Consider the following 57671-nt stretch of genomic DNA (forward strand, 5'->3'; position numbering starts at 1 on the left):
GTAGAAATTCCTAAATCTATACCTACTGAATTATCAGTTTCAGGTAAGATTTCCGGTTGTATTTCTACTACAAAACTCAGAAAATATCTATTGGCTGAATCTTTAATTACTGTTACTGATGATGGAGTAGCAGGTAGTTCCCTTGACCACACAATTTTCAGTTTTCCTATTTTGGCTAAATAAACTTTATGCTGACCAACTTTAAATCCACCTTTTGTAAACCTAGCTGTTTGCCTTGACTTTCTACTCTTAAATTTAGGAGGTTTAACAGGTTTACCCTTTCTCTTACCTTTGGTTGATTGAAAAAAGTTTTGATAAGCCTGGTTTAAATCGTTTAAAGATTGCTGTAGTGGTATGGCAGAAACCTCTGATAACCATTCTCTGTCTTTAGTCTTTTTCGATTGAGTGATAAACTGTTTTTGTAGTTCTGAATTAGTAGGTTGATTTTTTCCTAATTTATACTTTTCTTGGCAGCAAGCTAGACTATCATTCCAAACCACACGGACACAACCAAATAGCTTTGCTAATCGGTATTTTTGTCCCGGTGTTGGATAGATACGATACTTAAATCTAGCTTTCATAACCTGAGTTTTAAACTAACAACATAATAACATATTTATCAAAGAAAAACAAATTTAAAAGTATCCCTAAAAGGGGGAGGTTTTAAACCCAATTTTCTGGTCATCAGATTTTACCATTTAATGACAGTCAAAATATGACTTGGGAATTTTGACTTGAGAAAATGACAGTCAAAATATGACTTTTAACTTTTGACTTGAGAAAATGACAGTCAAAATATGACTTTTAACTTTTGACTTGAGAATTTTGACTTGGGAATTTTGACTTAAGAAAATGACAGTCAAAATATGACTTGGGAATTTTGACTTGAGAACATGACAATCAAAATATGACTTGGGAATTTTGACTTGGGAATTTGGAATTTTGACTTAAGATAAAATGACAGTCAAAATATGACTTTTAACTTGGGAATTTGGAATTTTGACTTAAGATAAAATGACAGTCAAAATATGACTTTTAACTTTTGACTTTTGACTTTTAACTTTTGACTTGATAATTAATGTTTACCAATTTTTTCATCAAAAAACCAGTATTTGCCTCGGTCTGTTCCCTGCTAATTATCCTAATCGGATTAGTAGGTTACACCCGTCTACCAGTGCAAGAATTTCCGACTATTGAACCTCCAGTAGTTAGCGTGCGAACCACCTACTCAGGAGCTAACCCAGAAGTAGTAGAAACAGAAGTAACAGAAATTCTCGAAGCAGAAATTAACGGTGTCGAAGGAGTCAAAACTCTGACCTCCAGCACCAGGGAAGGTTCAAGTTCCATAAATGTTCAATTTAAACTAGACCGTGACCTAGAAGCAGCAGCTCAAGACGTTCGTAGTCGAGTTTCCCGTGCTATGAGAAGACTTCCCGATGAAGTTGACGCACCAGTAGTTTCTAAACGCAGTAGCGATGATGAACGCATTATTTGGATTGCTTTAACTGGGGAAAAATACACCTCCTTAGAGTTAAGCAACTACGCTGATAAATTCATTAAAAATGTTTTAGAAACTGTCAACGGAGTAGGTAGTATTTTTATCGGTGGCGAACGTCGCTACGCTATGCGATTATGGTTAGACCCCCAAAAAATGGCTGCCCGAAATATTACGGCATTAGATGTAGAGCAAGCACTTAGACGACAAAACGTAGAAATTCCCAGTGGGAGAATAGAAGGGAAATCGACCGAATACCCGATTCGGACTTTTGGTCGTCTGCAAACAACAGAAGAATATCAAAACCTGATCCTTAGAAGAAATGATGATAATTCCCTCACCAGACTTAGAGACATTGGTAGAGCAGAAATTGGAGCAGAGAGCGATCGCACCATTGCTCGTTATAATGGTAAACCAGCAGTAGGTCTTGGTATCAGTAAATTATCCGGGGCAAATATCATAGAAGTTGCTAACGGCGTTAAAACCAGGATGAAGGAATTATCCAAAGACTTCCCCGAAGGAATGGAATATTACATCAGCGTTGACTACTCAACATTTGTGGAAGTTGCTATCAAAGAAGTTTGGAAAAGCTTATTTTTAGCAATTTGTTTAGTTGTCTTAGTTATCTATGCGTTTCTGCGAGATTGGCGAGCAACTCTCATTCCCACCATCACCATCCCCGTTTCTCTCATTGGTGCCTTTGGGGTAATGTATTTCATGGGATTTTCCATCAACACCCTGACCCTATTTGCCCTCACACTATCAACAGGTTTAGTAGTAGATGACACCATTGTTGTCTTAGAAAATATAGTTCGAGATATTCAAGAAGAAGGCAAAACTCCCATGCAAGCAGCCATATTAGGAGTAGGAGAAGTAGTATTTGCCGTCATTGCCACCACAGTTGTATTAATTGCCGTATTCTTACCAGTCGCATTTTCTGGAGGTTCTTCAGGGCAAGTATTTAATGAATTTGCTCTAACTATTGCAGTCTCAGTCGTATTATCCACCTTCGTTGCTTTGACTTTAGCACCAACCTTATCAGGGCGAATCTTAAAAAGACATCAACCAAAAGAACATCAAAACTTCCTTTCCCGCGTAGTTGCTACTCCCCTAGATTTATTTGATTATGCTCTAAGTCGCATCTCAGCCATGTATGATTGGTCATTGCGTCTGTTGATGAGAATGAAACCATTAGTAATTTTAGGATTTGTCCTATCTTTCTGGGTAATCTTTTGGCTATATCAACAACTGCCCCAAGGATTTTTGCCCACAGAAGACCGGGGGCGAGTATTTGTATCCGTTTCTGCACCAGAAGGTGTCAGTGTTCAATATACTGATAACGTCATGCGTCAAGTAGAAGATAAACTCTCTCAAATACCTGAAATGAGAGGTTATTTCAGTATTGTTGGATTTGGTCGATCTGCCCAAGCTAACCGAGCTTTTGCTTTCACCAACCTCAAACCATGGTCGGAACGCAAGAAACCAGAGGAAGCACAACAAGAAATTGTTAAACGGTTATTTGGAGCATTTGCTCCCATTACTGATGGACGAGTATTTCCCATTAACCCCGGTTCATTGCCTGGTAGAGGTCGCAGTCAACCAGTAGAATTTGTGTTGCAGGGAAATGATTTAGAAGAATTAGCGCGAGTCTCTGAAGAATTTACCAGTGAAGCGCAACAGTTACCCCAGTTAAATAATATTGATACAGATTTGAAGATTAATAAACCGGAGATATCGGTAGAAATTGACCGTGCTCAGGCATCTAATTTAGGTGTGTCGGTGGAGGATATTGCGCGAACATTGCAAATAATGATGGGAGGGGAAGATATTACTAACTTTACCCAAGGAAATCAACGTTATGATGTAATTGTGCGAGCTGAGGAACAGTTTCGTAATAGTTTACAAAATATTGATGATTTATATGTACGGACTGAGTCAGGAGTAATGATACCTTTGAGTAATGTGGTGAAAGTAAGTACGACAACCACTCCTCCTCAGATTAATCATTTTAATAGATTTCGTTCGGCAACTATTCAAGGAAGTCCTGCTCCAGGAGTAAGTCTGGGTGAGGCGTTAGAAGCATTGGACGATTTGGCAGACCGGGTTTTACCTGCTGATATGCGAACCGACCTCAAGGGTGAGTCGTCACAGTTTCGAGATGCTGGTGAAGCGACAGTGTTTATTTTTGGCTTGGCAATGATCTTTATTTTCTTGACCTTGGCAGCTCAGTTTGAGAGTTATATTGACCCGGTAGTGATTTTGTTGGCAGTACCGTTATCTTTGTTGGGTGCTTTTGGAGCATTGTGGTTGGCGCAGTTGGAAGTAAATGTTTATAGTCGAATTGGGTTGATTATGTTGATTGGTTTGGCAACGAAAAACTCTATTTTGATTGTGGAATTTGCTAACCAGTTGTTGGCAGATGGTATGTCTATTACTAAAGCGGCAGTTGAGGCATCCCGTTTACGGTTTCGTCCAATTTTAATGACGGCGTTTTCTACCATTTTCGGGGTAATGCCATTAGCTTTTGCTTCTGGTGCAGGTGCTGCTAGTCGGGTTTCAATTGGGATGTCGGTTATGGGTGGTATGTTGGTTTCTACAATTTTGAGTTTGTATGTGGTGCCGATATTTTATGTGATGGCGAAGGGTTTACAGTCGCGTTTATTTCATAAATCTGCTGAAGAGTTGGCAGGGGGTTATGAGATGGATGGTGTTTCTAATGGTAATGGTTTTTCTAATGGTAATGGTTTTTCTAATGGTAATGGCAATGGTAATGGTTATACTAACGAAAATGGAAATGGTAATGGTAAGGCAAGTTATGTTAAGGATGGTGTGAAAGAAGTGAAAAAATAATAGTTGAAATTGGAAGCGATCGCTCTTATATCATGTCTCATTAAATAACATTAATAAACAATCTTTCCCCAATCTCGTAGGGATGTTGCATACAACGTCCCTACATTGCGGTTAATTAATGTTACTTGATATTATAGATACCAAAAGGGTTCTATTTAAAAAGCGTTTCCGTTCTAGAATGCTCCGCAAACAGATACCATTATCTATGCACAAATCAATACTTTTGACTTTTGACTTTTGACTTCAGCTCCCTAACCTCTCCCAGGAGGGGAATGTGGGGAGATGGTGAATCTGGAGGCAAATTTCCACCTTATTTCCCCTATTCTTTTTTTCTAGTGCAGGATGGCGGAAACAACTAACCAGTTATAAAATCCGGCGTTGGTGAAGCGCGGGTATGATACTAATCTTAATTACTTAGGAGTCAGGAGTCAGGAGTCAGTCCTCAGGAGGGAAGAATGAAGTTGAAACCCCGATTATAAGGAGAAAGTTTTTTGGTCGGGTAAGCGCAACAGAGTTCTATCGCGCTCTTATCCGGACAGATATCATACCTCTTTTCACCAACGCCTAAAATCCTAAAACAATTACAAATCAATACTTTTGACTTTTGACTTTTGACTTTTGACTTCCGCGTAGCGGCACTAATTCCTGTCTCCTGTCTCCTGTCTCCTGTCTCCTGTCTCCTGTCTCCTGTCTCCTGTCTCCTGTCTCCTGTCTCCTGTCTCCTGTCTCCTGTCTCCTACCCCTACTACCGAGTGGCAAGTAATCTACTCGCGTGAGGTTCCCCAGGCAAATCTTCAATAATTGCACCTTGCTGTTGCAACTCTTTCTTCATCTCTGCAGATAGTCCAATACCAAGAGAAAATCGAGTCTCCTTCACCTCAACCCCATTTATCTTGGTATTCTTGAGGTCAGCACCACTTAAATTAGCATGACTCAAGTTTGTATCAATTAGAATTGCTTTCTGTAAATTAGCGCGACTCATATCAGCATAACTGAGATGAGCATAACTCAAAATTGCCCCACTCAAGTCAGCAGCACTCAAATCTGCCCCACTCAAATTCGCCCCACTCAAATCTGCACGAGTCAGGTTCGCCCCACTCAGATTCGCCCCACTCAGATTCGCACAATACAAATTAGCACCAATCAAAGTAGCATTGTACAGATTAACGCCAATTAAATTTGCTCTAAATAAATTAGCCCGGAATAAATTAGCACGAAACAAACTCGCACCAGCTAAATTCACATTACTAAGCTCGGATCGAAATAAATCAATATCCCGAAAATTTCTTTCTCCGGAGGCATAACGTGCCAACAATTCTTCAATTTCCATAATTTTCTCTTAAAATTTTCTTGATGTTTTCATCTAAAACTTTAGATGTGTTTCTCTTCTCTGTAAGTTTTAAACACATAAAGACAAGAAACCTATACTAATTATTTTGGACTGTTTTAAAAATGTTAGATGATTTTTATAACAATATTTTACAAAAATTATATTTGCTTGATATCTGCCAATAAAAGTTAAAGTTTTATCAAAAAAGTCGATGGATACAAATACAAAAATTTATATACATCATGGTAATGGTTCAAAAATCTAGGATTTTGGGCAAGACTTGAGTAGGAAATCAAGGGATAGTTTTTCTGACTACTTCTTCCACAACTCCCTATTCCTCTTGACTCTTAACTACTCCCTACTCCCTACTCCCTGCCTTAGCAAAAAGACTAGTGAAGCGCAAACCCTAATTATCCATTATCCATTAACAAAAAGCCTATCCATCAGAGAATGTTGAAAGAGGACTCCCGTTATAATTTTTAATTTAGCGGTGAGACGGGGCGTATAAACTGCGCGGGAAACCCACGCAGACAGCCCCAATGCGAATTTCAACCAGAAAAATAATTGAGTGATAACGAAACAATTTTTGTGTTAGGGTTATATAATGTTTAGAAATCAGCAAAAACCACAAACTTGATTACTTTAACTTACCAGTACAAGCTTAAACCAACTCGGCATCAAGAGGCAGAAATTAATCATATTCTTGATGTCTGTAAAAGCGTGTATAACTACGCTTTAAGAGAGCGTAAAGATTGGTTAAGTTCAAGGAAGTCACCAATCAATAGTTGTTCCATTATTTCTGAATATATTATCCCTGCTGATACTTCTTACCCTAATTATAATTATCAAGCTAAAAACTTAACAATAGCTAAGAAAACTAATCCTAGATTAAAGTCAGTTAATGCTCAAGTTTTACAACAAACTTTAAAAACTTTAGATAGAGCATTTTCGGAAATGAAATCTCTGGGTAAAGGTTTCCCTAGATTTAAGAAAAAGATGAGAAGCTTTGTTTTTCCTGCCATGCTGAAAAATTGTCTAGGTAATAATAGGATTAAACTACCTCAGCTAGGTTGGATTAAGATTAAACAAAGTAGGCCGTATCCAGATGGTTTTCAAGCTAAACAAGCTAGGATAGTTAGAAAAGCTAGTGGTTATTATCTGATGATTACCTTTTTTTCATCAGAGTCAGTGCCAGAAAATCCAATAGGTAAAAGGTCATTAGGTATAGATGCAGGAATAGAATCTTTTGTAGCTACTTCAACTGGAAAATTAATCAAGTCTCCTAAGTTTTTATTGAGTTCACTGCGCGAGCTTAAATTGCTGCAAAGAAGACTTAAGAAGAAAACAAGAGGTTCAAATAACTGGTTAAAACTCCAGAATAAAATAGCTAGACTACATGAAAAAATAGCTAATACTAGACGTGATTGGCATTTCAAACTAGCTCATCAACTTTGCGATTTTACAGATAATATTTTTGTTGAAGATATCAATTTTAAATCTTGGTCTAGAGGTATTGTCAGAAAACAATCTAATGACAGTGGTATAGGTCAGTTTATCAACGAAATATTGCCGTATGTTTGCTGGAAAAGAGGTAAGTATTATGCAAAAGTTGACAAGAATTATACCTCTCAAGAATGTCCGTTATGTGGGCATATTCAGAAGAAGAAACTGTCTGATAGAAAACATAATTGTAGCAGTTGTGGTTATCAACTGAATCGGGATGTAGCTGCTGCAAAAGTAATTAGAAAAAGAGGATTAATCGCCGTGGGGCACACGGTTAAAGAAAAGCGCACCGCCTGCCCTGAGGTTCCCGAGCGCGTAAAGACGGAGCAAGAAAGCTTGTGGAGATGGTCTGACGGGGGTACAACTCAGCTTGTTTGATTTGTTACCTAGTTAAGAATCTGTGATACAAGAATCTCCCGTTATAATCTCCGATTTAACGGTGAGAGTGTCAAAATGAAAAATATTCTATTTTGAGAAAAAATTAGTGACTACTACACCTCTAAATCCTACTTCAACTCAACAACCAGATTCCCTGGGCAGATATGGCCAGTTTGGCGGTAAATATGTCCCCGAAACATTAATGCCAGCCCTATTTGAACTAGAAGCGGCCTACAAAAAATACAGTCAAGAACCCGCTTTCCAAAAAGAACTCCAACAACTTCTGCAAGACTATGTAGGTCGCCCTAGTCCTCTTTATTTTGCCGAACGTCTCACAACTCATTATGCCAGACCTGATGGCACTGGTCCACAAATTTACCTCAAACGGGAAGACCTCAACCACACTGGCGCCCACAAAATCAACAATGCTTTAGCTCAAGCTCTATTAGCTCTGAAAATGGGTAAAAAACGTGTCATTGCCGAAACAGGTGCTGGTCAACATGGTGTCGCCACTGCCACAGTTTGCGCTCGGTTTGGATTGGAATGTATCATCTATATGGGCGTTCACGATATGGAGCGTCAATCTCTCAATGTATTCAGAATGCGACTAATGGGAGCAGAGGTACGACCAGTGGAAGCTGGCACCGGCACCCTGAAAGATGCAACATCAGAAGCTATTCGAGACTGGGTGACAAACGTGGAGACTACCCATTATATTCTCGGTTCCGTTGCAGGACCTCACCCATACCCGATGATGGTACGCGACTTTCATGCTGTTATTGGTCAAGAAACCCGCGCTCAATGTTTGGAAAAGTGGGGCGGTTTGCCTGATATTTTGATTGCTTGTGTTGGTGGTGGTTCTAATGCAATGGGTTTATTCCATGAGTTTATGAATGAGTCGTCAGTCCGAATGATCGGTGTAGAAGCTGGTGGTGAGGGAGTTGAGACGAATAAACACGCTGCTACTCTGACTCTTGGTCGTGTTGGTGTGTTGCATGGAGCTATGAGTTATTTGTTACAGGATCGGGAAGGTCAGATAATTGAACCGCATTCTATTAGTGCAGGTTTAGATTATCCTGGTGTCGGACCCGAGCATAGTTTTTTGAAGGATAGCGGTAGAGCTGAATATTATAGTGTGACTGATAATGAGGCAGTAGCTGCTTTTCAACGTTTGTCTCAGTTGGAGGGTATTATTCCAGCACTGGAAACTGCTCATGCGATCGCTTATTTGGAAACTCTCTGTCCACAGTTAAATGGTAGTCCGCGTATTGTGTTTAACTGTTCTGGACGTGGGGATAAGGATGTACAGACAGTGGCGAAGTTTTTGGAGGGATAATTACAGCGGATTTCAGTTTGTGAGGTTAAACCTACGCGAGCAAGATGCTCGCACTGATAGGATTTAATTATTAATATCTGTACTTCATATACTTGGAATTTGCTGTAATTTGGATGGTAGTGCATTGTAATGGTGGTGCATTGCCATTATTTTTGTAACAAGAACAGTGGGAGCATCTTGCTCCCGTACCAGGTATTTTTTTCCCGACTATGCAAAACTACCTTACAGCAGATTTCACTTTTGTGAGTAAGGTACACCCACGCGAGCAAGATGCTCGCACTGGTAAGATTTAATTATTAATATCTGTACTAGGACTTACGCATGAACGCTATTGGTAGTAGACTGACACAGCTAAAACTGTGCATTAGCTTTTAACTTGAAAATTCTTACTTTTGAATGCATGACTTTTGACTTTTGAATTGAATCTAATGCACCATTTAAGCTGTGTCAGTCCAGTAGGGTGTGTTAGCGCTAGCGTAACTGAGCAAGGATCTATATATAGTGCCTTTCGTAAGTCCTGTGTACTTCTTCTACTGGGTATTTGCTGTAATTTCAATAGTAGTGCATTATCATTATTTTTGTCACAAGAACAGTGGGAGCATCTTGCTCCCGTACCAGGTATTCCTTTCTACAAATACTAATTATGTTTCCTTTATTATTTTGCTTGATTAATAATTGCATCGCAAATATAGTCGCATATTCCTTTAATATTCCACGAGTATTTCCCATCATTACCTGGTAACTCTACCTCCAGTTTTTCTGACGGCATTTTAAATTCTTTTTCGAGTGCCATTTGCAATTCCATTAATACCAATTGAAATTTTATATTATCTAGCTTAGAGAAACTGAAAATTGTCTCTAGTTTCACTCTTTCTATATTTATTTTAAGCTCCTGACTAATTACTTTTTTAACCCTTTCTAAAATTTTACTTCCGACTAAAATTTTACTTCTAAGTTTATCGGCATTTTTCTCAGCATCTTTTCTAATTAACTTTAATGCTATTTTTGCAAACTTATCTTCTTCAATGCTTTCTATTCTCTGACTACTTATTGACTGTTTTTCCATTTGATTGTAGAACTGAATAAAGTAGGCTTTGATCATTTCTTTTCTGTACCCTACAGAAATACCACCAATATTTTCTCCATATTTTTTTTCAATCTCAATTTCTTCTGAAGAAATATAATATTTAGGAACTGAATTTTCCAGAAAAAACATTAAATATGGATATTCTTGATTATTTTTGGTTTTAACTTGACTAAATAAAACTATTTCTAGTTTATCTAGGTGAGTAAATGCAATTCTTATATTAGACGGCGAATTAAATTTTTTGCAGTAAACAAGATTAATTTTATTTAACTCTAATTTAAACTTTTAACTTAATAATTTGATGACCATTTTCTTGAGAATAATCAAGTAAAATAAATTTCCAACTGTGGTAGAAAGCATATTATCTTGCATCTCCAATGGAAATTCTTTTTTGAGTGCTTTGGCTAGAGGAGTATTAGAAATATTGGTATCGGTTGTTAATCCCAAATCATTAATAAGATGACTATCTAAAGTTACTTTTTCTAAGCTAATTTTTAAGTATTTACTAATCAGATTTTGAAGCTTCAGAAATTCTGGAAGCTGATTTTTATCTCTGCCAGACTTTTCTAAAACTATCTCTATATTTTTAATTCTTTCAGATTCAACTATGCGTTTTTTTTCTCAGTTTTTCTCCGTATTTCTGATTCAATACGGAATTTTTATTCCTCGACTTTCCTCCGCCTTTCTGCTTCAAGTACCTTGACTTTTCTTCTTACTTCCTCTTGAATATATTGATTAATAAACTCTTCCGAAATTTCAGCAAATTCTGATTCAGAAATATTTTCTCTTATCTGAGTATTTCTGGGCTTATCTCTAATTTCATCATAACCATAAATTATGGATTGTTTTGCTTTATTTTTTTCGGCATAAACCGTGTATTTAGGATTTCCTTTTTATAGCAATATCAGCAAATATTGATATTTTTGATTATTCTTAGTTTGGAGTTGATTTAACAAGATTATTTCTAGTTGGTCTGGGCGATTAAATATCTTGATATTTTGCTGAGATGGTAAATTAAATTTTTTATTTTTCCGATAAACCAGATTAGAGTTAGAAATATTTTCTCTGATTTGAGTAATTTTCCTGGGCATTTTTTCTAGGGGTTGAAAATGGTTAAAAACTTAGCCGTTCAAATTGTACCATTTTGGATTTATATAATAAATATTTTGTAGCGATCGCCAAATTTTACCTTTTTCATCATCATTAATCAGGGGGCGTACTAATTATCTGATATTTACTTCTCTGTACGGAGATTCCATACCTCTAAAGTAGGGATGTTCCATGAAATGTCCCTGCTCATAAAATGTAGAAAAGTTGTTGATAAATGGTATTATATTTATTGTTAATACAATATAATTTTTCATAAACGATATTATTATGCCAGCTACACCAGAAAGTATCCACAGTTTTCTTAACTATTGTTCGGTTATTTTTTAATAGATTTTTTCAAGCATTTGGATCTGAAGGATTAAAAGAAGCAGATGCTAAATGTGAAGAGGTAGTTCCTAATGGTAGTTGCAAGGGAAAAAACCGGATTTGCTTTATTTATTCTGGTCGCTTAAAATCCCACTTTAGAACAAGTTATTAATGTGGCAAATGCAGCCGTAGAATTAATAAAAGAAAGTGGAGTTTAAAGAAGTTGTACATAGCACAATGTAGATTAACGAATGAATTATAAATATTTAAAACAAATTTTCTGGAGTCTAGCAATATTGTTGGGTAGTTGTAATTATCAACAAGTCATTAAAAATTTGCCAGAAATGCCAGAAATTCAAAATTCTAGACAAACTCCTATCTCTAGACCAAGAGTAGCAATTTCACCTGATGTTAATGGATTAGAAAAATCTGTATTTGCTCAGATAAATCAATATCGAAAATCTAGAAACTTACCACCTCTCCAGTGGGATAATACTATTGCTCAACAATCAAGAATTCATGCTCAACAAATGGCTAGTGGACAAACAACTTTTAGCCATGATGGGTTTCAACAAAGAGTAAAAGTAATCAGTCAAAAAATTCCTTACAAAAGTGCGGCAGAAAATCTAGCTAATAACTTTGGTTATAATAATCCTGGAGAACAAGCTGTTCAAGGTTGGATAGGTAGTCCTGGTCATCATAAAAATATGGTAGGTGACTATAATTTAAGTGGTATTGGTATTGCTCTAAATTCTGAAGGAACATATTATTTTAATCAAATTTTTATTAAAACTAGATAGCAAATGTTTAATTCTTAAGTTGAAATAATTCAGATTATTTGATTAGTGATTTAGACTATTATGAGAAGAAATTTTATTGCTATTTCGAGCTGACAAAACTTGACAATCTTTTAAAAGGAACTGAAGCTTGGAAAGTTTATCGGCAGTTAATGGATGGGAGTCATCAAGATAGTAATAATTATAAATTTTTAGACAATCAATATTTCTCAAAAATTGATGAGAAACCCAAAACTATTAATGTCAAAATAGACGAGCCAGAAGAAGCAGCTATTCAACTTTTAAAACACTATCAAGGTAAGGATTTAGAAAAGCTAATTGATTTACTCAAGCAGAATTTGTAAACCTAAAAATTAGAGTCTCAACTATCTAAATAAGTGAAGATTTAAAGGCTCAGTATAAATAATGAATATTATATTCTTGATGAAATTATAGTTACAGGTTTAGATGAAATTTATTAATACGAAAAGGTGCGCTAATAACGCACCCCGATTAACATTAATCTAAGCATTTCCTGCGGAATCCTGCTCAAACAGCTATCAGCATTTGAAAGAAAGAACTAAGCAATAATTAAGGTGAGCTGAAAATACTATTTCATTTCTTGCGGAATGCTGCGCAAACATAATTTTTCATTCTCCTTGAATACTAATTCCTTCTCCCAAGATAATGAATTAATAACTCATAGCTGATAGCTGATAGCTGATAGCTGACTGCTTACATATTAACCTGCTTTTACTAACTGTTTTTTCTCAGAAGATACCAGAGGCGCACTTAAAGCTTCTTCCAATTCAGCACGACCTAATTTTTCTTCTAAAATATTCATTACTTCACGACCAAAATCATTAGAATTTCTTTGCCAAGCTTCTAAACAAACTTCTCCGAAAAAAGCACCTAAAGGTTCTGGGTTCCATAATAATTTTCTGGCAGTCCAAGGCATTAAACTCATGGGGTCATATCCTGGTTTGAGAACTTCATTTTTCAGGGCATAATCTTCTAAATGAGTGTGAGGTTGTAACCCAATAAAAAAGATAGCAGGTTCTACTTTTTCTGCTCCAAAAATTTTCTCTAATTCTCGGTGATAAGCAATAGTTTGTCGAATCGTTTCATAAGTTTCATCTATTACATTAAATGAGTAATTAACCGAAACTAAATCATTAAAACCAGCAGCTTTCAAATCTCGACAATTTTCCAATACTACCCGTAAGTTATAACCCATTCGCATTTTGCGGACAAGTTCCTGAGAACCACTGGTAATGCCAATTTCAAAATAATTCATCCCAGTCTTTGCCATGAGGTCGCACAACTCGGGAGTGAGGTTATCAGCACGAATATATGCCGCCCAGTGAATATCATCCATACCTGCATCAAGGATTTTTTGCAATAATTCAACCGCATCATCCATAAACCTACGAGCAGGAATAAACTGAGCATCAGTAAACCAGAAGTTACGAATACCGCGATCGTATAGTTGCTTCATTTCTGCAACAACTTCATCCGCAGGGTTGATCCGGACTTGTTTACCCTCAATAACTGTATAGACGCAGTAACAACAGTTATGGGGACAACCACGTTTAGTTTGTACCCCTATATAGAAATCTTGGTCTTGTAAGTAATATACAAATTCTGGCCAGATACTATTAATATAATCGTAGTTGCAGGCAGTTTTTTCAACAGGAGCAGGTTTTTCGTGAATTAAGCGATCGCGTGGCGATGTTTCTCCTACCACATAACATCGTTGATCGTTAAAATCTTCTGCTCGAAGTAGTCTTTCTAACAATACCTCTCCTTCTCCTACAGATACAATAGTACCAGTGGGTAGACTACGACCCAATTGTTCATAAAATACACTTACTGCTCCACCACCAACTACTGCACGAGTTTCAGGTCGATAATTTCTCGCCCTCTTGAGACCCTGTTTTATTAATCCTACATTGCGCCAGAGTTCTGTGTAATAGGAAACAGCTAACCGTAAACCTCCTATTGCACCTCTAAATTTAATCAGAGGGTTTTTCGCATAGTAAAACTCGAAAGCGTTTTGTAGAGGGTTGCCTCCACGACCTCCTACAGGTGCATATATCTGAATATCTCGCCAGGAAAAGACTAATAGATTTGGTTTGAACTCATCAATACAATCATTGAGAGCTGTTTTATAGTCCAGAGGAGGTACTGCCCCAAGGTCAAATATTCTTTGTTCTACTTCTGGTAAGCACTTGTGGACATGATCTGATAGATAAACAACTCCGATGGGAAAAATCGGATTACAAGGAAGACGAACATAAAGAACTTTATTTTCCATAATCAATGTTTCTTATCACATATATAACTTTTTGCTTTTTGTAAGTATTTTTGTGAAGAAAGATAATAAATATGATGGACTTATTTAATTTTAGTATTTATTTTCTTAAAATTTTGATACACAATCTTAATAATCGTAAAATATTAGGTGTTGCTGACTTTAAATATGAAATTTCTAAGAATGTAAGTTTTGATCCAAAAATTAAAGAGTGCAAATCATCACCTGTATTCCCTAATACCTATACCCGACTATACATAGCTAAATTCATTCCCAAGTCTAATAAGCATAAATCAAACAAATAGCTGAAAATTTTGAATAATCTTAAGATTTTCTTCTGATTTATATGGGCCATGTGATGCTAAAATTGTTAGTCAGTATTCAAGATTACAACTGATTGGGATCGGTTGATGTTAACTTGTAGATATAACTAAAACTTGTTTAAAGTAAAAACTTTTCAATAGACTATGGTACAAATTCTTGATCCCTTACCATCTAACAGTTCAAATAAAATTCTTTGCTGCTACGTTAATGCAACAAGTCAAATCCAAATTGCAAAAATTAGTAATGTATCAAATTGGTATTTTGAAAGGGTTGTATTTCCAGGCCAGCGTTTAGTTTTTGAAGCTGTTATAGGTGCTTCTATGGAAATTCATACAGGTATGATGGCAAGTTCCATATTATCTGATACAATACCATGTGATCGCCTACAAATAAATCAAGGCCCTTATTCCTCTATTTCTAAAACTGAACAGGGTATATCAAAATTAGTTAGTTTACCTCAAAGACGGAAAACCCCTGCAAAACCAGCAGCAGTTTTAAGTGCAGTGGATTAATTTAATTTAGAAGTGTCGAGGATATATCAACTGAGTCACAATTATTCCATCAGAAAAAAGTTGATGTCCTAGATAATTAATACTCCCAACTAATGCAGTTATTTTGTGTTTTTGTATTCAAAGGGATGTTAGAGAGGAAATGGGTTTATACCTGTTTCCTCTAAAGTTTTTAATGAACAAATAATAAGTCTCTTAAATTAAAAATATTTAGTTAAGAAAAAATGTCTCAAAATCAAGACTCAGAAATTTTTGTATTTAGAATTTCTCCTCTGATTAAAATAACCCTTTTAAGTTTGTATGTGGCATTGACTATACCTCTACCTTTTCTATCTCAAGTCACAAATGCGCCAGTACCTCCTATGATTTTAGGAGCGGGACTAGCACTAGGAGCAGTAGCATTATACGCAGCTTTAACAGAACGAGTAATTATTGATGACCAGGGAATTCAGGTATCCTATCCAGTCTGGGTGCCAGACCTGTTTCGCAAAGGTTGGTATTTGCCTTGGGCAGAAATAAAAGCTCTCAAACCTCGGACTACAGGTCAGGGAGGTTTAGTATATTACTTTGTAAGTAATTCTGAAAAAGGTTATTTGTTGCCCATGCGAATAGTGGGTTTTGCCAAGTTGGTGAGAATAGTTGAGGCCAAGACAGGTATAGATACAACTGATGTACGTCCTTTATCGCAGCCTTGGATGTATTTGATTTTATTCGGTTGTACGATATTGTTACTATTAGTAGATGCCTGGACTATTTCCAACGCGATCGCTATTTCCTCTTGAAGAAGTAAGAAGAAAGAGGGAAGAGGGAAGAAGGAAGAACCGAAGAACTGAAAAAGTCCATGGAGATAGTATTCTACATAGAAGAAGCAAGAGGGAAGAAGGAAGAAGGAAGAACCGAAGGACTAAAAAAGTCTATGGAGATAGCATTCTACATAGAAGAAGCAAGAGGGAAGAAGGAAGAAGGAAGAACCGAATTTTTGTTTCTAGGTATCTTTATCACCCCATCACCCCATCACCCCATCAGTGTGAGGTATTAAACTTATGAAGAAAAAGATAAAAAATGGGACAGCAGCAGCGTCAACTATATTTAGACCGAGTAAGTTTGACCGCTCCAGTTAGCTCTAAGTATTTACTGAAAGATATTTCTTTTGCTGTAGAAAAAGGTGCTAGGGTGGCGATGGTAGGTACTTCTGGAGCAGGGAAAACATCTCTATTGCGATTATTAAATCGACTAAATTCCCCTACTTCTGGTTCTATATATTTGGATAACCAGGAGTATAGCAAGATTCCTGTTACTCAACTACGACAACAAGTGACAATGGTTTTACAGGAATCAAAACTTTTAGGAATGTCTGTAGCAGAAGCGATCGCTTATCCTTTAAAACTCAGAGGAATAAGGCCACCTGAAATTCAGCAAAGATGTGAATATTGGATACAGCAGTTGCATATTCCTCCCGACTGGTTATCCAGGTCAGAATTACAACTTTCAGTGGGGCAAAAACAGTTAGTAGCGATCGCTCGTGCTGCTGTAATTCAACCTAAAATTCTATTATTGGACGAACCGACCTCATCTCTAGATGTTGGTACAGCAGATCTAGTTATAGGGGTATTGAAAACGTTAACAGAAAGTCAAGTAACGGTGATTATGGTTAACCATCAAATAGATTTAGCTCAACAGTTTTGCACACAATTGTTACATCTAGAGCAAGGAGAATTAATTGAAGACTCTCCTAGTAGTAAAGTTGATTGGGTTAAGTTACGCCATAGTATTATTCAGGCACAAAGACAAAGACAAGAAACTGAAGAATGGAGCTAGTGTCGCTACGCGGAAGTCAAAAGTCAAAAGTTAAAAGCGAGTGCGTAATTCTGAGGTTTCCTCAGAATGCAAGACGCACTCAAGACAGTCAAAAGTATTGATTTGTAATTGTTTTAGGATTTTGTAACTGGTTAGTTATTTCTGCCATCCTGCAGTAGCCTGGTATTAAGCAGGTGTAACTTTTTGAGGTTGTCTATAGCTCTGATAATTCTGTTCCCATGTATTTATAGTTAAGATTTCTCGATTGAACCTATATCCTACATTCCTAACTGTCTGAATTAGACTAGGTTGGCGAGGGTCAATTTCGATTTTTTTTCGCAGAGATAGTACATGGGTGTCTATGGTGCGAGGATTATCTATAGAGTCTGGCCATGCTCTGTGTAGTAATTGTGAGCGAGTTAGGGGTATTCCCCCTGATTGAGCTAAGACATAAAGGAGACTAAATTCTTGTGGAGTTAAATCAATTAAACTGCCGTTCAATTTAACTCTACGATGTACTAAATCAATAATCAAGTCACCATAATCTAGACTTATAGGTGGGCTACAACTAATGCTCCTCTGCCGACGTAGTAGTGCTTCTACTCTGGCCATAAATTCTTGCATACCAAAAGGTTTGGTGAGATAGTCATCTGCTCCAGATTTTAATCCTGCGACAATATCTGCTTCAGTTGTTTGCGAGGAGAGCATAAAAATTAAGGACTTTTGCTGTTGCTGAACCCACTGACAAAATTCGAGACTATTTCCATCAGGTAGGTCAGCTTCCATAATTACTAGATTTGGGCAATGACTATGTATTAATTGCTTGGCATGATGAATATTCGCTGACTGATGTACAGAGTGGTTTGTTTGCTGCAAATGCCAACCAAGCAGCGATCGCAAACGCGGATTTCCTTCTAAAATTAGAATACAAGCAGCTCCCACTTAATTCCTAATGGCTTTTCCTATAATTAGCTACTACTAAGTTAACATAAAGTCTAGTAAGAGTTTTGTAACATAGGTCACTGCTTAGATATTTCCTCTGCAAAACTAACAGTGATTATTTTTGAGCGACTTCCCACAAGTATACTTTAATCAAAACTAATCAACTTTTACTTCCTTGCGGTAAAATCTCCTACTGAATTTTTCTCGGTTGATTACTACTTCTTTCTTCTGACTTCTTCTCAATGTGCGATGAATCAATTGTCAATTAATTATTGGCCTTACAGCTATCAAAATCTAGCCTATATCAACAGTGTCCCAGGCAAAATTTTCCCTAATTCCTAATATTTTGCACGACCAAAATCAAAGTTATCTAGTGTATTCAACATTTCACTATATCACATATTTTATTTTTTTTCCAACTCAAGATTTTTGAATTTATTTTGAAAATTAGCGGAAAGTACAAAAAATCTATTGTAGAAATAAGATGGACTGGTAATCAATAGATTTATAAGTCTACTAAAGAGTTGAGGGGTTTGAGGAAATTGTTTTAAAATAAAAGCAGCAAAAAGAATAGTCAAAAAAATGTTCAGCTACAAGTGTTCCTGTAATGTGTAATACCAACTTTATAGTTAATTAACATTAATCTAAAAAACAAACACTAGCAGTTGCACAAAAAATCAAATTACATTAACCTAAAGACTAGGTTTTAACAGAAAATATAACCATTAATTCTGAGAATAAAAAGGTCATGTTAACCGACGCTCTAACAATTCGCCACTATCAAAAACTCACTGACGCCCTCGTCGAAATGTGGAACCGTGGTTACCGCTATGAGGAGATGCGTATATATTTAGATGGCTACCTAGCATCTTTGAGAATCTCCAAAGCGATCGAACCATTTTTAATCAATAGATTGGAGGAAGAAACAACTCGCTACATATACGACCCTTCAAATTTTGTTGAAATGCCAGCATTACAAACTGAAACTGAAATAGATTATTACTAAATTACAGTAGTTTAAATCTAAAAATGAAGGGTATTGAATAACGCCCTTCATTCTTTTTTTTAATAGTTTTAGATTGACAAATACAGAGTGTCTAAGAGGCTAAAGCAATTGCTACCTTTTGCTCTAGTTCTTCTTTATTCTTATTGAACATTTCAATTATCACATCAGAGCCACCGATAAATTCGCCACTAATGTAAACCTGGGGAATTGTTGGCCAGCTAGAATATTCCTTAATTCCTTGACGAATTTCTGGATCTTCTAACACATCAAAAGTTTCATAGGTAGCTCCTAAAATATTCAATATTTGTACAACATTGTTAGAGAAACCACACTGGGGCATCAACTTATTACCCTTCATAAAAACCATAATTTTATTCTTAGTAACTAAGTCATCAATTCTGGCTTTCAATTCTGGAGTTAGAGTCATAGCTATTTCCTCAAATAGATAGATGGTCATCTAAGCATTCAGCATTTAGCTGATACCAACCTATTGCTGATATCTTTACCTTAACTAAATAGCCGAGTGCTGTTTGATTTATAGATACTATTAACTTGCCTGATATATTGAGGCAAATTATCAAAGTTAATCAATTATGGCTAATATAACTAAATAATCCTGTCAGCTTTGTAACTCAAAAGCAAAAATTAAGAAGTTTGTCCCACAGCTTCCCACTCTTGAGGAGTATAAGTTTTTAAAGCCAAAGCATGGATAGCTTCTGAAGCCATAGGTTCTTGTACCGCAGCATAAACCATTTGATGTTGTTTAACTCTAGTTTTTCCTTCAAACTGAGACGAAATAACAGTCGCTTGTAGGTGGTCGCCACCTCCGGTTAAATCTTGGACTTGTACTTGAGCATCTGGCAACTCAGCTTTAATCATTGATTCAACTTCTTCTAAATTCATTGTTCTTCCACTGTAAAGTTACTGTTATTCTACATATAGTAGGGAACAAGGAACAGGCAACAGGCAACAGTAGGAAAAGTATTTCTGTGTCTTACGGTTCATCATTAACATAAGTAAAACACTAACTCGTTCCTTGCTATATTAATTAAGAGACTGGGATGAGTTAGGAGGTTGGTTCTCTCCAGAGGATCTAGGATAGGGAATATCAACAAATCCTAATTCTAGTAATTGTTGGTAGGCTTTTTTTCCTAGATCGCGAGTGGGTTGCTGAGAGCTAATAATTTGAACAAGTAATGGTACTGCTAATTCAGGTTGGTTTTGCGCCCGGTGGACTAAAGCTAATTGATAAGTGGCCTGGTCTCTCATTTGAGCAGTGTCCAACGCCTTGGTACGTTGGTCATCTGCCAGACGATTATCTATACCAGAAAAACTAGCAGCTAATTGACTATAGAAATTAGAAAGTTGATTAAATATTTGACGAGCTTCTTGAAGTTTCTGACTAGCTAAATCATAATTCTCTGAGGCAATGGCATTGTCAGCTTCACTCATTAAACGTTGTCCTCCCTGAAGACTGAGAAGACTATTTTGTTCATTTAAAGGACGAACATTTTCGGGTTGTGTGGGTTGTATTGGAACTGGAGAAGAAGGAAGGTTTTGTGGGTCTGTAGAGTTTTCTGGTGGAACTTGAATCGGAATTTCTTGCTCTGCGGAATTTTCAGATTGAGCATTAAGTGGTTGTTGTAAAAGAATGAAAGTTGCCGTAATTAGGAGAGTAAAGCCGAATTTGGAGCGAATTAAAGGAATAGGTTGAGTAAATATCATCATTATTTAGTTGGTTTGTATACATAAAAAACTATTTTTTAGATATTATCACTGTTTCAAAAATATATGGTTTTGAAGAAGGTTTTAGGTTTTAGGTTTTAGGTTGTAGGTTGTAGGTTGTAGGTTTTAGGTTTTAGGTTAATGTTTCTATCTTAAAATAAAAGATTAAACTCTAATCAATTGTGGACACCGCAGGTAACGATAATGTATTCTTATCTTTTCCTTTTTTGGTTTAATACCCCAACGTGTACAGGGTGTCTACAAGTTTTTTGGAGTTTAATAGACTTTTCGCTTTTTTCTTCTTTGTTCTTGTTTTTCTCCTAGATAACTAAAGCCTCGCACTTTTTGATACTTATTATTAATTATTAATAATTAATACTTAAATAATTCTGGTTTAAAGCCGACCCTTTTAAGGGGAAAAAAAAGAAATAATATCTCCTTATATTCAATTCCGTAACGGTTTTAAGCAGAGGTAATTATCAATTATCAATTATCAATTATCAATTAATGAATTCTTCCTTCTTCCTTCTTCCTTCTTCAAAATAATGCTGGTAGTTGCCATAATTGGGGTTGAAATTCTGTTAAGGAATTAAGAATTTGATGGGCGGAATAAAATAAGGTTTTATCCATATCAGGATCTGGTACAACTACTACGGACATTCCTGCTGCTAAGGCAGCTTCCATTCCTGCTAAAGAGTCTTCAAATACTAAACAATTTTTGGGATAAGCATCTAATCTTTTGGCAGCTATTAAGAAAATATCTGGTGCTGGTTTTCCATTTTTAAGATTAGGGTCATCTCCTACAACAATATGGTTAAATAATTGAAACCATTCTTGATGATTTTTTGTTTTTAAATTAAATGGTTCCCTGGAAGAACTTGTAGCTACAGCTTGAGGTATTTTATTTTGATATAAATGTTGGGTAAGATGAACTGCACCTGGCATTGGTTTTGCTTCAGGAAAGCGTTGATATGTGAGGGTATTTCTTTGTTGAAGATAATTTTCGGGAGTGACGGGTAGTTCTAATAATTCTACAATTGCTTTGGCAGAATCAATTGATTTTCTACCAGTAATTTTACACTTAGTTTGTTTGTCGAATTTTTTGCCATAACGACTGGTAATTTCTGAATTTACCTGAGCATGAATTGATTCTGTATCTAGTAGTAAACCGTCTAAGTCATAAATAACATGAGTGATTTTTGGGAATTTATTCATCGGTTTTTTATAGTTATAATTAATTTGTTATACCGTTTTTACGAGTTTTCGCTATAGATATTTGGGGTATTTTTAGTAGTAAGTAGTCAGGAGAAATAAAATCTATCCTTTTAGTAAAATAGATATGAAAACAATTTATACCAAATTCATTAAGAAGTTGTATATAATAATATTTTAATTGTACGCTCTTTATCAAGAGCAGTTCTATTTTAATTATCTTAATTATTAAAAGTGGTTGATTTATTCTCAATCAGTCATAATTAATTGTGATAATTACTTGATTTTGTAATTTTGAAAAATCAATCTAAGATAATATAGCAGAAAAACTATTCTATTATTTTATTTCTCCGATTTACTACCTGTTAATAACTAAATTTATGTAAGCATTCAGCCGTCAGTCAGCCTCCTATCGGAGGAACTGCGTTAACAGCTATTGCTTTTAGTTTACGATAAAAGCTTTATTAATTGTCTTACTACAAAAGTCGGTTCTCTTAACCTTAAAGTCTATTTTAATTTAAACACTGTTCTTAAAGAGAAAGTATTGTTGATGTTTGCGCAGCATTCCGCAGGAAAAGCTGATAGCTAATAGCTGTTTGCGCAGCAGTCCGCAGGAAATGCTTACAAATTTATTAACTTATATCTAGGGTGGTTTTCCTGTTTTAAATTGATAGAAAAATTCATGAGTAATAAATTGTTAATATTACAAAATTATCATATTTTTATATTTTTTTTTGTTTAATAACCCGCCATCTATATAGCAATCCTAAATAGGTTGTGACAAATCAAAAAGTAGATAAAAAAACTGAAACTCCTACCTATTGCCTGTTGCCTGTTGCCTAAAAGTTGTAAGATTTTTATACACAAGTAAAATAGGATTGCTATAGGATGTTTACAATTGGTTGGAGTTTGAGTCCCCATCCACTTTTTCCTTTTTATTTCTTTCTTCTTTCTTCTTCCTTCTTCCTTCTTCCTTCTTCAAGGATTATCTGATTAAAGTGTTTTAAATCTGGAGTTTTAAAACCAACAACTTTAGCTTGGTCATCCCAAATTCTTAGTTTTACTGCATCTTTTGCATAGGGTTGATGAATAAATTGAGCAGCAGCATCAGAAGAAAATACTCCTCCTTGTAATTCTAAACTTTGTTGAGAAGCTGGTGATAAAGCTGAATAATAGTTAGGTTTTGTTGCACAAAGATAACGTTTTGCTTCAACATGAAGGCGAATTGGTTCTGTTACAGCTTCTCCAAATAAATGTTTTAAATATTTGATACTACGATATTCGTGATGGTCGTTAATACCTTTGTTTGCAGCATCTTCTCCTAAGTTGTGAATTAGATGTCCTAAGTCGTGAAATAAGCAAGCCACAATTAGTTCATTATTGGCTTTTTCTGTTTCTGCTAAAGTAGCACATTGGAGAGCGTGTTCTAGTTGACTAATAGATTCTTGATTATATTGAATATGACCTTTTGAGGAAAGAATTTGAATGATTGTTTTTATATCGGGTTTCATTTTCATTGTGTATTTATAAGTGATAAAAAATAATACCAAATATCAAAAGTATTGCTACATATCTTTGAGGGTTAGGGAGTAGGGAGTAGGGTTCAAAGAAATAAGATATTTTGGTTTAATACCGGGAATCGTTACAAACATTACTTAACCATTATTATTACTTAATAACTGAATTTTTCATGAAGTATAGCATTATTTTTGGGAATTGGTATAATTAGTTGTTAGGGGTTAATTAAAACAGATTTACTGTTGACTTTATAATTCTAGTAAATAAAATTTTACCGTTATTTGATGGTGTTTTTTGGGGTTATATATTTCAGTAAAATCATGGCTTTTTTAACCATTAACTAGATTTTTTGACTAGGGTAAAAATTTACCAGAGCAACCTTCATACTAAGTTTTAAAATTTTGTTAAGGGGAATTAGCCCACAAATTTTTACAGCCTAAAATACTTGATTGATTTGACATTTAATTTTGGCAAAATTTCCGTGAAGTAAGACTTAAAAAAATCCTCCCTTCTGTAAAATCAACAGTTTAAGCAACACGACCTAAAATACCTGATTGATTTGACATTTAATTTTAGCAAAATTTCCGTGAAGTAAGACTAAAAAAAAATCCTCCCTTCTGTAAAATCAACAGTTTAAGCAACACGACGACCATTAATAATCGCTGAAGTTAAATGTGGAACTATACCATCATCATGTACCGTAATTAAATCAGCACGTTTGCCAACTTCTAAACTGCCTCTATCGTGAGATAAATTAATAGTTTTAGCCGGATTAATTGTAACTAATTTCATAGCTTCATATAAAGGTTTACCAATTTTCTGACTAATAATAAAAATAGATTGTAATAAACTGCGAGGTACATAATCTGAAGAAATTACATCTACTAAATTTTGCTCTACCAATTCCATTGCAGATACATTTCCAGAATGAGAACCTCCTAATACTAAATTTGGCGCTCCCATCAATACTTGTAATCCAGAATTATAAGCTTCTTTTGCCGCTTCTAAAGTAGTTGGAAATTCTGCTAAAACTGCCCCATTCTCTAAAGCTTCTTGCACATGACTTATTGTTGCATCATCGTGAGAAGCTAGGGAAATTCCATTTTGTTTTGCTAATTCAACTAATGCTTGACGATTTTTAGGAGCATATTGTTGTTGAGTTTCCTGACGATGGGCAATAAATTTATTCATTTCTACTTCGCTAATTCCATATTTACCCATGTAATATTCTTTATATTTTTCCACACTCACAAATTGTCTTTGACCAGGAGTATGATCCATCAAAGACATGAGAGAAAGAAACGGATTATTTGCATATTTTTCCGCAGCAGTAAATATGTCTTCAAAGGAAATTTCACAACGTAAATGTAGCCGATGTTCTGTCAGAAATCTACCTGTTTTTTGTCCTTCAAAAATAGCTTCAATCATTTCACCAAAACGCTTAACTCGAACAGAATTAGGTTTAATATCTCCAATGGCGATCGCGTCACAAACTGTTGTAATTCCAGAAGTAATTAAGTCTCGGTCGTGGTAAGATACTGCTGCTGCTAAAGGCCATTTGACGGCAGGGCGAGGAGACATACATTTTTCTAGATTATCTGTATGAAGTTCTATCAGTCCAGGCATTAAATATTCTCCTTGACCATCTTGACCAATATTAACAATTCCTGGCTGAATTTCGGCTATTTTTCCATCACGAACTATGAGAGTACCAATAGTTTCTTGGTCTGGTAACTGTAGGCGATAGTTTGTGTAAATTTGTTCGTTCATATTTATTTAATCAACAGTTAATCTTAAATTAACCAATTGGAATTTTTAGTTTCTCTATAGTAACCTCTATTTCTGTTAAAATACAGGAGCAGTTTTGAAAGATTGATTTATATGATAGTACATATAGTTTTATTTAAGTGGCATCCAGATACTTCAGCAGAAACTATTACTTCGGTTATGTCTGCTTTGAAAGGAATGAAAGGGAAAGTCCCGGAAATAATTGATATATCTTGTGGGAATAATTTCTCGGAGCTTTCTCAAGGTTTTCAAAATGGTTTAGTAGTGCAATTTAAGGATAAAGCTGCTCTTGATGCTTATGCAAAAAATGCCTATCATCAAGAAATTATTAAGACTTTGATTAAGCCAATTTTGGCAGATAAAATTACTATTGATTATGAAGTTTAACTATTGTAAGCATTTCCTGCGGAATGCTGCGCAAACAGCTATTAGCAGTCAGCTTTTAGCTGTTTCATAAATAATGAATATACACTGCTAAGGTCAAGGTTAGTTTTTTTTACAATACTTTGAATTATCCTTAAATATCTCAATACTAATTCCTGCTATAAAAAGCAATGAATTAATAGCTTATAGCTGACCGCTGAATGCTTACTAACTATTTTCATTATTTCGAGGGAAGATCAATAAAAGTATGACAAAAGCCAAAAGGCTCATTAAGGCTAATTATTGATATTCTATGGTTTCTAATTTTTCATAAGCTCTAACTTTCTTTTGCGATAAAATACAAAACTTTCAACCTTCTCATTTTTTTCTTTTTCTAGATGTTGTTTTTAATAAAAACTACCCCATAGTCAAAAAATGACATTATTCAATGAAAAATGCTTTAAATTCAGTATTTGGGCTTGAAAATTGTTTAAGTTTAATTGCAAGCATTCAGCCATTATCAGTCATAAAACTCTCCCCTGAACGAAGTGTTTAAATGAATATAGACTTTAACGTCAAAGGAACATGCTTTTGTAATATTTAATTATCACTGGATTCTGGCTTAATAATACCCCTTAATATGTAAGCATTTCCTGCGGAATGCTGCGCAAACAGCCATAAGCAGTCAGCTCTTCCTGCGGAATGCTACGCAAACAGCTTTTTAATTCATAAAGCAACCATCGGCTTAACTTATTCATACATTTTCAACTAATTATTGGAAATCTCTCAATTACTTTTTGCTCCTTTAAAGGTAATAAAAAAAGCTGATAGCTGATGGCTGATAGCTGAATGCTTACCTGAATATAGGGTTTAATAAAGCTCAAAAGCAATAGCTGATGACTGATAGCTGACGGCTGAATGCTTAGGTTTCATTAAACATCTCCAAAAATAAAAAATAAAATCAATTATCCTACATAAATTATCAATTATTTCCCCCTACTCTGTACGGACGTTTCATGCAACATTCCTACTTCCTACTCCCTATTTTATGGAGATATCTATTAACTAAATTCCAAACATAATTTCCCTGGTACAAAGTCTTCTTTTTACTTCTTCATCATGGAAAATGCCGATTAAACCACACCCATTAACTAGGCGTTTTTCTAAAAGTTCAATTACTACTTGACGATTGACAGAATCTAGAGCTGATGTTGGTTCATCTAATAATAAAATTGGATAATCAACTGTTAAGCTTCTGGCGAGATTAATTCGTTGTTTTTCACCTCCAGAAAAAGTAGTAGGAGAAAGATGCCAAAGACGTTTTGGTAAATTCAATATATCGAATAATTCTGCCACTTTTTGATAGGCTACTTTTGGCTCAATTCCTAATTCTAATAAAGGTTCTGCTGCTACTTCTAAAGCTGGCACACGAGGAATTACTCGTAAAAATTGGCTAACATAACCAATAGTATTTTTTCGTACTTCTAATATTTGATGGGGTGCTAATTTAGGAAGATCGACCCAGGTAGATTTATGTTTGATTAAAACCGAACCTTTATCGACTCGATAGTTACCGTAAAGGCAACGCATAAATGTAGATTTTCCCGAACCAGACTTACCAGATAAAGCAATACATTCTCCTGCTGTTAAACTGAGAGAAATATTTTTTAAGACTGATAATTTTACTCCGCCTTGGTTGTGTAAAGTAAAGCTTTTTTCTAATGCTTCTGCTTTTAATAATAAAGAGTTTTCTGGGAAAGTATTTTCTGGCTGATTATTTGCTGTTAGTGGTTGAGTAGTCATTTCAGTTATCAATTATTAGTTATCAGTTATCAGTAAATCTTGCTGTTTGCGCAGCATTCCGTAGGAAAGCAAGAGGATTTAAATCTGGAATATTCTGTTTTCTCATCCCTTGAAAAAGGGAAGCTATTAACCATAAATTTTCGGTCATAAATCATTTTTCATATTTGAGTACCGTGAGATGTTGATGGTGATTTTTTTTTGTTTCTCGTAAGTTGGGTAAAACCAAAAAATATGGCAAAGATAGCAATAGTTAAAAGTCAAATTATTGCGATGACTGAAACTAGAAATTTTGATAATTATTCACCTAATATTTAACTACTGTATAGGTTTTGGTGAGATGATTTATCCTCTTAACGAAACCTATCATTATGATAATTTTTGCCTAATTATTTTGCTGTTTTTTTGAGTAGTCGATAAATTTCGACTACACTATTTTCTAGCTGATGATTAGTTATTAAGGTTTGAGTAGTCATCAATAATTTCTTATCTCTAAGTCAGGTGAGATACTAATGCTGAAAAATTTGCTTCTCACCATGTTGGGTCAACTCAAAAGAGACTAGATAATTTGATAATTCCTTAGTCAATATTCAACTACTGTATAGTTGTTTTTGATTGTCATATTGCTGAAACAAGCAAAGGGATGAGAATTTCTTCCTAATTTTTTTGCTTGTGCTTTGAGTAGTCGAGAAGTTTCGACCACACTATTTTCTAGTTGATGATTAGTTGTTATTAGTTGAGTAGTCATCAATAATTTTTCATATTTGAGTACCGTGAAATGCTGATGCTGAAAAATTTGTTTCCCGTAGGTTGGGTCAACTCAAAAGATTTGACAAATATAGCAATAGGTAACAGTCAAAATTTGGCAGAAGTCAGGAATAGGCAAAAGAAAAATGTACGTCAGACAAACCAGGACAAAAAAAGATGTAATTTTGACTTTTGTCATAATTTTTTTTCCCTCGCTCTTTCTTCCTTAATATTATGTCCGTTGGCGCGCGTTTGTGTAAACCAAAGCGTGAATATATACAGGAAATTAAAGTTTTTTTCTTGCTCTTAAACCTTCCTACCTTTTCCCTTTTCCCTCTTCCCTCTTCCTTCTTCCTTCTTCCTTACCTTCACGCTTACAATACTGATGCTGCCGGACATGATATAACTCATGGAATTAATGTTGAACTAACTAATTGTTGAGTATAAGAATGTTGAGGGTCATCTAATACTTGATCAGTCAAACCAGACTCAACAATTTGCCCATTTTTCATTACTAATAAACGGTGAGCAAGTAATCTAATCACCCCTAAATCATGGGTAACTAAAATAACACTTAAACTGAGATTTCGCACCAGAGAACGAATTAAATCTAATAAACGAGCTTGTACCGAAACATCTAAACCTCCAGTAGGTTCATCCATTAATATTAACCTCGGTTTTGTGACTAAAACACGAGCTAATTGTAAACGTTGTTGCATCCCTCCAGAAAACATTTTTGGTAAGTCATCTATTCTATTAATATCTATTTCTACTTGCCTTAACCAATAAGCTGCTTCTTCCCGAATTTTTCCATAATTTTTTACTCCTATATTCATTAAACGTTCGCCAATATTTGCTCCAGCAGTTACATTCATTCGTAAACCATCACGAGGATTTTGTTGAACAAACCCCCATTCATTTCGCATTAATAAACGACGACGAGTTTCTGATAGTTTTGGGAGTGTTAATACTTCTCCGCTAGAGGTAGTATAGGTGATATTTCCGTACTCAATTGGTATATATCCTCCAATAGCATTTAATAAAGTAGATTTACCTGAACCTGATTCTCCTACTATTCCTAAAACTTGGGCAGGATAGAGATTAAAAGAAACACGGTCACAAGCTTTTATATTTCTATAAAACTTACTCAACTTTTCAACATTTAATAATGGTTCCATAATCCACCATGATGTAGTTTTAATTTAGCTTTTATGTAAGCATTTCCTCCGGAATGCTGCGCAAACAGCAGTCAGCTATCGGTTGTCAGCTTTATTACCTTTAATGGACAATTTAAGCCCGTTGTTCTTGTGCTTCAATTCTTAGTTTAAAAATGTAGTAGAAGTAAAGCAAATACTTGGTTCATTTATTTTTATTGCGCTTGAGCTGACCACTAATAGCTGAATGCTTACATTTTAACACTGTCCTTAAGGAGAGAGTCTTTTTGCGCTATAGCTGACAGTTAATAGCTGAATGCTTACCTTTTATTTATTTAATTCTCTTCCTTTTAGAGAAAGGTAATTATCAATTATCAATTCTTGAAACGGTGCTTACCGAATAATTAATAATTAATAATTTTTAATTAAATAATTCAGCTTTATTAGTCTCCTCTTTCAAGGGGAAAAAAAGTGCTAGGATATTTCCTTATATTCAATTCCGTAACGGTTAAAACCCGAGGTAATTATCCATTATCCATTAATGAAAATTGGTTGGGGTTCTCAGACAGGAAGTGCTGTATTAAAGACTATGCTCATCCACTTTTTCCTTCTTCCTTCTTCCTTCTTCCTTCTTCAAGTTGTTTTTGCCGTTGATGACAATAATCTGTATCAGAACAGACCCACATTTTATTTCCTAGATCGTCTATCAGAATTTCATCCAAAAAACTTTCTGTAGAACCGCAAAACTCACAAGCTTTATCCCATTTTTCTACAGTAAAAGGATAATCTTCAAAATCTAAACTTTTCACCTGAGTATAAGGAGGTATTGCATAAATTCGCTTCTCTCTTCCCGCACCAAAAAGTTGTAAAGCAGGTAAATAATTCATTTTAGGATTATCAAATCGTGGGATAGGAGTCGGACTCATTATATAACGGTCATTTACCATTACTGGATAATCATGGGTCGTAGCAAAATCTCCTAACCTCGTAATATCCTCATACAATTTTACATACATTGCTCCATAATCTTCTAAAGCGTGCATTTTTCTAGTTTCTCTTTCAGAAGGTTCTAACCATCTCAAAGGTTCCGGGATAGGCACTTGATAAACAATAATTTGACCTTCCTGAAGTGGAGTTTCAGGAATCCGATGGCGGGTTTGAATAATTGTTGCTTCTGTAGTTTTTTCTGTTGTTTCTATTCCACAAACTTTCACAAAAAAACGACGAATATTTACTGCATTTGTTGTATCATCTGCTCCTTGGTCAATTACTTTTAAAATGTCTTTTTTTCCAATGATTGAAGCTGTAACTTGAATGCCACCCGTACCCCATCCATAAGACATTGGCATTTCTCTGGAACCGAAAGGTATTTGATGACCAGGAATGGCGACTGCTTTGAGTAAAGCACGGCGAATAGAACGTTTTGTTTGTTCATCTAAATAGGCAAAGTTAAAACCATTTTCTGGTGAGTTATTTACTTTGCCATTTGTGCTTTCTAGATTTTGGTTATTTAACATATACAGAATTTAAATTAATAGGGAATAGGGAATAGGGAATAGGCAACAGGCAACAGGCAACAGGCAACAGAAATTCGTAGCAAACATTTATCAAACTGTTATTAGGACTCAGGAGTCAGGAGTCAGAATAAATAACTTAAATATCAGGTGGTGGTGTATTGTAATGGTCGTGCATTGTCATTATTTTTATTACAAGAACAGTGGGAGCATCTTGCTCCTGTACCAAGTATTCCTTTCTGTTGTTGGCTATATTTATCTCCGAAAAAAATATCAATACCACTTACCGAATAATTATGCTTTAAAGCCTCTCCTTTAAAGGAGAAAAAAGAAAAAATTTTCCTTTTAGTCAATCCTCTTCTTTTCAAGGAGAGATAATTGTTAATTATTCATTATTCATTATTCATTATTCATTGTTGAACACCTAATACCAAGAGTGAAAAAAGAATTATTAACTTAGACGACACTTAAATTATCAACTAATTAATACTAGGGAGTCAAATTAGGTAATTAATTTTGCCTAAGCAATTAATTATTCATTATTAATTATTCATTATTAATTATTAAATGTGTTCCTTCCGTAGCTTTCTAATTAAATTTATTTCTGCTTGAAAATCAATATAGTGAGGTAATTTTGAATGTTGTACAAACCCTTGAGCTTGAACATTATCTGAGTGATACAAAACAAACTCTGGATCTTGAGCAGGTCCTTGTATTTCCTCTCCCAATTCTTTAGCTTGCATAGCACGGTCTACTAACGCCATTGACATTGCTTTTCGTTCGTTATAGCCAAAAGTTAAACCATAACCACGAGTAAGTTGTGGCGCTGCTTCCTTACTACCTGTAAACATATTTACATTTTCAGCTTCAGTAATAGTAATCTCAGCGATCGCTATTTCAAAACCCAGTTCTTCTGGAAAAATAAACACCTCAACTTCTCCCATTTTTATTTCCCCAGCAAAGGGATGAGTACGACCATAACCCCTTTGAGTTGAATACCCTAAACTAAGCAAAAAACCCTCATCTGCACGAGCTAAATTTTGTAATCTCGCATCTCTTTCAGCAGGTAATTTTAGAGGTTTTCTTGTTAAGTCATAAGGTTGTTTTTCATCCTCTGTTTTTTCCTCATAAACTAATCCTTCTTTTTCTAAAATATTCATTACCCTGGGAAGATTTTCATCTAAGTTGAAATTTTGACTTTGAGGAGCAGTATAGTTATTTCCTTCCGCAGCTAATTTAAAGTCTAATAGTCGATGAATATAATCAAAAGTTGGTCCTAAATATTGACCCCCCGGAATATCTTTAAATATTGCAGAAATTCGCCGTCGAATCTTCATTTTGCTAGTATCCAATGGTTGACTATAATAAAGTCTTGGTAAAGTAGTTCGATATGCTCTTAATAAAAATATTGCTTCAACTAAATCGCCCCATGATTGTTTAATTGCTAAAGCAGCTAGGTCTCGATCATATAGGGCACCTTCGCACATAACTCTATCAACTGCGAGGGTAAGTTGTTGTTTAATGTGCTCTAAACTTAGTTCAGAAATATTGGGGTCTCCCCGCCGTAAAGCTTGCAATAGTGCTTCGGCATTTTTGATTGCTTTTTCTCCACCTTTTACTGCTACATAAGCCATGTTGTTTTACCTCAATTTTTGTAATAATTCAGCTTTCAGCCATCAGCTATTGCTTTTAGTTTACGATAAAAGCTTTTGACGATAAAAGCTTTATTAATTGTCTTTCTACAACAGTTGCCTCCCTTGCCCTTAAAGTCTATTTTCATTTAAATACTGTCTTTAAGGAGAGAGTCTTGTTGCGCTGGAATTGACAGTTAGTAGCTTGAATTTTACCAAATTTTTCTCTTAGTTTGCCGTTTTTTTTATAAGCATTCAGCGGTCAGCATTCAGGACTTCAGCTATCAGCTTCATTACCTTTAATTGACAATTAAAGCTCGTAGTTCTTGTGCTTCAATTTTCTAGTTAAAAATGTAGTATAACTTAAGCGAATGCTTGCTTCATTCGTTAAAGATATAGCGTTTCTCAGTAAGTGTGAGATACACTCTTATCTTTACTTTACTGTTGCCTGTTGCCTGTTGCCTAAAGCCTAGAGTTTTGTACCTCACTCTTTTTGGAAATTGCTATATCAGAGCTAACTGCTAATAGCTGTTTACCGAAGAATTAATAATTAATTATTAATGATTAATTATTAAATAATTCTGGTTTAAAGCCTCCCCTTTTAAGGGGAAAAAGCGGTCGATCTTCGTAGCTTCCCGAAGGGTGGGATGGCGATCTTCGGAGCGGGTCTGCAAGAACGGGTCTCCTCGCTGTCCTCCAATCGATCAAGAGAAAAGAAATAATATTTCCTTATATTCAATTCCGTAACGGTTTTAACCAGAGGTAATTATCAATTATCCATTATAAATTATCAATTAATTAAGCAGCATTTCGCAGGAAATACTTACGTTTTTACTAATCTACTTTTAGTTGTTCTTGGTAAACCAATAACTGTATTTTGAGCAAAGAAAAATATATCTACTCCTAAAGGATAATTATTAAAGTTAACTTCCCATTCTGACCAGAAAAATTCCGGTAATTTCGGAATTGAAATTGCTATTTCTTCTAAAATTCCCGGTCCTTTCAATATAACTTTATCGCCAGATTCTAAATTCGATCCTTGCACAAATAAAGTAGTTGAATTTTCTGGTTCTTCTGCTGTTCCATGATGAAAATTTGATAGCTTGGGAATAGTTTGAATATTCTTTATTACAGCAAAGTCAGCAATTTGAGAATTTTCGGTAAAATGACAACCTGTGTGAAACAATAACCAAGCTTTTACATCTTGATGAAAATCTGAACTTAACCATACTTTTGTCTCCAAATCTAACATTGTCAAACAGGCAGCAGCACAAGCTATATTCAAGTCAGATGGTGGTGTTAATTTAGCATCTATTTTTTGCTGCTTTCCTGGATAAGATAAGGCATTTAGTAGATGGGTAAAAGTTCTTTGAGAATCATGTACAATATCAGGCAATCCTGGTAGTTTAGTAATCATAAAAAAAGCTTTGAAGCTAACAAGTACCTGTGACAATTAGTTGATTGATTTATTATTAGAAATATAGCGTTTATCAGCCTAATGAGGTACACTTATCTTTATTGTTCTTCTATTCCCTGTTCCCTTTTCCCTCTCTTGGTGCGCGTTCCCTCTCTTGGTCAGCATTCCCTCTCTTGGTCGGCATTCCCTTGCGACTGGCATCGTCGCGGGGTCTGACCGCTTGTGTCTGTCGCCGACGCGGGGTCGCACCGCTGTTTCCTAAAACTAACGAATTGGCGTTGCTGAGTGGTAATAATTTTGAGATTAACTTTGGGCGCAAAACATCAGTTTTTCAATTTTACCTTCAGCTAATAGACATCTCCAAGAATCAAAAATCAATATCTATATCCCAAAGGAATTATCAATTCTTTACCCCTATAGCAAAGCTGCCTACTCCCTACTCCCTATGGGTGGAGTAGATGTCTAATTAGGGTTTGCTGAAAAAGTATTTTAGTAGGGGTAGGAGACAGGAGACAACCCACCCCTCGCCCCTCCCAGGAGGGGAGAAATGGGAATGAGCGAGGAAGTAGGAGTAAGAATTGTAAGAATGATTTTTCTGCCCAACTATGCGCCTAAAATACGCTGCTTTTTGAGCGTTTTAGACTGAAATAGGCGCACTTTTTTCGTTCCCAAAAAGGCTAAAGTCTTTATATGTCAATGCTTTTATATTTAATCAGCAAGCCCTAATTATCATTACATTTAAGCAACGCCAACGAATTTTGTACCTCACGCTTCTTGGGAATTGCTATAACACTAATAATACACCTCACACAAAAATTGATTAATCCCCTCTGGCAATAGTAAAAAAATTAACTTTCGTAGCTTCTGTTTGTAGTTGTTCAATTTCCTTTTGGTGATTAACTTCTGCTTCAATAAATTCAAGAACGACAGACTTTACAACATCATGCCATTCAGGCAGTTGCATTAAACCATCGCACAAAGCAGCAAGTTCAGCATGACGATGCGATCGCCCTGCCACATAACCAAAACCCATAACATCCTCTATCTTGACTGCACAACGAGTAATAGTTATTTCCCCTAGATTAAATATTTGTCCCGTTCCACCAGCGCGGCCTCGTACCATTGTCAGACCTATTTCTGGTGGCCTTATAAAGTTGTATGCAGGCAATTTGCCTATCTCTGCAACTTTTGTCTCTAACTGCTTCAAATTAGATTTAGCTAAGGTTTTTATCCATCCCTGTCGCATTTCTGTTTGAATGTCCATAGATTGGTTTTCCAGTCCAATTCACCAGAGCAATATTTGTATATACAAATTCCAATATATACAATATATAATAGATATATACTTTTTATTCAAAAAAAACTAACTGCTACATTGCGGTTGTCATAATGGTCAAAATATTAGTATTCAATTATCGAGTAAACGCCCATTTCTCAAAGTAATATCTGGCAATTTAGGGGGTGGGGGTGATCTCTATGAATAATACCAATTTACTTTAAAGATGTCACAAATAGTTTCAAACCGAATATCTGAAATAATTTCCTGAAATTACTGTGGGATCAAACTTTGGAGTCTATAAAATTTTACTTTTAACTTTTAATTTTTGACTGTCTTGAGTGCATCTTACATTCTGAGGGGGCCTCAGAATTACGCACTCGCTTTTGACTTCCGTGAAACGGTATAAGAGTCAATCTTCCAACTCAATTATCAATTCTCTGGAACTCATGACTTTTTGCAGATAACTGGCCAAGTTAGGCATATTTTTTTCTAATTCTGGAAAAAACTCAAAACTTTGTTCAATACCGTTAGTATATTTAACTGTAAGAGTGAATTTTATTGATTTACTCATACTCCTGTGCCTATTGCCCTTGATAATTGTTGGCTGCTCCACAATATTTATCTAAACTAGAAAAATATTAAACATAAATATATCTATATATATTCAAGATGCCATGAGCCGTGAAGTATTACCAGTTTATACTCGAATTGCTGAAGAATTACGCCAAAATATTCATCAAGGAATTTATAAAGTAGGAGATAAGTTACCAACTGAAGCTCAACTGAGCGAATATTTTTCTGTTAACCGTCATACATTGCGTAGGGCGATGGCCATTCTCAAAACTGAAGGGTTAGTGAGAGTCGATCGAGGTCGTGGGACTTTTGTTGTTGGTACACCAATTAAGTATTTTATTGGTAAAAGGGTGCGCTATAATCAAACTCTCATGGCCCAAGGCCAAAAGCCTAGTTTTAGATTGCTGCAAATGGTTGAAATACCTGCCGATGCTTCTATTGCTCAAGGATTAGAAGTAGAAGTAGGTACTCCTGTAGCTTTAATTGAACGTTTAGCATTTGCAGACGATCAACCTATTAATATTTCTAGTAGTCATTTTCCTTTAGATCGTTTTCCAGGAATTGTAGAGGAGGAAGCAATTGAATTTTTGCGAGAGAAAGGTTCAATTTCTAAGTTGTTAAGGGAAAAATATAATAGCGATCATATTCGTCGTACAACTCATGTTTATGCTCGTATAGTCAGATATGAAGATACTTCTGTGTTGGAAGTTCCTCTGAATCATCCTATTTTGTTAGCAGAGTCAATCAATGTCAATCAGGATGGCAATATTATTGAATATTGGGTGACTAGATTTAGAGGCGATCGGATGGAGTTAGTCTTTGAAAATGAATGAGCTTGAATATTTAAGATTGTTGAGAAAAACCTGAATCTTTCTTGATTTTTTCCAGCTGTTCCCATAGTTCCTGAATTTGCAGATAAGCAGATGTTGTTGAAATTTTTCCTGATGTTTGTAAACCACTGATATAATTTATTTTATGAGAAAATTCTTGTAATTTCGCATTGAAATTGATATTTGCTGGAGTTGCTTGTCCGTAATAGGGACTTTGTGGATATAGAAATTCATCCTTTTTCATTTCAGCTTTTCCTGAGTTTATTTCAAAAATTTTAAGTTTGTTTTTTCTCTTAATATAAAGTTTATGATATAAATTTTTATTTGCCAATGTTTAAAGTCTGTAATTTTAGTTAATATAGCAACCGCCTTGGCGGTTGCTATATAGTAGATAGAGACCATAACGCAGTAAGAAATATTCTAGCTAAAGGGATGGAGATGTTGGGAGTGATATTTAACAGTACCGAGGAGCACTCGGAAACTGGGGACAAAATCCCAAACGCTACAGGAGAGTTTGACCGCTGGATTGATAATAGCAATATTGTTAATGTAAGTCATTTCAATGAATGTAGAATCATCTTAGATGAGAATCCCGCATCATAATCTTAGATTTGATGCCGGGAGTATGTCAATTTTTGAGACTTAAGTAGACGGACATACATAATTAGTCATATCATCTCCACACTTTATCGTTTGTGTAAACCCAAGGGTGAATATCTACAAAAAATTTAAGTTTTTTTGGACTTTTAAGTCTTCTGTTCTAGATAACTAAAGCCTTCTTCCCTCTTCCTTAAAAATCTGGTTTTTAATCATGGAAAAGAACAGCTGTAAAAAATCATATTTTAGGAAAATTTTATACCACTCCTCTATGAATTATCAATATTCAAGTAAACTTGATATAATTACCTGATTAAATATTTTTCCGGTCTGAATTATTTTCAGGGTCTGTACCTATTCCTAAATTTTCCTTAGAATTTTTCAACTGTTTCCAAAGTTTTTTGATTTGCTCGTAAGCTTCTTCAGGAGAAATTTTTCCACCAGTTTCTAAACCGCAAATTATACTTACTCGTTGAGCAAATTCTTGCAGATTTGAATTAAATACTAAGTTTTCTGGGGTAAAATCACCTTGATATCGACTGCGAGGATACAAAAAATCATCATCAATTGCCATAGTTTTTTCCTGATAAATACCCTAAAAGGGAAAAGGGAACAGGGAACAGGGAACAGAGAACAGGAAATATAAGAATAGTCCTACAAGTATACCTGACTATCCTCAAAAGTGCTGTAATTTCTATTCTCTATTGTTGATATCAAATCCTCTTAATTCGGCATAAAAAAATGTTCCATCTCCCCACACTCCCCATCTCCCCATCTCCCCATCTCCCCACACTCCCCATCTCCCCATCTCCCCATCTAAATTACACTGATGCTACCGAAGAGGATAATACCTAGCTAAAAACTTCTCAGCATCAGAGCGATCGCTCACCACCCCATCCAAAGTAGCAGCTAAAAGAGCGTCCAACATTAACTTATATTCACGCCCCGGTTTATAACCCATCGCCTTCAAATCATTTCCATTCAAAACAGGTTTAATATTCGCCCACTGAGTCAAATATTGCCAAACCTGACGTCGCACCCAACGCTCGCATTGTACCGCAATTAAAATCAACATCGGTAGATCGTACCCCCTTAACAACCACACCACCTGACTCGGACTATTACATTCTGGCAAACTCTCCATCACCTTACCCTTTGCCAACTCCAACTGCTCCAGTCGCTTCACACTATCCACAGGCAACTGTAAATTTTTTCCCACCAAACCCCGGTATTCAGACTCCAAATAAGCAATCAAAACCTCCAACCGCATTTGCCAGTGAGATAAACTTTTCTGAGCATCAAAACGTTGCAGACACCTATCCATCAAACATACCTGCTGCCACAATTTCCGGTCTATATCCATAGTTGGATGCAGACAACGCAACGCCCCCAGACTTCCCAATAACTTTAAAGCAGGTTTCCAATAATTAGCTTGCAGAATATATTTCAACTCACTTTTGAGTCGAGTTTCCAAAGCAGGCACCCTTCTATTTTTTCCCGCCTTCCCAAGGTTTTGGCGGTGATATACCCCACTATTAATAGCGTAACGAATATACTCTTCTGTTTTTGCTTCAATTTCAAATCCTAATCTCACAGCAAACCGCACCGCTCGATAAATACGAGTAGGGTCTTCAATAAAACTGTTGGCGTGTAACACCCGCATTTGCTTCGCCTGCAAATCTGACACCCCACCAAAAAAGTCAAGCAATTCTCCAGCACGAGGTTCAGTCAGTCGTGCTGCCAAAGCATTAATAGTAAAATCCCGACGATACAAGTCTTGGCGAATTGAACTTGCTTCAACTTCTGGGTTAGCTGCTGGATAGGGATAAAATTCTGTGCGAGCAGTAGCAATATCTATCCACAGAGAGTCTAACACCGGGTCGTTGTGCCAAAGTAGGGCAGCAGTTTGAAATTGACCGTGAACTTCTAAACGTGCTGTGGGGTAAATTTTTTGTAGTGCTTTTGCCAACTCCACCGCTGGAGCTTTTTCTGTTTCCTCGGAGTGACAACCATCTACAACTAAATCGATATCTGTTAACAGTAGAGTCTCATCAAATTTTGATAATAATAAATCTCGCACCCCTCCACCAATTAGATATAGTTGCCAACCTCGTTTTTCTGCCAACTCAGCAACACGGGTGAGTAGTTGCCAAAGTTGAGGTGCAATACGTTCTTGTAAAAGTTCGGCAATTGATTTACAAGTTTCACCAGGTATACAACCAAGTTGTTCGTTTTGAGGGCGTTGTTGTTGATGCAATTCTCGTAAAACGTCGGTACGAGTAACTATTCCGACTAAACGGTTATTTTCCAATACAGGCAACCGTCCAATATCGTAAGTAACCATCAATTCTTCAATTTCTGGGAGAGTGGTTTCTGGAGAAATGGTTTTGAGTTGTGGTGTCATGTAACCTTTGACTGGAGCATGACTAAAACCATGGTGGAGAGCAATATCAATATCTCGCCGAGTAATAATTCCAGCTAATTCTCTGGATGAGTCTACTACTGATAAACCAGAATGACCGTAACGTAATAGTATGCGATGAGCTTCTTCTATGGATGTCTCAGGAGGAATGGTGCGAACTGGAGATGACATCAAATCTCTGGCGGTGGGAGGTTGAGGAATTTGATTTTTGAGTTGGTCTACCAGTTTGTCCAGGGTTGCTTCAGGGTTACTGTCTCGGAGAGTCACTGCTGCTGCTCGGAGATGACCACCACCACCGAGAGGTTGTAATAGTTCGCTGAGGTTGGTGTCTGGAATACGCGATCGCCCGATAATACTTAAGCTTTTTTCTGTTGTGTCTTTGAGGGGGTGGGTATGAGCTAGGAGGAGAGCGTCTATTTCTGTCAGGTCAATTAAACTAGAAGCTAAACTGGATAAACCGGGAACATATTCATCAGTGTGTAATAGTATCGACCCTATTTGATAATTTCTGACGGTGGAGCGTTGGATATTTTCCAGAGCTATTTTCAACAAATCTTGCAGTTGGGGAGATAAACCAGGTTCTACATATTCGGCGATTACAGGTAAACTCGCCCCCTGTTGCATCAACCATGCTAAAGCTGCTGCATCTCGTGGTGTTGTGTGGTCGAAGGTTAGGGAACCAGTATCAGCGTGGATACCAAGGGCCATAATTGTTGCTTCTGCTGGAGTTAAGACAGGGGTAGAATTGTTTTGGAGAGTCTGGAGTTTTTCTGTGATAAGGGTTGTGGTTGCTCCCACTGCTTCTATATAAGTTTGGGTAGCTGGAATATCACTTTCAGTTTCACAGTGATGGTCGTAGATGATAATTTCTGATAGGTGGGGTAGGTCTAACCATTGGGCAGTTTTTCCGAGTCGGGAGCGTGTTTGAGTATCAACTATATATATGGAGCGGATTTGTTTTGGGTTGACGGAGCGACGTTCGATGATGGCAAATTCGTCTCGATGGAGGGCAAGGAATTGTTTGACGGTGGGGTGACAACCGCCAGTTAGTACGAGGCGACTACCTGGGTGGAAGTGGGTTAGTCCGACGGCGGCGCCCAGGGCGTCGAAGTCTGCGGTTGTGTGGCATAAGATTATGTTCATTTTGGGGAAGTCAAAAGTCAAAAGTCAAAAGTCAAAAGTAATATTTTATGGGAACAGGACTTACACAAATTCACCTTAAAAACGCCATATGTAGGGGCGCAATTCGGAGCTTTGCGGAGCGCAAATGGCATTCGCCCTCTATCGATTTAGTGTCTGTGCGTAACTCCTGGGGAAGTCAAAAGTAAGATTTTATAGGCTTAAAAATTTTAGGATAGTATAAATAATTAAGTCATCTTTAGATGATTAAAGGTAAATGATTTATTATAACTAATTAACGAGACTTAATATTATTTCTATAGGATGAGATTGTTGAATAAGTTCACAGAATTCGTGAAGAGTATTCTCGTTCATTCAATCATGATTTGAAAGCGATATTTGCTGATTTACAGAAGCAGCAAGCAGAAAGTGGCATGAAAGTTGTGGATTTATCTCGAAAACCAGATATGACAAAACGTTGGAGGAGAAAAAAACTATGATTGCTCAACCCCAAGATTATCAAAAAATGTCCCCTGAAGAATACCTAGAATGGGAAGCTAAACAGGAATTTCGCCATGAATATGTAGACGGTGAAGTTTTAGCTATGACTGGAGGAAGTCTTCCTCATAATGATATTGCTCTTAATTTTTATACAGCTCTGAGACCCCATGTCCGTCAAAGAGGTTGTCGAGTTAATGTGTCTGATGCTCAAGTTCAAGATGCTAAAAATAATCGTTATTTCTATCCAGATTTAGTTATTAGTTGTAATCCTGATGATGTAAAATCCCGTAAATTTATCGAACATCCTAAAGTCATTGTTGAGGTGCTTTCCCCTAGTGCAGAAAAATACGATCGCGGTGATAAGTTGAAATATTATCGTCAATTTCCTAGTTTGCAAGAATATGTTTTAGTAGATTCAGAGTCAATTTATGTAGAAATTTATCAACGTGGGGAGGGGAAAATTTGGCATTATTGTGGGTATACAGAAGGTGAGTCTATTACATTAGAGAGTATTGAATTTACTTGTGCTATTGAAGTTTTATATGAAGGAGTTAATTTTGAAACTGATACCGTTGAGCTTCCTGAGTAGGGGAGTAGGGGAGTAGGGGAGTGGGGAGAAAGAATTGATGTATTAGTAAATATATTAGGCAATTAAAGTCGTTTCAATGACTTTTCTCAAATTTTTCCATGCTCCTTCTCCCTGGAATTGTTCCCAAAATGAGGAAGGTTTGTCATAAAAATAAAGTTGTTCTTCACTTAAGCAATAAACAACTGGCACTTCATACCATAATATATCTACATTATGAGCGAAAGGATTTTCTTGACGTATCTTCCTTTTATTTTCTTGGTCTAAATTATCGACAACAGCAACAGAAAAACAAATATTGGAAGGTATTCTAAAATTCTGAATTTGTGAACCAACAGATGTAGTAGTTTGATCTTTTCCATATTCTAAGCATTGAGTAGAATACTGTCTTAAACTATGTATATTAATAGAGGAGAAATAATCAATGATAAAAAAAGCATCTCCTCTCATATTCATAGGAAGTAAAGCAAAAGGAAGTTCAAAATTAGTGATTTTAGCTACACGCTCAAATTCATATTTTCCATCTTTACTTTGAACGTTATTTTGTATATCTACAGCACCTTGATTTCTGAGATTTTTATCAATTTTGCTTAAGTAGTTATTTAACCTTTGATTATTACTTTGTATTGTTTCGGGAGTTTGGTTTTGCAGAAACTTTTTAATTTGTAAATTTCCCATTTTCTGCAATACCTCTAAAAACTCAATATCTCGATCATCTAAAGAATAAAATTTTTCTCTAGGTTGATTAGTTATATAGTGTATAATTAGTAATAGTGGATGATAATAAGGATTTTGGCGAGAGACTCTATAATCTTTTAACTTAGAAACTAATACAGTTGTAAATTCCTGAGAAGATAAGTTAAAATTTAGGCTATTTATAAAGTAATCATTAATACCAACAGATTGGAGAAATGCCTGCCTTCCATAAATAGAAAGGAATTGCTGAAACAATTTTTGAAAGATTGATTCCAGTTCAGTAAGATCGTGTTCCCTTAAAATAGAAAATATTATTGCTTCAGTCGAATAAATTGTTTGATCATCAGTTAGCGTTATAGTAGTAAAAAAAGCAAATAAAAAGCGGGCAGAAACTTCTGCTGCATATTCACGAAATTGGTCATTTTTATCATTATCAGAATAATCTTGAACTCCTTTAACAATAATCATAGGAATTTCCTGAATTTCAGCTACTGCACCAATAGCTACACTTTCCATTTCTACTCCTAATATTTTCCGTTGTAATTTTTCAATGCGTTGGAAAAGTTGAGGGTCTTTTTGTACCTTACTCGTAGTAGCAATTGCACCAAGATGAATTTGAGGATTTAAGGGTTCTTTGTAGTGTTGATTTTCTAAAGATTCTAGATATTCTAGTCGTTCATTTTTAACTTCTTTAACAGCTTTTTCTGTTAATTCCAAGGAGTCTGTTTTTAATAATTCTTCCTCTCTTAATCGTTGAATTACTATTCTCCAATCTGGGCATTCTGTTTGTCTTTCTGAATCTTGCTCTGGTCTAGAATACTCATTTGGTTGTTCTTGATAATTATAGAGTTTGTGGAGTAACCAACGTTCTTGATGATAGTAAGATTTTGGTCTAGGAGTTTGAATAGTATTTAGCCAATCTTGGGGAAATTCTTGAATAGCAAATTCCCATTGAAGTTTGAGGTTATAAGTGCGAATATTATGGAATATTTCTTCAGTGCGAATTTGTTGATTATCTATTAATTTATCATAAGCAACAAATTTATCATGGTCAAACTTAAAGACTCGCTTAGCAACAATTACATCACCTAAAAAAACATCTTTTTTATTACCTGCACAGACTCCATTCATTGCTAAATAACGAGGTTTTAATTCAGAAATAAGTCGAGTTGCCAGAATACAGGTGTTAATTTCTCCCATTTCCACAGGTCGAGCTGCCACTATATTTAATGTAGTACCATTTTTATGAGATAAAGTAGTCTTGTAATAAGGGTAGCCCAAATTATCTGTTAATTCTTGCCAAGTATTTCCAAATTGATTATCACAGTTTTTCAGAGCATCTAATTCGTCCTTAAGAGCTGTAATGATTAGAAGATCAATAGTTACAAAATTATTTTCATATTCTGACGGAAACTCTGCCAAAAGTTTTTTAATAACAGGATGAGTCAATACAAATCCTAACTCTTCTTTTAACTCCTCAATTTCCTCTCTTAACCCTTCCTTTTCATCAACCAATAACTTTGCCAAAATATGAGAATTAAGTACCAAATTTTGATACTCCTTCCATAAATTAGTCTGCTCCAAAGGTTGAGCCAAAATCTCCACTAAATAAGGAAGTTTTTCTTGACCAGCTAACCCCAAAACCGGATTATCTTCCGGCAAACTTTCAGATAAAAGCTTCTCCATTTCCCAAATCGTCCTATCAGGATCTAAATAAGCTTGAGCAATCCACCTTTGAACCTTTCTTAACTCTCCAGATTGTTTTTTATCCGATTTTTTTTCCAAATAAAACCACAAAAACTCAGCCAATTCAAAAGGTCGTTTCCAACCAAACTTCTTCTCCAATTCCACCAACAAAACTTCCCTCACACAAGGCTCAACCTCATAAACTCCTTCTTGTAAAGGGCGACATAAAGAAGATAACAAAAAATTACTTTCTGCTATCCAATCAATATTTTCCTCATCCAAAAAATTAATCCGAATCAGATTAACTAATTCAGGGGTTAAAATCAATAACAACCCACAATGACAAGCAAGATTTAAATGTTTATCTCCAAAACGACGCTCAAATCTTACCACCTCTCGCACTGCATTCTCCGGGGAAAGCCACCTCCTTCTAATAACTGCCTCAATAGTTTTAGCCATACAAATTAACTCCTACTGGAAAAGAATATAGCAGTTTTAGATACCCCCTAACCCCCCTTAATAAGGGGGGAACCGCTTAAAAAAGAGGGAGCTTTCAAAGTCCCCCTTGAAAATGGGGATTTAGGGGGATCGTAAATGTTTCTCTCCAAAATAGTTTTAGCCATACAAATTAACTCCTACTGGAAAAGAATATAGCAGTTTTAGATACCCCCTAACCCCCCTTAATAAGGGGGGAACCGCTTAAAAAAGGGGGAGCTTTCAAAGTCCCCCTTGAAAACGGGGATTTAGGGGGATCGTAAATGTTTCTCTCCAAAATAGTTTTAGCCATACAAATTAACTCCTACTGGAAAAGGATGTCCTAACAATATTTTAACCAAATCATTTAATCCTTCTCGATTCAAAGAATACATAGGAATAAATTTAGCAATATCTTCAGCAGTAGTCGTCCTCCACTGAAATTTAGGAACAGGATTTAACCATCCATATAAATAAGTATATTCAGATAATTGCCTGATAAAATTATCAGTTTTCTCCAATATTTCACTATCATAAGTGCGTCGTGCCGCTCCCCCATCACTAACAATAACTACACTATTCTTATCAGCTTCCTGAGAGAGAATTTCCTCAATAGGCAAAGGCTTAGTTAAATTAGATTGAGTAAACAAATAACCCCTTGGAACATTGTGAAAATAAAAAACACTTGTCTGATTTAACAACCCTCCCTTTTCGATACTTTCCTGTAAAGTATCAATCAATAATTTAAAAGGAGACATAGAACCTTCACGGTCAATTAACAAAACTAATTTGACTTGATTTTTGCGACGAGGTTGTAACACTACATCAGAGATAAAACCCATTTTACACAATTGATTAATTGTTGCTTGAACATCCAAATCTTCAGACACACCCTCTCGTTTTAGGGACCTCAAATTACGCCAAATGCCAGTCATTTCTCGGCGAGTTATTGGTAAACGGGGAATCAGATTATAACTTTGTCTAAATCTCAGTTTTATTGGTGTTATTTCTGACGGAAATTTTCTAGAATAATCGCGAGGTAAAATTGAATTAGTTTGTTGATTAGGTTGAGATTTATTTTCTTGTTCAACTTCAGATGAAACTGGAGAAATAGAATTACTATTATTTTCTAAATTTTCAGTCTCTTGAGGAGGAGAAATAGAATCTTCTTCAACTTTGGGCGATGGAGATTTATCGGTTTCTTGTAATCGGTTTTCTAACTCAGGTATAACTAACTCTTCAAACAATTCATTAAAAATATTTTTGTCTTCTAAAGACTTAACCCATAACAAACATAAAAGTCGTTTTAACCGTTCAATATCTTGCAACCCCCCTCGACTTTGAATAGTTTTAATCGCCAGTAAATATTCAGAAATTCCCACAGGAACATCCTCTTGCCTCAACCTATTAAACAAAGGCAAAAAAAGAGTTTCGGATTCAACAATTAATAATTCAAAGTCAATCATTTAGTAATATAGTCCAGTAGGGTGCGTTAGGCGCTAGCCGTAACGCACCACTATATAATACCATTTCTCAAAAGTAATGCCACCTGTGGAAGGTAGTCAAAATAACTAGAAAAATTACAGAGGTTAGTTAACAATAAAATTACGTCAATAAATAGTATTTATAAATAGAAAATTCAAGTACAACAAAGTTTTTGAGAATCGGTATAATTCAAAAGTAACATCAGGAATTAATTATCAAATAATCTGCGGGGTGGGTTAAGCTTTCCTCAAAAATGGTGCGTTACGCTCCGCTAACACACCCTACTGGACTTACGCTTATTAATAATTATATTAACTGTTCTATAGCATTTCGATCGCTTTGATTTTTTACTAAAGTATGGAGAAAAGGAAGTTGACTTAATTTAGTATTATTTAATTCTTCACCTGTTATTGCCTCATTTTGCCACCTTCTTTCTAAAAGTCGCAACCAATTAATAAACTCTCCCGTACTAGGTTTTTTCCGCCAAGAAATCTTACCACGAAGTTCTACAAATTTATTTAAAGCAACTTCAAAAAGAGGAGAAATATCTTGTTTAAAATGATTAACAACAATTTTCCTCAAATCCACCTCATTCGGAAAATCAACATAATAAAACAGACAACGACGTAAAAAAGCTTTAGGCAATTCTTTCTCTTGATTACTCGTAATAATAATCAAAGGTAAGAAATCCTTTCTAGCTTCCCGCTCCTCTCCCCTAAGAGCATCATATTTCCAGTCTTTAACTTCCTTTATTTCAAACTGTAACCTGTCTAAAACCAAAAGTAAATCATTAGGAAAATCAATATCAGCTTTATCAATTTCATCAACCAAAACAACTGAAGGAATATCCCTTTCAGCAGAAAGTTTAATTGCCTCTCCTAACTTGCCTAGCTCCACATATTTTTTCCGCTCAATAGCATCAGTTAATTCCGGTGAATTATTTATCTGTTTCTCCTCTAATTGACTCTGAATAAACTTATATTCTTGAAGGTCATATAAACGGCGAATATTATCATAAGTATAGAGTAATTCTTCAGCCCGACTGGTAGAACGAATATAACATTCCTTCAAAGGATAACCCAACTCATAAGCAATAGAATAAGCAAGACGAGTTTTACCACAACCAGGTTCACCTTCTAATAATAAAGGGCGACGTAAATAGAGAGCATCATTTACTGCCTCAGCCAGATTTTTAGAAGCAATATAAGGTTCCTTTTTTCTGGGTATATCTGGAAATTCTTCCCCATTTTCGTCTTTTAATGGTTCATACTTTTGGTCATTACCTTGACCTTCATATTGTCTATCTGCTAAGTTATTCATTTTTTCAAAATGTCTTTAATTAATTTGTTTCAATTCATCAAAAATTTCTTCAAGGGTGTTATAAGTCGGAAGCAAATGACCTTGAGCAATTTTTAACCGTCCAAGGTATTCATCGATCAAAGCTTCTTGTATCTGTAATTGTTGAAGAAAACCCCTAAACCATTGACATAACTCATTGATTTTAAAGTATTTAGGTACATCTAGGCGAGTACAGCCATTAATAGATTGTTTCGTAGAAACATTAGCAAAAATAATAATTAAACACTGACTTTTATTCTGTAAACAGCCATGATATTTCGTTTCTATTTCCTGTAAAAAGTTATGCGTAATCGAATTTAATTTTTGTTTATTTATACTGTAATTCCAAATTATCAATACAACATCTAAAGGATGAGTATGAACCAATAAATCAGTTATTTGATTGATGTTGTCAAATTTTAACCTACTATCAATTTGTGATTCAATACTTCCATAAGCTTCCGATAAAGTAATATTAATAGGCATCCGATATTCACGTTGAGTTTTCTTCTTCAATTCTTGGAGAATTCTCTTAATAATGTAATCATTTAAAATTTTGTAATCTCCGCTAACATTAAAAGCAAAAATTCCTTGATAATCTAATGTTTTTTTAAATTTAGATGCCAACTTATCCAAATCATAGTCAACAATCATATTATTATTTATTTGATTATTATCTATTTTGAGAAATGTTTGAAAACTCGATTGTGTTTTATCAGTTTGTGCCCTTTTTTGCTCCAGAAGTTGATTAATAGCATAGGTTTTTGAAATAGGCGATCGCTTGAGTTTTTCAATATATCTTTCTATAATCAATATTGCATCTGAGTCTGAATTTAATTTCTTTTGAAAAACTTGCAAAAAAGATACTAAATTTTCTTGATTATCTAAGATTAAGCTATAAAAATTAGTGACTAATTCTTCCACAGGCAAATTATAATCTACTGCTGCTTTATCAATTTGTATCTGACAAATATTTATCAGTGATTTTAAATATGGGCTAGGCTTTTCCAGGGCAAGAAAATAGCTAGTTAAAATTTATCCTAACTTACATCTTTCGTCAATATTCAAATTTGACATGAACCAACTTATACCGATTTTCTTTTAACTATATTTACTATATTTAAGGAATTAAGAAGTAAGAAGGTCAACTGAAATTGTCGTGAAAAAAGCCAATAAAAAACGGGCAGAAACTTCCGCTGCATATTCACGAAATTGGTCATTTTTATCATGGTTTGCATAATCTTGAACTCCTTTAACAATAATCATGGGAATGTCCCGAGTTTCAGCTACTTTACCAATAGCGTAAGCTTCCATTTCTACTCCTAATGTTTTCCGTTGTAATTCCTTGATACCTTGGAAAAGTTGGGGGTCTTCTTGTACTTTGCTAGTAGTAGCAATTGGACTAATATGAATTTTAGGATTTAATGGGTCTTTATAACGTTGGTCTTTTAAATATTTTTCTCGTTCATTATTAATTCCTTTCAGGGCTTTTTTTGTTAATTCCAAAGAGTATGTTTTCAATAATTTTTTTTCTTTTAATCGTGGAATTACTTCTTCCCAGTCTGGGCATTCTGTTTTTCTTTCTGAATGTTCATTTGGTCTAGAATATTCATTTGGTTTTTGTTGGTAATCATAAAGTTTGTGGAGCAACCAACGTTCTTGATGATAGTAAGATTTTGGTCTAGGAGTTTGAATAGTACTTAGCCAATCTTGAGAGAAATCTTCAATAGCAACCTTCCATTTAGAATTAAGATTATAGGTGCGAATATCATGGAATATTTCTTCAAAACGAATTTGTTGATTATTTATTAATTCGTCATGAGCAACAAATTTACCATGGTCAAAATTAAAGACTCTATCAGCAACAATTACATCACCTAAAAAAACATCTTTTTTATTGCCTGCACAGACTCCAGTCATTGCTAAATAACATGGTTTTAATTCAGAAGTAAGTCGAGTTGCCAGAATACTTGTATCATTTTCTCCCATTTCCGGAGGTCGGGCTGCTAATATATTTAATTGAGTACCATTTTTATGGTTCAAAGTAGTTTTGTAGTAGGGATAGTTGGAACTATCTTTCAATTCTTGCCAAGTATTTCCAGATTGATTATCGCAGTTTTTCAGAGCATCTAATTCATCTTTGAGAGCTGTAATAATTAGAATATCAATTGTTGATGAAGGAGGTTTGGTATCGGGTATTGATGGAATAGGTGATGGATTATTTGGAGGTGAGGTAAGAACAGATATTTCTGTGTTTAATTCTCCGATGTTTAATTCTTCTATTCTTCTTTTCCCAATACTAATTATTTTATTAGCAATTTCTATATCTGTCTCCTCTAAATTATATTTTTCTGGTTGGCTCAAAATATACTTTAACAAAGCGATTAAAGGATGATAATCTGGTGTTCGACTAGAGACTGAATAATCTTTAAATTTGGATACTAAAATAGTACTAAATTCATTAGTTTTTAAGTTAAATTCAATACTACCAATAAAATAGTTATCAATTCCAGCATTTATAAGAATAGCTTTTCTTCCTGCTATTGCATCAATATTCATAAAAAGATTTTCTAATAACCTTTAACCTTTCTAGTTGAATCAAATCGTCTAGTTTTAACTTTGAGAATATGCAATTGTTTGTCATTTTAGTTTATTTCCATTAATTGATGTTTTAAATTTTAACAGTTATAGGGTTTATCAAATTGGTGAGATACAGTTTTAGACCCCCCCTAACCCCCCTTACTAAGGGGGGAATTGCTTAAAAAGGGGGATTTAGGGGGATCGTAAATGTACCTCATCTGTATAAGAAATGCTATATCTAGAAGAGAAATTTTTGACCTAAGAAATACAGCATATTCCTCCTATAAGAAGTACAGAGATTAACAATTAAATGTTTGTAGTGCGGCCATATTTGTCCCCGATGAATGTACCTGACAAAAGTAGAATCTGCTATTAAGGCGTTAAAGTTGTTTCAATAACTTTTCTCAACCTTTTCCAAGCTCCTTCCCCTTTAAATTTTTCCCAGAATGACGAAGGTTGGTCGTAAAAATAAAGCTGTTCTTCACTTAAGCAGTAAACAACAGGCACTTCATACCATAGTAAATCAACATTCTGATCAAAAGGATTTTCTTGACGTATCTTCCTTTTATTTTCTTGGTCTAAATTATCGACAACAGCAATAGAAAAACAAATATTAGTAGGTATTCTAAAATTCCAAAGTTGTGCGGTAATAGATGAAGTAACTTTTTCTTTTCCATATTCTAGGCACTCAGCAGAATACTGTCTTAAAGTCTGTACAGTAATAGAGGGGAAATAAGTAATAATAAAAAAAGTATCTCCTCTCATATCAAATAAGCCAAAATTAAGTTCAAAACTAGTTAATTTCACTACAAGGTCGGCATTAAAGCTTCCATTTTTAGTTTCAACATTATTCTTTATATCTAAAGCACCCTGATTTTTCAGATTTTCCTGAATACTATCTAAATAAGTATTGAGGTTCATAGTTCACCCTTCTATTAGTATTAATATATTTTGAATTTTAAGCAGTGCGAGCATCTTACTCGCCAGTAAGCTGTTGTGGATTTAAACCGCATATTTGTTGTGTGCTTAGTTGATGATATAACCCTTATTACTTCTGTACGGGTGATTCTTCAGCAATTAACAATTAACAATTAACAATTAACAATTACCTCTTCTTAAAACTGACAGGATTGACTAAAAGGATTTTTTTTTATTTGATCCTTTTAACAGGGGAGGCTTTAAACCTGAATTGTTGAATGAATAATTATTAACTATCAACTCTTAATTAGTAATTATTCATTATTAATTATTCATTATTCGGTAAATTACCCCTAGTGACTTCTGACTTGCTAAACGCATTTTCAATGCGTCTTAGCTAACTGTTATCTGAGTGAGATAAAATTCACTATATATTAGGGAATTAAAGTTGTTTCAATGACTTCTCTCAACTTTTTCCATGCTATTTCTCCCTTGAATTGTTCCCAGAATGATGAAGGTTGGTCATAAAAATAAAGTATGGCTTCATCTAAACAGTAAATAACAGGAACTTCATACCATAATAAATCAACATTATGATCGAAAGGATTTTCTTGGCGTATCTTAGTTTTAACTTCCTGGTCTAAATTTTTAACCACAGCGATGGAAAAACAAATATTACAAGGTGCTCTAAAATTCAAAATTTGTGCACCAACAGATGAAGTAGCTCGATCTTTTCCATATTCTAGGCATTGAGTAGAATATTGTCTTAAAGCTTTTGTATTTATAGAGGGTAAATAATCGATGATAAAAAAAGCATCTCCCCTCATATTAAATGCACCGAAAGGAAGTTCAAAATCAGTTATTTTTCCTACAAGCTCAAACTCAAACTTTCCATCTTTACTTTGAACGTTCTTTTGTATATCTAAAGCCCCTTGATTTCTGAGATTTTCTTCAATTTTGTTTAAGTAATTATCTAAGTTTTGATTATTAATTTTTATTGCTTCAGGAGGTTGGTTTTGCAGAAATTTTTTAATTTGTAAATTTCCCATTTTATTCAATACCTTCAAAAACTGAATATTTCGATCATCTAAATAATAAAATTTTTGTCTCGATTGATTGATTATACTATCTATAATCTCTAAAAGTGGATGATAATAAGGCTTTTGACGAGAGACTCTATAGTCTATTAATTTAGCAACAAATATACTTACAAATTGCTTAATAGGTAAGTTAAAATCTAGGCCATCTATAAAGTCAATTCTAACAGATTGTAGAAATGCTCGCCTTCCAGCAACGGTATCTCGTTGTTCACAGAATCACATCAGGATTAAAATAGGCGATCGCTACTCCTCTAATCAGCGATTGACTGGACAATCCTTGAATGGGCCGGAAAACTATAACTATACCCATCCTTCCGGTGTAAAATCTCGACCACCAATAGAAAATTTACCCCTCTCATAAATTGTCCCATTAGGGTGCATCTCCTCCATCAAGTCACTAAGATGAGTGCGTACTGCCATATATTCGATACGAATTGCTGTTAAAATAACCGCACAAGCCATACTTTTACCTAGTAATTGAACTGCTTTCTATTATGGCTAATTTATTTTGAAATGTGTAAAAATAAAACTGCTTTTCAATAAACTTTAACTCATTTCAAATACAGCTCAATTACTAATGCTTATTATTAATTTTATCTTCTGGCGATCGCTGATAATAATTTTAGGTTAGTAAGTCAAACAATTGGCGATCGCTGATAATAATTTTAGGTTAGTAAGTCAAACAATTAAATATTTGTAGTGCGGGTATCTTGCCTGCTATAGGTATATTTTATCAAAGTTGAATCTGCTGTATTATTGTAGGGTTTTCTTAGCGTCAACCCAACCTACTGTGTGAAAATTAAACTGCTTTTAGAGGAATTCTGAAAAGTTTTTTGATACTGAATTTTGCCCCCCGAGCAAGCCAACTTTGGGGGGAACAAGAGTCAATTTGCTTGCTCTAGTCCCCCAATTTTGGGGGATTTAGGGGGCTTAGATGTAGCAAATGGGAATTTTAAGAACTCCTCTTAAATCAACTTTAACTTATTTAAAATACTGCTCAATTGCTTTTGTTACCTATTTATTACTTATTACAGAAAAAAAATTCTATGAACGACCAAAAACCAATACTTCAAGTTTTTCTACTTGAATATGAAAAATTGAAAGATGAACAACTCAAACGTATTGCCTTCCGAGACCAAATAATTTATCTAACACTGGGAATATTTGGCGGAATTCTTTCCTTTGCTCTATCAAATAAAACTAATTTTTATGCCCTCTTAGTTATTCCTTGGGTTTGCCTAATTCTCGGTTGGACTTATGTAGTTAATGACGAAAAAATCTCTGCTCTGGGAAAATATATTCGATTAACTCTCACCGAAAAAATCAAAGCACAAATAGATGATTCAGATATCGAATCTATCTTTGGCTGGGAGATTGCTCATAGAAGTGACGAAAGAAGAAAAAGGCGGAAAATACAGCAATTAATTATTGATGAAATTACTTTTGTATTCTCTGGTTTAGTAGCTTTATTTGCTTTCTGGTCTCTAGGTACAAATTTTCCTTTGGTGATTCATATATTTTGTGTTGTTGAACTTATTCTCTTAGTAGTTTTAGGCATAGAAATTATTATTTACGCCGATCTAGCTAAAGGTCGGTAAATAATTAACAATTAATAATTAACAATTATTATCGCTGTTGGTAATAGCTATAGCGAGGTTTATAGTCATTTAAAAAAAGAAGAACATAAGGTAATGCCTTTAGTTTTTGAACTACCCGAATCCGATAACAAACTTGATGGCTACCTGATATTTTATCGAATCTCAGGGAATAATTAGTTTTGACAGTTAAAACGCGATTCAAAAATTGCTATATATTAGTTACAAACCTATTTTTTTCAGGAGAAATTATGAGCGATATTAGCGTCGAAGAATTAGCAGTAATTTTAGAGGAAGATGATAAGTGGTTGACCGAAAATTACAACAAACTTATCCAACAGTATCCAGGACAAATGGTAGCTATTAATGATGGTAAAGTAGTTGCTGTGGGAAGAGAAGTAAGGGATTATTGTGCCGCCCGACAAAAGGCAGGTTTAGTAGGGCCATTACTAATAAACGTACCCCATCCAGACGATTTAGAACCGTTTTTAATTTAAGCAAAGGGCGCTAATTTTATGGCAATTATTAGGTTTAACTACAAACTGGTCAAAGGTACTTTTCAACCTATAATTACTCTTGGCGTTCTTCTAAAAAATGCCTGGAGACGGGTAGATTTTTACGTCGATTCAGGAGCAAATTATAGTGTGGTTAGTTCTAAAGTTGCGGAGGAATTTGAGTTTAATTATCTCGCTGGCGATCGCGTCAATTTACAAGTAGGAGATAGGGGTCTGATTCCAGTTTATTTACACGATTTGGAAATACAATTAGGCAGGGAAAGATTTACTTGCCCTATTGGATTTTCCCATCACTTAGGCGTATCTTTTAACGTTTTAGGAAAGCAGGGAATTTTTGACAAGTTTAAAATCTGTTTTCTAGAATCTCAGGGAATAATTAGTTTTGAAAGTTGAAAGGTAATGAAGTAAGTTAAGAAATCTAAAGCTATTTTTAAATAATTAATAATTAATAATTACCTCTCCTTGAAAAGAAGAGGATTGACTAATCATGAAAATTTTTCTTCTCTTGGTCGATTGGATATGGCGAGGAGACCCGTTCTTGCAGACCCGCTCCGCTAACGCCATCCCTCGACCGCTTTTTATTCCCTTAAAAGGGGAGGCTTTAAACTTTAATTATTCGGTAATTATTCTGAGGAAAGATTTACTAATTTGTCTTTAGTCGCTTTTAGGATAGTAAGGTCTGTTGACTTTAACGACACTTTTGACTGCTCCATCAAAGTAATAAAAAAGGGAAAAGTTTATATTATATCTCTGAAATGACCTACCTACATCAAAAATTAACCACTAAAATTAAGATTATCGTTGCACAGTATGTGGCTAAGAAAAAATTGGTTAGGATATAAACTGATGATGAATCTTAGACAGCGAAAATATTTTTCCAACCGTTCTCTGTTCCCTGTTCTCTGTTCCCTGCTGTATGATATTCTAATTTTTTATAGGATGAGTTTGTTGTTATACCAGGAGAAAAGATGTTAACATTCTTGTTTCAATTTGTACTACTTTTATTAGTAGTCTTATCTTTTGTTTTAGTAGTTGGCGTACCTGTTGCCTATGCTTCTCCCCAAATCTGGAGTCAAGGCAAACCTTTGATCTTTATTGGTTCTGGTTTGTGGTTAGCACTGGTAATTGCAGTGGGTGTTTTGAACTTTTTGGTGGTTTAGGCCAACAATTTTGATTTAAAATTGATAGAATCAGACAGTTCTATTGGGCAATACCTAGAGAAAACATGGTGTAAGAGGCAAGAGATAGCAAGTTAGTCCTTGTTGCTACTTGACTCTTACTAACCTCTATACTAAAAGTTATTAGCTTTGATCTAAAAAATTTAACTAAAAAAGAATTCTAATATGACAGTTTTCGAGGGAACATTTACTCAAACTGAATCCTTACGCTTTGCTATTGTGATTGGTCGCTTCAATGACTTAATTACTGGCAAATTAATTGAGGGTTGTCAAGATTGTTTGAAACGCCACGGTGTAGATCCAAACCCAGAGGGTACTCAAGTAGATTATGTTTGGGTCCCTGGTAGTTTTGAGATTCCTCTAGTCGCCCGTCAATTGGCCATGAACGGTAGCTACGATGCAGTAATTTGTTTGGGAGCTGTGATTAAAGGCCAAACACCTCATTTTGATTATGTAGCTGCTGAAGTATCTAAAGGAATTGCAGCAGCAGCATTTCAAACGGGAGTACCAGTAATTTTTGGCATTGTAACTACAGATACTATGCAACAAGCTCTAGAGAGAGCTGGCATTAAAAGCAATAAGGGTTGGGAATATGCCATGAATGCTTTGGAAATGGCTAGTTTGATGCGTCAAATGAGGGGTTGTATGAATTCCTCATCTAATAATCGTAGTATTACTGGTGCAACACAAGTGTTACCTGTAACTTCCAACAATTTAGTAGAGTCTGATGTATCTTCAGAAGCTTAATGAAGTTATAGTCATTCCGAATCAGAATGGAACACTTTTTCAGCCAAAACCCTTTCACAGAAAGAAAACCTTGTCTCAATCTAAACGAGAATGACTATAGAAGGCAGAAATCAGAAATTATTTTTGTAAAGGGGGATTTGAGCAAGGCTCCAAAAATATTGTGCCTTAAAAGGCGAGGTGGCACGACCCAATTATTTTGATAAACCAAGGAATCTACAATTTTTAATTGGAAAAAATCTGCTGGAGGGTTGACAAATAAAATTATTTGTGAAACTATAGATATATGGTTATAAATTGCGGGTATAGCTCAGTGGTAGAGCGCAACCTTGCCAAGGTTGATGTCGCGCGTTCGAATCGCGTTACCCGCTTAACTGAACTTGAAGCTTTTGCGTAAATAAGGCTGAGATTTATCTATATAAATAGTTAAAACAGAGGAATATCAATAATAAAACTTTTTTCTTTCTCCTCTCGCTTCTGATGTAAGTTAAAATTGGCATAATATACCTATCCTGAATATCAGGTCGTCTTTATTTCTGTCAACACTTTCAGTTCTACAATTACTTTGCGACCTCAAAAAGCTCTGAAAATTGATTTGAATGGAGAGTACCCTTGTCCATGTCGGCGTAGGGGCAACTTAATTCCAATAGCCCTGACTGATGCCTTTGGCTGTAACCGCTGTCAGCAAATATTTGTGGTAAATGAAAGTGGTGATACTATTGAACAACTCTCGACTCACTACCCCTACAAACCAGCTTGGCGATGGACAGGTAAACATTGGAATCGTGCCTATTCTAATTGGAGGGCACATTATGTACCAATAGCTATAGTAATGATTTTAGTCCCATTAGTAATTTGGCTACCCCTGGCCTTACACTCTTCTGGTTCTAATATAGTGATTTGGGCACTAGTGGCAGTGGTTTTGGCTATGCTTCCTGCCTTGATTGTCTGGCTTGCTTATAGACGGTGAATTTGAGTAGGGGAGTCATTTCAGTCATCAGTTATCAGTTATCAGTAAGTAGGTGGGCTTAATTATCGGTACAATAGCAATAAAAATTCACGCGCAGTGAAGACCTCTTGAAAACTGGGTTATAAGTTATTTTTCATATTTTCTATTTTGACCTTTATTTATGCCTACCTACTTACCTCTGCAATAACGAGGCTTGAAATAAGGAATATTCTCTTTTTTTCTCTCCTTTAAAGGATAAACTTTAAACCTTAATTATTCGGTAAAGATTAGAATAATTAACATGAACTGACTAATAATTATTGAAAAGGTTATTTTTTCTGTGTTAATTATTTAATAATTGAAGTGTAAACTAATTTTCTTAAGCAGGAGAGTAGATAGTAGGGAATGATGGGAAATTTTAGACATTTTCAAGAGAATCAAGAAGAGTATTTTTACAGCATATTCTAAGTATATAAAGTACAGATATTAACAATTAAATGTTTCTAGTACGGGAATTTTTACACCATGGTTGTACTTCACTAACAAGGAATCTGCTGTATTACTAATTAATAAG

54 protein-coding genes, 1 tRNA gene and 2 pseudogenes are annotated in these 57671 nt (G+C 35.1%); 20 read left to right on the forward strand and 37 right to left on the reverse strand.

Going from position 1 to position 57671, the window contains the following annotated elements:
- The coding region (locus tag F6K18_RS22685; RefSeq protein WP_287524334.1) for an RNA-guided endonuclease TnpB family protein at positions 1 to 581 on the reverse strand (581 nt) is incomplete at its 3' end.
- Positions 582 to 1078: 497 nt separating this feature from the next.
- Here F6K18_RS22685 and F6K18_RS22690 point away from each other — a divergent pair.
- Positions 1079 to 4345, forward strand: a complete 3267-nt coding sequence (locus tag F6K18_RS22690; protein ID WP_287524336.1) for an efflux RND transporter permease subunit — start codon at positions 1079 to 1081, stop codon at positions 4343 to 4345.
- 588 nt (positions 4346 to 4933) lie between these two features.
- Here F6K18_RS22690 and F6K18_RS22695 read toward each other — a convergent pair.
- A complete protein-coding gene (locus tag F6K18_RS22695; RefSeq protein WP_287524339.1) occupies positions 4934 to 5104 on the reverse strand; it encodes a hypothetical protein in 171 nt (56 codons plus the stop codon).
- Positions 5091 to 5675 carry a pentapeptide repeat-containing protein gene (locus tag F6K18_RS22700; RefSeq protein ID WP_287524340.1) on the reverse strand — a complete coding sequence of 195 codons (585 nt, stop codon included), beginning with the start codon at positions 5673 to 5675 and terminating at the stop codon, positions 5091 to 5093. Before F6K18_RS22700 ends, F6K18_RS22695 begins: the two co-directional genes overlap by 14 nt.
- A 633-nt stretch (positions 5676 to 6308) precedes the next feature.
- Between F6K18_RS22700 and F6K18_RS22705 the strand changes: the two genes are divergently transcribed.
- Positions 6309 to 7556: a transposase gene (locus F6K18_RS22705; protein WP_287524342.1), complete on the forward strand. Its 1248-nt coding sequence runs from the start codon at positions 6309 to 6311 to the stop codon at positions 7554 to 7556.
- A 106-nt stretch (positions 7557 to 7662) separates the two neighbouring features.
- Positions 7663 to 8892, forward strand: a complete 1230-nt coding sequence (trpB, locus tag F6K18_RS22710; RefSeq protein ID WP_287524344.1) for a tryptophan synthase subunit beta — start codon at positions 7663 to 7665, stop codon at positions 8890 to 8892.
- A 655-nt stretch (positions 8893 to 9547) separates the two neighbouring features.
- Here trpB and F6K18_RS22715 read toward each other — a convergent pair.
- The 3 genes from F6K18_RS22715 to F6K18_RS22725 form a co-directional block, all read right to left on the reverse strand.
- A complete protein-coding gene (locus F6K18_RS22715; RefSeq protein WP_287524345.1) occupies positions 9548 to 10108 on the reverse strand; it encodes a hypothetical protein in 561 nt (186 codons plus the stop codon).
- 156 nt (positions 10109 to 10264) lie between these two features.
- The gene (locus F6K18_RS22720; RefSeq protein ID WP_287524348.1) at positions 10265 to 10426 is read right to left on the reverse strand and encodes a hypothetical protein; all 162 of its coding nucleotides are present in this window, start codon (positions 10424 to 10426) and stop codon (positions 10265 to 10267) included.
- 446 nt (positions 10427 to 10872) lie between these two features.
- The gene (locus tag F6K18_RS22725; RefSeq protein ID WP_287524351.1) at positions 10873 to 11070 is read right to left on the reverse strand and encodes a hypothetical protein; all 198 of its coding nucleotides are present in this window, start codon (positions 11068 to 11070) and stop codon (positions 10873 to 10875) included.
- A 576-nt stretch (positions 11071 to 11646) separates the two neighbouring features.
- Here F6K18_RS22725 and F6K18_RS22730 point away from each other — a divergent pair.
- Positions 11647 to 12195: a CAP domain-containing protein gene (locus tag F6K18_RS22730; protein ID WP_287524353.1), complete on the forward strand. Its 549-nt coding sequence runs from the start codon at positions 11647 to 11649 to the stop codon at positions 12193 to 12195.
- A gap of 38 nt (positions 12196 to 12233) precedes the next feature.
- Positions 12234 to 12536 carry a hypothetical protein gene (locus tag F6K18_RS22735; protein WP_287524356.1) on the forward strand — a complete coding sequence of 101 codons (303 nt, stop codon included), beginning with the start codon at positions 12234 to 12236 and terminating at the stop codon, positions 12534 to 12536.
- 377 nt (positions 12537 to 12913) lie between these two features.
- On the opposite strand, the gene F6K18_RS22740 is transcribed toward F6K18_RS22735, so the two are convergent.
- Positions 12914 to 14488: a photosystem II high light acclimation radical SAM protein gene (locus F6K18_RS22740; protein ID WP_287524359.1), complete on the reverse strand. Its 1575-nt coding sequence runs from the start codon at positions 14486 to 14488 to the stop codon at positions 12914 to 12916.
- A 464-nt stretch (positions 14489 to 14952) separates the two neighbouring features.
- Between F6K18_RS22740 and F6K18_RS22745 the strand changes: the two genes are divergently transcribed.
- The 4 genes from F6K18_RS22745 to F6K18_RS22760 all read left to right on the forward strand — a co-directional run bounded on the left by F6K18_RS22745 (position 14953) and on the right by F6K18_RS22760 (position 17136).
- Entirely contained in the window at positions 14953 to 15321 is a 369-nt protein-coding gene (locus F6K18_RS22745; protein ID WP_287524361.1) for a DUF1830 domain-containing protein, read from the forward strand.
- A 221-nt stretch (positions 15322 to 15542) separates the two neighbouring features.
- Positions 15543 to 16100: a hypothetical protein gene (locus F6K18_RS22750; RefSeq protein ID WP_124146780.1), complete on the forward strand. Its 558-nt coding sequence runs from the start codon at positions 15543 to 15545 to the stop codon at positions 16098 to 16100.
- 59 nt (positions 16101 to 16159) lie between these two features.
- Positions 16160 to 16357 carry a hypothetical protein gene (locus F6K18_RS22755; protein WP_287524363.1) on the forward strand — a complete coding sequence of 66 codons (198 nt, stop codon included), beginning with the start codon at positions 16160 to 16162 and terminating at the stop codon, positions 16355 to 16357.
- A 23-nt stretch (positions 16358 to 16380) separates the two neighbouring features.
- Positions 16381 to 17136: an ATP-binding cassette domain-containing protein gene (locus tag F6K18_RS22760; RefSeq protein ID WP_287276110.1), complete on the forward strand. Its 756-nt coding sequence runs from the start codon at positions 16381 to 16383 to the stop codon at positions 17134 to 17136.
- A gap of 165 nt (positions 17137 to 17301) precedes the next feature.
- Here F6K18_RS22760 and F6K18_RS22765 read toward each other — a convergent pair whose 3' ends face one another.
- Positions 17302 to 18057: a response regulator transcription factor gene (locus F6K18_RS22765; protein ID WP_287524366.1), complete on the reverse strand. Its 756-nt coding sequence runs from the start codon at positions 18055 to 18057 to the stop codon at positions 17302 to 17304.
- A gap of 748 nt (positions 18058 to 18805) precedes the next feature.
- Between F6K18_RS22765 and F6K18_RS22770 the strand changes: the two genes are divergently transcribed.
- Positions 18806 to 19063, forward strand: a complete 258-nt coding sequence (locus F6K18_RS22770; protein ID WP_287524367.1) for a DUF6761 family protein — start codon at positions 18806 to 18808, stop codon at positions 19061 to 19063.
- Positions 19064 to 19154: 91 nt separating this feature from the next.
- Here F6K18_RS22770 and grxD read toward each other — a convergent pair whose 3' ends face one another.
- The 6 genes from grxD to phnM all read right to left on the reverse strand — a co-directional run bounded on the left by grxD (position 19155) and on the right by phnM (position 25288).
- On the reverse strand, positions 19155 to 19490 hold the full coding sequence (grxD, locus tag F6K18_RS22775; protein WP_124146798.1) for a Grx4 family monothiol glutaredoxin: 336 nt from the start codon (positions 19488 to 19490) through the stop codon (positions 19155 to 19157).
- Positions 19491 to 19708: 218 nt separating this feature from the next.
- Positions 19709 to 19966, reverse strand: a complete 258-nt coding sequence (locus F6K18_RS22780; RefSeq protein ID WP_287524370.1) for a BolA family protein — start codon at positions 19964 to 19966, stop codon at positions 19709 to 19711.
- A 141-nt stretch (positions 19967 to 20107) separates the two neighbouring features.
- Positions 20108 to 20788: a hypothetical protein gene (locus F6K18_RS22785; protein WP_287524478.1), complete on the reverse strand. Its 681-nt coding sequence runs from the start codon at positions 20786 to 20788 to the stop codon at positions 20108 to 20110.
- A 537-nt stretch (positions 20789 to 21325) separates the two neighbouring features.
- Positions 21326 to 22003, reverse strand: coding sequence for an HAD-IA family hydrolase (locus F6K18_RS22790; RefSeq protein ID WP_287524372.1), 678 nt, complete (start codon positions 22001 to 22003; stop codon positions 21326 to 21328).
- Between the two features lie 932 nt (positions 22004 to 22935).
- Positions 22936 to 23517, reverse strand: coding sequence for a phosphonate degradation HD-domain oxygenase (locus F6K18_RS22795; RefSeq protein ID WP_287524375.1), 582 nt, complete (start codon positions 23515 to 23517; stop codon positions 22936 to 22938).
- A gap of 634 nt (positions 23518 to 24151) precedes the next feature.
- Positions 24152 to 25288 (reverse strand): phosphonate metabolism protein PhnM, encoded by a 1137-nt coding sequence (gene phnM, locus F6K18_RS22800; protein ID WP_287524377.1) that lies wholly within the window; start codon positions 25286 to 25288, stop codon positions 24152 to 24154.
- Positions 25289 to 25399: 111 nt separating this feature from the next.
- Here phnM and F6K18_RS22805 point away from each other — a divergent pair, with 111 nt between their 5' ends.
- On the forward strand, positions 25400 to 25693 hold the full coding sequence (locus F6K18_RS22805) for a Dabb family protein (protein WP_287524380.1): 294 nt from the start codon (positions 25400 to 25402) through the stop codon (positions 25691 to 25693).
- A 1041-nt stretch (positions 25694 to 26734) separates the two neighbouring features.
- Here the strand turns inward: F6K18_RS22805 and phnL are convergent.
- The 10 genes from phnL to F6K18_RS22855 form a co-directional block, all read right to left on the reverse strand.
- Positions 26735 to 27472 (reverse strand): phosphonate C-P lyase system protein PhnL, encoded by a 738-nt coding sequence (phnL, locus tag F6K18_RS22810; RefSeq protein WP_287276122.1) that lies wholly within the window; start codon positions 27470 to 27472, stop codon positions 26735 to 26737.
- A gap of 22 nt (positions 27473 to 27494) precedes the next feature.
- Entirely contained in the window at positions 27495 to 27620 is a 126-nt protein-coding gene (locus tag F6K18_RS22815; protein ID WP_287524382.1) for a hypothetical protein, read from the reverse strand.
- Between the two features lie 432 nt (positions 27621 to 28052).
- A complete protein-coding gene (locus F6K18_RS22820) occupies positions 28053 to 28217 on the reverse strand; it encodes a hypothetical protein (RefSeq protein WP_287524384.1) in 165 nt (54 codons plus the stop codon).
- 406 nt (positions 28218 to 28623) lie between these two features.
- Positions 28624 to 29394 carry a phosphonate C-P lyase system protein PhnK gene (gene phnK / locus F6K18_RS22825; RefSeq protein ID WP_287524386.1) on the reverse strand — a complete coding sequence of 257 codons (771 nt, stop codon included), beginning with the start codon at positions 29392 to 29394 and terminating at the stop codon, positions 28624 to 28626.
- A 569-nt stretch (positions 29395 to 29963) separates the two neighbouring features.
- Entirely contained in the window at positions 29964 to 30887 is a 924-nt protein-coding gene (locus F6K18_RS22830; RefSeq protein ID WP_287524388.1) for an alpha-D-ribose 1-methylphosphonate 5-phosphate C-P-lyase PhnJ, read from the reverse strand.
- A 560-nt stretch (positions 30888 to 31447) separates the two neighbouring features.
- Positions 31448 to 32518 (reverse strand): carbon-phosphorus lyase complex subunit PhnI, encoded by a 1071-nt coding sequence (locus F6K18_RS22835; RefSeq protein ID WP_287524391.1) that lies wholly within the window; start codon positions 32516 to 32518, stop codon positions 31448 to 31450.
- 820 nt (positions 32519 to 33338) lie between these two features.
- The gene (gene phnH, locus F6K18_RS22840) at positions 33339 to 33932 is read right to left on the reverse strand and encodes a phosphonate C-P lyase system protein PhnH (RefSeq protein ID WP_287524393.1); all 594 of its coding nucleotides are present in this window, start codon (positions 33930 to 33932) and stop codon (positions 33339 to 33341) included.
- Between the two features lie 109 nt (positions 33933 to 34041).
- Positions 34042 to 34251 (reverse strand): hypothetical protein, encoded by a 210-nt coding sequence (locus F6K18_RS22845; RefSeq protein ID WP_124146794.1) that lies wholly within the window; start codon positions 34249 to 34251, stop codon positions 34042 to 34044.
- 501 nt (positions 34252 to 34752) lie between these two features.
- Entirely contained in the window at positions 34753 to 35196 is a 444-nt protein-coding gene (phnG, locus tag F6K18_RS22850) for a phosphonate C-P lyase system protein PhnG (RefSeq protein ID WP_124146795.1), read from the reverse strand.
- 424 nt (positions 35197 to 35620) lie between these two features.
- On the reverse strand, positions 35621 to 35782 hold the full coding sequence (locus tag F6K18_RS22855; RefSeq protein ID WP_287242669.1) for a hypothetical protein: 162 nt from the start codon (positions 35780 to 35782) through the stop codon (positions 35621 to 35623).
- 103 nt (positions 35783 to 35885) lie between these two features.
- Here F6K18_RS22855 and phnF point away from each other — a divergent pair, with 103 nt between their 5' ends.
- Positions 35886 to 36617 (forward strand): phosphonate metabolism transcriptional regulator PhnF, encoded by a 732-nt coding sequence (gene phnF, locus F6K18_RS22860; protein ID WP_287524396.1) that lies wholly within the window; start codon positions 35886 to 35888, stop codon positions 36615 to 36617.
- A gap of 10 nt (positions 36618 to 36627) precedes the next feature.
- On the opposite strand, the gene F6K18_RS22865 is transcribed toward phnF, so the two are convergent.
- From F6K18_RS22865 to F6K18_RS22875, 3 genes are all read right to left on the reverse strand, one after another.
- Entirely contained in the window at positions 36628 to 36945 is a 318-nt protein-coding gene (locus F6K18_RS22865) for a hypothetical protein (RefSeq protein ID WP_353735140.1), read from the reverse strand.
- A 579-nt stretch (positions 36946 to 37524) separates the two neighbouring features.
- A complete protein-coding gene (locus F6K18_RS22870) occupies positions 37525 to 37785 on the reverse strand; it encodes a hypothetical protein (RefSeq protein ID WP_287524398.1) in 261 nt (86 codons plus the stop codon).
- A 258-nt stretch (positions 37786 to 38043) separates the two neighbouring features.
- Entirely contained in the window at positions 38044 to 40776 is a 2733-nt protein-coding gene (locus F6K18_RS22875) for a CBS domain-containing protein (protein WP_287524401.1), read from the reverse strand.
- A 472-nt stretch (positions 40777 to 41248) separates the two neighbouring features.
- Here F6K18_RS22875 and F6K18_RS22880 point away from each other — a divergent pair, with 472 nt between their 5' ends.
- Positions 41249 to 41842 (forward strand): Uma2 family endonuclease, encoded by a 594-nt coding sequence (locus F6K18_RS22880; protein ID WP_287524404.1) that lies wholly within the window; start codon positions 41249 to 41251, stop codon positions 41840 to 41842.
- Between the two features lie 54 nt (positions 41843 to 41896).
- On the opposite strand, the gene F6K18_RS22885 is transcribed toward F6K18_RS22880, so the two are convergent.
- From F6K18_RS22885 to F6K18_RS22925, 10 genes and pseudogenes are all read right to left on the reverse strand, one after another.
- Complete coding sequence (locus F6K18_RS22885; protein WP_287524407.1) at positions 41897 to 44680, reverse strand: hypothetical protein; 2784 nt, start codon at positions 44678 to 44680, stop codon at positions 41897 to 41899.
- Between the two features lie 320 nt (positions 44681 to 45000).
- Positions 45001 to 46161 carry a hypothetical protein gene (locus tag F6K18_RS22890; RefSeq protein WP_287524410.1) on the reverse strand — a complete coding sequence of 387 codons (1161 nt, stop codon included), beginning with the start codon at positions 46159 to 46161 and terminating at the stop codon, positions 45001 to 45003.
- Between the two features lie 325 nt (positions 46162 to 46486).
- Positions 46487 to 47500: a MoxR family ATPase gene (locus F6K18_RS22895; RefSeq protein ID WP_287524413.1), complete on the reverse strand. Its 1014-nt coding sequence runs from the start codon at positions 47498 to 47500 to the stop codon at positions 46487 to 46489.
- A 15-nt stretch (positions 47501 to 47515) separates the two neighbouring features.
- On the reverse strand, positions 47516 to 48442 hold the full coding sequence (locus F6K18_RS22900) for a hypothetical protein (RefSeq protein ID WP_287524415.1): 927 nt from the start codon (positions 48440 to 48442) through the stop codon (positions 47516 to 47518).
- Positions 48443 to 48646: 204 nt separating this feature from the next.
- Positions 48647 to 49897 carry a hypothetical protein gene (locus F6K18_RS22905; protein WP_353735141.1) on the reverse strand — a complete coding sequence of 417 codons (1251 nt, stop codon included), beginning with the start codon at positions 49895 to 49897 and terminating at the stop codon, positions 48647 to 48649.
- Positions 49880 to 50086, reverse strand: a pseudogene (locus tag F6K18_RS22910) (hypothetical protein); the annotation flags it as partial. The gene F6K18_RS22905 and the pseudogene F6K18_RS22910, both read right to left, overlap by 18 nt.
- A 384-nt stretch (positions 50087 to 50470) precedes the next feature.
- Positions 50471 to 51019: a hypothetical protein gene (locus F6K18_RS22915; protein ID WP_287524418.1), complete on the reverse strand. Its 549-nt coding sequence runs from the start codon at positions 51017 to 51019 to the stop codon at positions 50471 to 50473.
- Between the two features lie 431 nt (positions 51020 to 51450).
- On the reverse strand, positions 51451 to 52065 hold the full coding sequence (locus F6K18_RS22920; RefSeq protein ID WP_287524421.1) for a hypothetical protein: 615 nt from the start codon (positions 52063 to 52065) through the stop codon (positions 51451 to 51453).
- A 75-nt stretch (positions 52066 to 52140) separates the two neighbouring features.
- Positions 52141 to 52305, reverse strand: a pseudogene (locus tag F6K18_RS36775) (hypothetical protein); the annotation flags it as partial.
- Between the two features lie 111 nt (positions 52306 to 52416).
- Positions 52417 to 52578 (reverse strand): hypothetical protein, encoded by a 162-nt coding sequence (locus F6K18_RS22925; protein ID WP_287524423.1) that lies wholly within the window; start codon positions 52576 to 52578, stop codon positions 52417 to 52419.
- A 584-nt stretch (positions 52579 to 53162) separates the two neighbouring features.
- Between F6K18_RS22925 and F6K18_RS22930 the strand changes: the two genes are divergently transcribed.
- From F6K18_RS22930 to F6K18_RS22960, 7 genes are all read left to right on the forward strand, one after another.
- On the forward strand, positions 53163 to 53714 hold the full coding sequence (locus F6K18_RS22930; RefSeq protein ID WP_287524425.1) for a hypothetical protein: 552 nt from the start codon (positions 53163 to 53165) through the stop codon (positions 53712 to 53714).
- A 248-nt stretch (positions 53715 to 53962) separates the two neighbouring features.
- Positions 53963 to 54208: a DUF5678 domain-containing protein gene (locus tag F6K18_RS22935; protein WP_287524427.1), complete on the forward strand. Its 246-nt coding sequence runs from the start codon at positions 53963 to 53965 to the stop codon at positions 54206 to 54208.
- Positions 54209 to 54226: 18 nt separating this feature from the next.
- Entirely contained in the window at positions 54227 to 54619 is a 393-nt protein-coding gene (locus F6K18_RS22940; RefSeq protein WP_287524429.1) for a hypothetical protein, read from the forward strand.
- 575 nt (positions 54620 to 55194) lie between these two features.
- Complete coding sequence (psbZ, locus tag F6K18_RS22945; protein WP_124146930.1) at positions 55195 to 55386, forward strand: photosystem II reaction center protein PsbZ; 192 nt, start codon at positions 55195 to 55197, stop codon at positions 55384 to 55386.
- A gap of 183 nt (positions 55387 to 55569) precedes the next feature.
- Complete coding sequence (gene ribH / locus F6K18_RS22950; RefSeq protein WP_287524432.1) at positions 55570 to 56151, forward strand: 6,7-dimethyl-8-ribityllumazine synthase; 582 nt, start codon at positions 55570 to 55572, stop codon at positions 56149 to 56151.
- A gap of 296 nt (positions 56152 to 56447) precedes the next feature.
- Positions 56448 to 56519: transfer RNA gene (locus tag F6K18_RS22955), tRNA-Gly, on the forward strand.
- Between the two features lie 194 nt (positions 56520 to 56713).
- Positions 56714 to 57118, forward strand: a complete 405-nt coding sequence (locus F6K18_RS22960) for a hypothetical protein (RefSeq protein WP_287524435.1) — start codon at positions 56714 to 56716, stop codon at positions 57116 to 57118.
- The last annotated feature ends 553 nt before the right edge of the window (positions 57119 to 57671 follow it).

It is taken from the genome of Okeania sp. SIO2C2, from assembly GCF_010692625.1.
GTDB classification, from domain to species: Bacteria; Cyanobacteriota; Cyanobacteriia; order Cyanobacteriales; family Microcoleaceae; genus Okeania; species Okeania hirsuta.

Excerpts from the sequence above, each read along its gene's own strand:
- F6K18_RS22805 (WP_287524380.1), top strand. The coding sequence starts at position 25,400 with ATGATAGTACATATAGTTTTATTTAAGTGGCATCCAGATACTTCAGCA.
- F6K18_RS22820 (WP_287524384.1), bottom strand. The coding sequence starts at position 28,217 with ATGACTACTCAACTAATAACAACTAATCATCAACTAGAAAATAGTGTG.
- F6K18_RS22915 (WP_287524418.1), bottom strand. The coding sequence starts at position 51,019 with ATGAACCTCAATACTTATTTAGATAGTATTCAGGAAAATCTGAAAAAT.
- F6K18_RS22700 (WP_287524340.1), bottom strand. The coding sequence starts at position 5,675 with ATGGAAATTGAAGAATTGTTGGCACGTTATGCCTCCGGAGAAAGAAAT.
- F6K18_RS22760 (WP_287276110.1), top strand. The coding sequence starts at position 16,381 with ATGGGACAGCAGCAGCGTCAACTATATTTAGACCGAGTAAGTTTGACC.
- F6K18_RS22920 (WP_287524421.1), bottom strand. The coding sequence starts at position 52,065 with ATGGGAAATTTACAAATTAAAAAATTTCTGCAAAACCAACCTCCTGAA.
- F6K18_RS22745 (WP_287524361.1), top strand. The coding sequence starts at position 14,953 with ATGGTACAAATTCTTGATCCCTTACCATCTAACAGTTCAAATAAAATT.
- phnG (WP_124146795.1), bottom strand. The coding sequence starts at position 35,196 with ATGGACATTCAAACAGAAATGCGACAGGGATGGATAAAAACCTTAGCT.
- F6K18_RS22870 (WP_287524398.1), bottom strand. The coding sequence starts at position 37,785 with ATGGCAATTGATGATGATTTTTTGTATCCTCGCAGTCGATATCAAGGT.
- F6K18_RS22935 (WP_287524427.1), top strand. The coding sequence starts at position 53,963 with ATGAGCGATATTAGCGTCGAAGAATTAGCAGTAATTTTAGAGGAAGAT.
- F6K18_RS22885 (WP_287524407.1), bottom strand. The coding sequence starts at position 44,680 with ATGGCTAAAACTATTGAGGCAGTTATTAGAAGGAGGTGGCTTTCCCCG.
- F6K18_RS22715 (WP_287524345.1), bottom strand. The coding sequence starts at position 10,108 with ATGTTTTTTCTGGAAAATTCAGTTCCTAAATATTATATTTCTTCAGAA.
- phnF (WP_287524396.1), top strand. The coding sequence starts at position 35,886 with ATGAGCCGTGAAGTATTACCAGTTTATACTCGAATTGCTGAAGAATTA.
- F6K18_RS22930 (WP_287524425.1), top strand. The coding sequence starts at position 53,163 with ATGAACGACCAAAAACCAATACTTCAAGTTTTTCTACTTGAATATGAA.
- F6K18_RS22785 (WP_287524478.1), bottom strand. The coding sequence starts at position 20,788 with ATGATATTTACTCAACCTATTCCTTTAATTCGCTCCAAATTCGGCTTT.
- F6K18_RS22755 (WP_287524363.1), top strand. The coding sequence starts at position 16,160 with ATGGAGATAGTATTCTACATAGAAGAAGCAAGAGGGAAGAAGGAAGAA.
- phnH (WP_287524393.1), bottom strand. The coding sequence starts at position 33,932 with ATGATTACTAAACTACCAGGATTGCCTGATATTGTACATGATTCTCAA.
- F6K18_RS22880 (WP_287524404.1), top strand. The coding sequence starts at position 41,249 with ATGATTGCTCAACCCCAAGATTATCAAAAAATGTCCCCTGAAGAATAC.
- F6K18_RS22780 (WP_287524370.1), bottom strand. The coding sequence starts at position 19,966 with ATGAATTTAGAAGAAGTTGAATCAATGATTAAAGCTGAGTTGCCAGAT.
- phnK (WP_287524386.1), bottom strand. The coding sequence starts at position 29,394 with ATGGAACCATTATTAAATGTTGAAAAGTTGAGTAAGTTTTATAGAAAT.
- phnM (WP_287524377.1), bottom strand. The coding sequence starts at position 25,288 with ATGAACGAACAAATTTACACAAACTATCGCCTACAGTTACCAGACCAA.
- F6K18_RS22895 (WP_287524413.1), bottom strand. The coding sequence starts at position 47,500 with ATGAATAACTTAGCAGATAGACAATATGAAGGTCAAGGTAATGACCAA.
- F6K18_RS22730 (WP_287524353.1), top strand. The coding sequence starts at position 11,647 with ATGAATTATAAATATTTAAAACAAATTTTCTGGAGTCTAGCAATATTG.
- F6K18_RS22795 (WP_287524375.1), bottom strand. The coding sequence starts at position 23,517 with ATGAAAATGAAACCCGATATAAAAACAATCATTCAAATTCTTTCCTCA.
- F6K18_RS22790 (WP_287524372.1), bottom strand. The coding sequence starts at position 22,003 with ATGAATAAATTCCCAAAAATCACTCATGTTATTTATGACTTAGACGGT.
- F6K18_RS22835 (WP_287524391.1), bottom strand. The coding sequence starts at position 32,518 with ATGGCTTATGTAGCAGTAAAAGGTGGAGAAAAAGCAATCAAAAATGCC.
- ribH (WP_287524432.1), top strand. The coding sequence starts at position 55,570 with ATGACAGTTTTCGAGGGAACATTTACTCAAACTGAATCCTTACGCTTT.
- F6K18_RS22925 (WP_287524423.1), bottom strand. The coding sequence starts at position 52,578 with ATGGCTTGTGCGGTTATTTTAACAGCAATTCGTATCGAATATATGGCA.
- F6K18_RS22875 (WP_287524401.1), bottom strand. The coding sequence starts at position 40,776 with ATGAACATAATCTTATGCCACACAACCGCAGACTTCGACGCCCTGGGC.
- F6K18_RS22690 (WP_287524336.1), top strand. The coding sequence starts at position 1,079 with ATGTTTACCAATTTTTTCATCAAAAAACCAGTATTTGCCTCGGTCTGT.
- F6K18_RS22890 (WP_287524410.1), bottom strand. The coding sequence starts at position 46,161 with ATGATTGACTTTGAATTATTAATTGTTGAATCCGAAACTCTTTTTTTG.
- F6K18_RS22815 (WP_287524382.1), bottom strand. The coding sequence starts at position 27,620 with ATGACCGAAAATTTATGGTTAATAGCTTCCCTTTTTCAAGGGATGAGA.
- psbZ (WP_124146930.1), top strand. The coding sequence starts at position 55,195 with ATGTTAACATTCTTGTTTCAATTTGTACTACTTTTATTAGTAGTCTTA.
- grxD (WP_124146798.1), bottom strand. The coding sequence starts at position 19,490 with ATGACTCTAACTCCAGAATTGAAAGCCAGAATTGATGACTTAGTTACT.
- F6K18_RS22940 (WP_287524429.1), top strand. The coding sequence starts at position 54,227 with ATGGCAATTATTAGGTTTAACTACAAACTGGTCAAAGGTACTTTTCAA.
- F6K18_RS22740 (WP_287524359.1), bottom strand. The coding sequence starts at position 14,488 with ATGGAAAATAAAGTTCTTTATGTTCGTCTTCCTTGTAATCCGATTTTT.
- F6K18_RS22770 (WP_287524367.1), top strand. The coding sequence starts at position 18,806 with ATGTTAACCGACGCTCTAACAATTCGCCACTATCAAAAACTCACTGAC.
- F6K18_RS22725 (WP_287524351.1), bottom strand. The coding sequence starts at position 11,070 with ATGCCCAGGAAAATTACTCAAATCAGAGAAAATATTTCTAACTCTAAT.
- F6K18_RS22750 (WP_124146780.1), top strand. The coding sequence starts at position 15,543 with ATGTCTCAAAATCAAGACTCAGAAATTTTTGTATTTAGAATTTCTCCT.
- phnL (WP_287276122.1), bottom strand. The coding sequence starts at position 27,472 with ATGACTACTCAACCACTAACAGCAAATAATCAGCCAGAAAATACTTTC.
- F6K18_RS22855 (WP_287242669.1), bottom strand. The coding sequence starts at position 35,782 with ATGAGTAAATCAATAAAATTCACTCTTACAGTTAAATATACTAACGGT.
- F6K18_RS22830 (WP_287524388.1), bottom strand. The coding sequence starts at position 30,887 with ATGTTAAATAACCAAAATCTAGAAAGCACAAATGGCAAAGTAAATAAC.